Source organism: Vibrio rubrogenes, from assembly GCF_059641415.1.
This window is the reverse complement of record NZ_JCARSY010000002.1, coordinates 1-57,671: the sequence shown is the minus strand read 5'-3', so window position 1 is coordinate 57,671 and position 57,671 is coordinate 1. Positions and strand designations below refer to the sequence as shown.

Genomic DNA, 57,671 nt, shown 5'->3' with positions numbered 1-57,671 from the left:
ATCTCGGCTTAACCGCGGATGCACTGGATAATAGCGGCACACTGGCGGCACTCAGCGATATGACGCTGAATGTGGCGCACCAGCTGAGCAACAGCGGTGCTGTTTCAGCCAAGCATGATGTCAGCCTGTTGACCGACAACCTGACCAACACCGGGGAGGTGTTTGCCGGCAATAATCTGCTGGTCGCCAAAGATACCGGTCTGACTCGCACTGCTACGTTCAACAATACCGACGGCAGCCTCACGGCGAAAGCCGGGCAGCTCACCATTGCGACGTATGGTGATGTGGTTGTCAGTCGCGGGCAGCATCTGACTGCCGGACAGGATCTGATCCTGCAAGCCAACAGCCTGACCAATAACGGAGAAGTGGCTGCGCAAGGCAAGACCGCGCTGGCACTGGACAATGCCCTGACCAACCACGGTTTAGTCTCCGGTCAGCAGACGACACTCGTAGCGCAGTCAGTCACCAACACCGGCCAACTTCAGTCCCTGACTGATCTCGGCTTAAACGCTGATACATTGGCGAACAGTGGCACACTGGCGGCACTCAGCGATATGACGCTGAATGTAGCACACCAGCTGAGCAACAGCGGTACTGTGTCAGCCAACCATGATGTCAGCCTGTTGACCGACAACCTGACCAATTCTGGGAAGGTATTTGCTGGGAATAATCTGCTGGTCGCCAAAGATACCGGTCTGACTCGCACCGCTACGTTCAACAATACCGACGGCAGCCTCACGGCGAAAGCCGGGCAGCTCACCATTGCGACCCATGGTGATGTGGTTGTCAGTCGCGGGCAGCATCTGACTGCCGGACAGGATCTGATCCTGCAAGCCAACAGCCTGACCAATGACGGGGAAGTGGCTGCGCAAGGCAATACCTCGCTGGCACTGGACAACACCCTGACCAACCACGGGTTAGTCTCCGGTCAGGGGACGACGATGACAGCGCAGTCTGTGAACAATACCGGTCAGATGCAGGCGCTCACTGATTTGGGATTGAACGCTGATGTGTTGGCAAACTCAGGGACTCTGGTTGCCGGGAACAATGCAGTGTTCAATATCATTCACACGCTGACCAGTAACGGCAATATTTCGGCTGGTAATAATGCCAGTCTGTTGGCCGATCAGGTGAATAACCAGAATAAAATTTATGCCAGAAACAGTGTGCTGATCGCCAAAGACAGCGCGCAAACCCGAAGCAGCTCACTGACCAACAGCGGTCAGATTGATGCCAAACACGGCAGTATTTCGATTGCGACTCACGGTGATTTCACGGTTAGTGCCGGGCAGCATATCTCTGCCGGGAAAGACCTGACTCTTGTGGCAGACGCACTGACCAATGACGGCGAACTGTCTTCACAAGGCATAACCACTATCGGCGTTGACGGGACACTCACCAATCATTCCTCCGGGATTATTTCCGGTCAGAATACCGTGCTGCGTGCCGGAGCGACCACCAATCAGGGGCAGTTGCAGGCACTCAATGATTTGAACCTGACCACCGGCTCTCTGACCAACAGCGGCTCTGTGGTTGCGCTGCATGATATGACGCTCAATGCGACGGGGCATGTTGATAACCAGAGCCTGCTCTATGCTGGGCATGACAGCAATCTGTTCTCTGATAGCTTGACCAACTACAGCGATATTGTGGTGGGTAACGATCTGCTGATTGCCAGAGATAGCAATAAAACCCGCAGCCGTAACCTGACGAATAGTTCAGGAAGTATCGAGTCACTGGGCGGGAATATTGGTATTTACGCAGATACCGTACTGAATAAGCGGACGGTGCTGGATGTTACTAGTCAGACTCAGGATTTGAGAGGGAGCATTCCTGGAGGAGGAAGCTCATCTTTTACAAGAAGAATAAATTACTTGTGGGGCAATTTGAGGTCTACAGTAACTCTTGAATCTGAACCATACTCACCTGTAATTGGTGTATGGACTGTTTCACCTGCGTACGGTGTTGAATTAGTTGTCAGAGCATTTGATAGTGGAAAAACTATATCTTTTAAAGCGTATCAGGAAGGATTGGTTTTAAAAGATTCAAGCCAAGCATCAATTATTAAAGCTACTAATGGTCTAATTATTAATGCGAATGATGTTCAAAATTTATCCAGCTCTTTGTTGGGAAGAAATATATCTATATTTTCCCAATCCTTAAGTAATGTAGGTTACAAATTCAATACAACAGAAGTATATTTTGATTATGCTCTCCCTGATGAAGAGACTCAAAAGATAACATCTTGTCATATGAGTGAAGGGAGTAGATGTAAGAGTGGTTTCACTTTTCACTATAATCTGGTTAACACCCGTAAAGTTGAAGCAGGTACCACAAGTATTTTGCTGTCCGCGATTACTGCCACGAACACCCTGAATTTAAAAGTTCAAAACCGCACCAATAATTCAGTCATTGGGATTAATGCTGTGGGCACTCAGCCGACGAAATCAGCGCATACAACCCGTGCTACGCAGGGGGCGTCAGGGACACAAGCCGAGGTACAGACCACGCAATATACCCCGGGCACAGGTCAGGGGGTAGTGTCAACGCAAGATGTATCAGATTCCGCGCAGTCACTCCAAACCGCACAAGGAGCAGGCACTGCTCAGGGTGCTCAGGTGACCCAAGGGTCAGCAGATACATCTGGCACCATCCAATCACCGTCACTGCAAACCACACAAGGGGGCGGAACCGCTGAGGGCGTACAGGTGACTCAAGGGCCATCAGATACATCTGGCACCATCCAATCACCGTCACTCCAAACAGCACAAGGGGGCGGAACCGCTCAGGGGGTACTGGCGACTCAGGAACCGTCTGAGACATCGGGCACAGTACAAGCGCAGTCAGCGACAACACACGGCATCCAACTGACCTCTCAGGGCAGTGGTTCGGGCGCGGCAGTTCAGGCCGGACAAACGTCGGCCGGTTCAGGTTTGGCCGCGCAGTCGGCACCGAATCTACCCTCGGTCGCCCGGGCTACTCCTCAAGGGAAATCGGCTACGACGGTAACGCTCAGTAACAGCAGTACCGTTACTGCACCAACGGTCAACTTACCCAATCAGAATCGCATCCCGTTCCCCGATTATCGGTTGCCGACCAGTCCGCATGGCTTGTTTGTTTTCTCTGACGGGCCGCAAAGTGATTATCTGATAGCCACCAATCCTGCGGTGACCAATCTGAATGATTTCCTCGGTTCGGATTATTTCAAAGACCAGTTAAATTACGATCCGGAGCGGAAGGAGAAGTTCCTCGGCGATGCGTATTACGATACCAGAACGATCACACAGGAAATTTTTGAGCAGACCGGTAAACGCTATCTGAATGAGGATATCGGCAGCGATCTCGCGCAGATGAAGCAGCTGATTGATTCGGCAGCACAGGAAAAAACCGCCTTAAACCTGAAAAATGGCGTGGCGTTAACCGATGAGCAAATTGCCCGTTTGAGTCACGACATTATCTGGTATGAGCCGATTGAAGTGAATGGTCAGACGGTGATGGCACCGAAACTGTACCTGTCTTCTGCCTCGCAAGACAATATTTCAAACGGTGCATTACTTGCCGGCCGCAACGTCAATGTCACAACGGGTGACTTCGCCAATAGCGGTGCGGTGGCCGCCCGGGAAGATTTGAGTATTGCCAGCCGCAATGGGATCAGCAACACCCACGGCACGCTCAGTGCCAATGATGATCTGGCGCTGATCGCCACCGGTGATATTGTCAACCGGAGTGGGGTGATTTCAGGGGGGAATGTCCAGCTCAAAACGACTTCCGGTAGTGTGGTCAACGAGACCCTCGTCAATAAAACGGATTATGGTAATGGCTTTGTCCATACAGAGGTGGACCCGGAGAGTTTAATTCAATCCCGGACAACATTAGGAATTTCCGCAGGTAAAGATATTGTCAGCCAAGGGGCAACGATTCGGGCGGGTGAAGGTACCGTTCTGCTTGTCGGTGGTGATGTGACTTTTGGCGCGGTTGAGCGTGAAACCCAACAGTCATTTCTTGATGGAGGGACTCGTCAGGTCATCAAAGACATTGTTCATTTAGGCTCAACGGTGAGTTCCGGCGGAGATTTAACCATTCAGGCTGGTAACAACTTCCATGCCACCGCTTCCGATCTCTCGGCGCAGGGCACTCTGATATTGGCCGCAGGTCATGATATTACGTTGGATACCGCAGTTGATACGGCTTACCGTTACAGTGACGGCGGCGGGCATACGCGTCAACTGAGCACCACGACCAACCAAGGCAGCAACCTGTCGGGTCGTGATGTCTTGCTGCAATCCGGCAACGATACCACACTGGTTAATGCTGGGATTCAGGCATCCGGCAATGTTGCCCTGAATGCCAAAGGCGATGTCAATATTCTGGCCGCTAACGACAGCCGCTATGAATACAGTAAATCAACCCACAAAAAATCGTTCGGCCGTTCGAAAACTACCATTCATGAAAGCCTGAAAGAAACCGTCCGTGGTAGCTCGATTGCAGCCGGTGGTGACATCACCATCAAGGCGCAAAAGTATAGCAACGCCAAGTTAGCCAATGGGCATAGCGATATTCAGGTGGTCGGCTCAAACCTCAATGCCGGTGATGCAATCAACCTCAGTGCCGACGGGGATGTGATTCTGTCAGCGCAGCAGTACCGCGAGTATCAATACAACCAGACCATCAAAAAAGGCTTTGGCGGCCTGAGTGGCAGTAACCGCGGCAATCTGGACGACGCGACATTGCTCGAAGGTGCCAATACCATCGCTGCCAGCCATATCAATATCAACTCCGGCAAAAATATTGGGGTGATTGCCAGTACTGTCAGTGCCGGTGGTGATGTCAATATGCAGGCGCTGGATGAAGTGCTGGTAACCGCAGATAACATCCTGCGCCAAACTCAGCAGTGGGATGAAAAGAGCAGCTTCCTCAGTGGCGGACATCTGATGGAGATGTCATCAGACCGCGAAGGAATGCAAAGCAGTACCGCGCAGGGCAGCCAAATTGCCTCACACGGCAATGTCAACATTCAGGGCGGCAGTGTGGCACTGGTCGGCTCCGATGTGGTGGCCGGTGAAAACACAGTGCTCAAAGCCGATACCGGTCATCTGGATATCCGCTCGGCACAAAACAGCCTCCGCAAAACATCACAGCACAAGCAAGTGAGCGTGGATTTTCCGACGTTTGAGCTGTTAAGCCACCCTGAATCAGCACTGCAAATTACCGATGGTCAAGTACGCTTCCGCATTGGTAAAGCGACGTATGATCAGGTGGAGAATCAGACGACTGCCACGACGCAGACCGGTTCGACGGTTCTCGCCAACAATGATGTTTCACTCAGTGCCGCCGGCGATCTGACGGTGACGGGCAGCCGGATCGCGGCAGACCAAGATGGCAGCGGTACGGGCGATTTGAGTCTGGCGGCAGAGAATATCCTGATTCAGGAAGCCAAAGAGACCGAGCAGACGCAGAGTCAGGAAGTTCACGGTAAAGCTGAAGCGAGTCTGGTGGTTCAGCACCAAGCCGTGGAAGTGGAAAAAGCCGTGAAAGGGTTGCAACAGGCAACCCAGGCCCTGAAACAGGCCAAGCAGGATTATCAACAGTACAAAAAACAACTGGCGTCACTGAAGGGTACGCTGGAAACGCTGCAAGCAGATTATGCAGCGAAAAAGCCGGGTGTCACGTTTGAGGATATCGAGGAACTACAAGACCTCGTCTCAGACCTCAAGGGGGATGAAGCGTGGTATGCCGCTGGCATTGCGCTGGCTGCGGAGAATGTCACTTCAAAAACCACGCTCTTGTACAAACAAAATCGTGCTGCGGTAAACAGTATCACTTCCGGTGCGTTTGGTTTTGATGCCGGGTTGCATCTGGATATTGATGCCGACAAACAAAACAGTCAGTCACAGCGGGTGACGTCGGTCGGCTCTCAATTGTCGGGGCAGAACGTCACCATTGAGGCGGGCCATCAAACCGGCCAGTCAGCGACGGTTCAGGGCTCAGTCATTCATGCGGATGACACCCTTGCTGTGAGTGGCAATCAGGTGAACCTGCTGGCGTCGGATGAGCAAAGCAGCAACACCAATGGCAGCGAGTCCGCGCATGTCGGTGCTTCGGTGACGCTATTCGGGGCGAACAGCGGGGTCAATCTCGATGCCAGCTATAGCCGTAATGAAAGCGTCTCCCAAAGCCAGACTCATACCAACAGTGTGCTGAGTGCCGATCATATCCGAATCACCTCAGACGGGGATACCGATGTGAACGGTGCCGACGTTGCGGCGAATGAGCAACTGGATATATCCGTTGGCGGTGACCTGAATGTGGCTTCGGTACAGAACCGTTACAGCAGCACCAATCACGGCGGCTCTGTCAGTGGCGGGGTGGGTCTCTCCGGTGGGGATGTCGGCAAAGGTGGTGCTGTGAGCGGTTTTGATCATGCCGGGAACTTACAGGGCGTGAATAGCGGTGTGAACCTCTCAAACGGGCGTTCACATAGCCGGGAAACCATGCTGACCCGTATCACTTCCGGTGGTGATGCCAATATCACCGTGGGTGGCAATACCGATATCAAAGGCGCGACGATTGCGACGGTTAACGAAGACGGCAGCGACGCCGGTCGGCTTCACCTCGAAACTGGCACGCTGAGTTATACCGACCTGAGTAACACGCGTGATACCAGCAGCCGCAATGCAGGTGTCAGCTCGAGTGTCAGTATCGGCCCGGATAAGGATGGTGCGACTCAAATAGACGCGTCCCGTAATTCATCGAGATATCAGTACACCAACCAAAGTGGTTATCACAAGAGTAAAACGCTGGCGACGGTCGGACAGGGCGTGCTGCGTATCGAGGACACACACAACAGTGATGATACCGAGCGTCTGAACCGGGATATCACCAGCACGACCAAAGACCTGTACTCAGTGGATCGTCAGCAGGGCAACTTTGATGTCACGGTGGACCACCGGTTGCTGAGTGAGACCGGGTGGAAGGAGATTGCTGAGGACGCTCTCATTACTGACATGATGCGTGAAAGTCTGGAAAGAGCCATCACGACTGATCGAGTCGAGCTGACAGATATCTTGAGTGAGACGGGAAAACAGCTTGATATATATAAAAGTGTGAAACAGGCAATTATCGATGATCCGCAATTAGCTGCGAGGCTGAGAGATCCGAAGTTAAGTGCTGATACGAAGCAAGTCATACTTGATCAACTGACTCATGCCGCAATGCAGTCATTGGGCTATAACCCAGAAGGATATGAGAACAAGATTATTGCGAAAGACAATGATGCTCGCAAAGGTTTCTACTCAGAAGAGACCCAAAAATCTTATATCAATGATCAGAATGCCAATAATACCGAAGAGTTAGTCCTCATTGCCGGACATGAGATGAGTCATGCGGTTGATGATAAAACAGGAGATGTGAATCGATATTCTGAGCAGGATCGGGAAATCTATGCAAACAATATCGGAGAAGACTTCACGGACTATACAGATACAGCACTGGGTGTGACTGGGAACGGCAGCATGGCGAGTCGTAATAGTCATGTGGGTAATACAGGAAGTACAGTGGCTGGTAACAATCAGGTGTATAGCGGATTAGATAAGCGTCAAGGTGATAACTTAATACCTTTAGTCATACCCGCAGCGGTAGCAATCACTTCTATTACTGCAGCTGCAATAGCAGATCCTAAGGTGCAGCAGGTTACCAAACAAGCGTTAACGGATGCAATGGCGGGAGCTAAAGAAGTCGGCAACGGTATTTTAAATTTCTTTGAGCCGGATGCTCAGTACACAGATGAAGAGCTTGATATTGCGGCAAATGCTTATCTTCAGATGCAGGAATACAGAGATTCGAGTACTGATACGGGCGACTGGGTAGAAATGGATAACCTGATGCAACAGGTTAGTCCGGAAGTTGTTGCGCGAGCACACACGATGAGCGCCCAGAATAAAGAGATTGCGGAAACGATTCCGATGCCGGGCGGTAGTGAAATTGTGGAAGGGACAGCAACAGTTTTGACCAATCCTGTCGGAGAAAGCATTGACGCATCATCGGTGACAGTAGCAGGCAAAGATCAGGGAATGTGGACGACGGAAACCCCGGCAGATCATGGTGTGGATGTACCGTTGGTTATGACTTCGGAGAATGCTAATGGTGATAGCCAGTCAAGTGTGCAGGGGGAAAATGGGAAGACAGTTGGAGATAAACCTGATAATGTCGCTAATACACCTTTGCGCAGTGTTAATGATGTTAGTATCCCAAACCCTGCCGCAAACGAGTTATTAACTAATCCTACTCCAAGATTTTTGGATCGAATCGCAGATGTTAGGTGTATTGACTGTGATGATCTTGCAAGAGATTTTTACAAAGCATCTGGAGAGAATGGACAGATATTAGATTTGACAGTACCTAATGGTGAAATAAAGGTTAGGGAGCTAGATAACATTGAGAATTTTGTTGATCATCGAGTTTACACAGATGGTAACTTCGTGTTTGATCCACGGTTTTCCAAACAGCCAGTTCCAGTAAAACAATATATGGATGAATTGAAGTTATTGAATCCTGATTTAATTATTAAAGATATTACACCCGAGTAATCTTGAGTTGAAAATGTTATGGATAAGAAGATATTAGAGATCCAAAAAAAATTGAATCACCCTGATTATGTTCCCTATATGGCATATCGGAGGGATGCTAAAATTCATTCATTAATCTGTTATGTAAATAATATAACTGGTTGTTATGTTTCAGAAAACTACAAACCTATATCGATATTTATTGAAAGAAGTCGGTTGTATATGGATGAGAATAAAAGTGAGCAGAATGAATTAAAAATTTACTATCGGTTAGTGGAATGTTATTTTTTAGCTTTGGAAGAACTCCTCAATTAAGATTGTAAATTATTACCCAATTTGATGATAATGTTTCAATGATTTGATAAGAGACTGTTCGTCAAGAAAAATAAGCAGGACACGCACTTCAAGGAATGGATTCGCTAATGGTGTGTGTCCTCATAAGAAGTCAATTCTAGAATCATTGAGAGCGAGTAATCTTTCTTTGTATACTAAGGGTAAACTCGAATGTTGAATATCAAAACGTAAATGAATGGCTGAGGATACCTTCTGCACATTTTGCCCACCGTTCCCCATGGCCCGGATAGCAGTCATTTCAATTTCCCATTCCGCAAGAATGACCGTATTAGAGATAGTTAACATGGTTTAGGCTTCGCTTATGACTATTTTATTGGCAATAATATCGTTATTTGAAACGCAACAGTAGCTTTAAATGAGCTTGTTTATACCAGTGAGAGAAAATAAGCAGAAAACAGTCAATTTAGAGAAAAATATCCAAATATTCAGTTAAATATTTTACGGTGGTTGAATGAATAACAGAAATAAAAGATTAACCTATAGAGACGCTTTGACTATTGCAGAAGGTTTGTTCTCTTCTGCTTTAAATGAGTTTCAATTTAGCACAGGGCAAGCTTGGGCATTTACTTTAGATGAACTGGATTCAGTTAAGAATAAAACTGATCCTAAAGGAAACATTATTGTACTAACTGCAATTTATAAGTTGGCGTTGGTTAACAATGTTGAGTTATCTAAATCCGACGACTATACGAATGATATGTTGCTTGAGTTAAAAGAGTCGTACCAGCAATTCGATGAGTGCATCTTTGACGACCTTAATATAAGTACAGAGGAAAGATTGTTTTTGAAGTCAGATATGCAGTTGGTTTCTAATAAGTATCTATAGATAGAGACGGTTCGATTTCGTATTGATCATCAGATATGAGATGTTATTTTGATACTGTTCGAGACTGTTCATTATTCTGTGTCACGCCCATGTTTATAAATCCAAATATGGAGTGAGCCAGCCTTCATAGTGGAAGTTGAGCTGAGACCACGTCAGGTTTCAGCTCTGCGTCCGCCCCAAACAAACCCGTTCCACCAATCCTTTCAACCGCCGCACTTCTGTTTCCAGATATGCCAATTCTTCTTCGGTGATCTCATAATGCTCCGAATAACGGGCTTCGATATATGCCCGTTGCAGGCGACGGAAGCAGCGGCGGTGGAATTTGCTGTCGAGCGGGAAAATGGTTGCAAATTCAGCATCGATTTGGGCGCATAGTTTCCCCAGTTTTTCGATATTGTGGGATTTGGGTAAGTAGTTGGTGCAGGTGAGTAGGGTACAGGCAAAGAGTCTTTCTGTGACTTGATGAAGCATGAATGCAGAAATTTTCTCATCCCCTTTTTCTAAACTGAACTGGAAATGGTCAAAGAAACCATTGGCACTTTTGAACCACTGCTCATAATGCTTACGAGCGATCTCCCGTTGCTCTGCTTCGGTTAAATCCCCCGGCTCTGCCAGCGGTTTTGGTGTGGCGGCAAACAGTTCAATCCCTTCTTCGCGGATATCTTTGAAGAAATAATGCCCCTGTTGTAGTCGATCGTTGACTTCCTGCAAATCATGGACAATCAATCCCAGCGGTGCCGAAGTAACTTTACGGTCGATCTGCTCTTTGGCCCGTTGCCAGACGACATCTTCTTCAACCAGCGCAGCTTTATTTACAATCACCAGAATATCGTAATCGCTGATATAGCCATTGACCGGATCGTTGACCCAAGTGCCTTTGGCATGGCTGCCGAACAGGATGATTTTCAGGATGCGAAACTCGCTTTTACTCGCTGTTTTGCCCTGAAGATAGTCTTCCAGCGTATCGCGCAGAATGGTCGATATGGTGGCAAGCTCTTGCTGTTTGGATTCGGGCAAATGGTCGAGAGATGTTTTCATAAAGCGATATTCGGTCGGTGTGGATTGAATAGCTCATAGGATAAAAGAAGCGAGCGGCAAAAAACACTGTTTGTCATGGTTTTAGTTGGGTTGCCTAGGGAAATGCGACGGGGTTCGGTTTTATTGGTTTGTCTTGTTCTAGCCTCTGGCTCCCAGATTTGACGCACAATTACGTTTTTCGGTTTCAGAGGCATCAGTGCTCCGTGCGCCAGTTCATCTTTCAAAGATGAAAGACGAACCAGAAAATCTTTTTTGTTGGCTTGGGCGTGTGCTTTCCAGAACCGGCTTTTACGGGCGTCCTGCCCGGAAAAGCCTAACCATTCTCCCGGAATGGTTTTCTTTGTTGAGTGGTTAATTTGAGTTGAGAGAAACATTAAATCAACGAAGCTCAATTGATCGATGATCTCAGTAATCAGGACACGCACCTCAAGGAATGGATTTACTTATGGTGTGTCCTCGTAATTTTCTACAATTATATAAAGATGGAGAAGCTCAAGTCAGAGTTCCTGGGCGCTTGGGAGATACTTCCGATATACCTGAACCTATTACTGAAGCTTATGATGAATTTGGTAAAGGTGGGACTCAACAGCTGCATGCAGATGGTAAAGTGCTGAAGTATAATAGTTCTGAAATCTTACCAGAGGAGTAATAAATTGACTGGTAAATGTGATATTCCTGTTAGTGATGCACTAGATCAACTAGAGGAGCTCATAAGTAGGGTTGTATTACACGACGATGAAAAAACTGAGCTATTAAAGATACTAGGAGATTCTAGGGCTAGAAAGACTATACCAATGCGAGAGATTCATCGTCGTATTATGGCTTACAGAAAAGCATATGATATTTACACTCCGTTTTCAGAAAGTGAACGCAATCTTCTTAAAAATTTACTAATTTTCTGGGGATAATGGAGACTGTTCACTATCCTATGTCACGCCCATTTCCACAACCCCAGATAGAGGCAAGCGCCCCCAAGTTGGAACCACTCGGTTCCAGCCCCTTCACCCAACCCTCTCTAAACAAACCTGTTCCACTAATCCTTTCAACCGCTGCACCTCACTTTCCAAATATGCCAACTCCTCAACCGTAATTTCATAATGCTCCGAATAACGGGCTTCGATATATGCCCGTTGCAGGCGACGGAAGCAGCGGCGGTGGAATTTGTTATCGAGCGGGAAAATCGTTGCAAATTCAGCATCGATTTGGGCGCATAGTTTCCCCAGTTTTTCGATATTATGGGATTTAGGTAAATAATTGGTGCAGGTGAGTAGGGTGCAGGCGAAAAAACGTTCCGTCGATTGATGTAGGAGAAAAGCTGATTGCTTCAACCATTGCCGCTTCATTCCATCTTGAAAGAATACAAAGAGCTGTTCTGCACTTTCAAACCACTGTTCATAATGCTTACGGGCAATTTCCTGCTTTTCTGCTTCGGTTAGATCCCCCGGCTCTGCCAGCGGTTTTGGTGTGGCGGCAAACAGTTCAATCCCTTCTTCGCGGATATCTTTGAAGAAATAATGCCCCTGTTGTAGTCGATCGTTGACTTCCTGCAAATCATGGACAATCAATCCCAGCGGTGCCGAAGTAACTTTACGGTCGATCTGCTCTTTGGCCCGTTGCCAGACGACATCTTCTTCAACCAGCGCAGCTTTATTTACAATCACCAGAATATCGTAATCGCTGATATAGCCATTGACCGGATCGTTGACCCAAGTGCCTTTGGCATGGCTGCCGAACAGGATGATTTTCAGGATGCGAAACTCGCTTTTACTCGCTGTTTTGCCCTGAAGATAGTCTTCCAGCGTATCGCGCAGAATGGCCGATATGGTGGCAAGCTCCTGCTGTTTGGATTCAGGCAAATGGTCGAGAGATGTTTTCATAAAGCGATATTCGGTCGGTGTGGATTGAATGGTTCATAGGATAAAAGAAGCGAGCGGCAAAAAACACTGTTTGTCATGGTTTTAGTTGGGTTGCCTAGGGAAATGCGACGGGGTTCGGTTTTATTGGTTTGTCTTGTTCTAGCCTCTGGCTCCCAGATTTGACGCACAATTACGTTTTTCGGTTTCAGAGGCATCAGTGCTCCGTGCGCCAGTTCATCTTTCAAAGATGAAAGACGAACCAGAAAATCTTTTTTGTTTGGCTTGGGTGCATGTTGTCCAGAACCGGCTTTTACGGGCGTCCTGCCCGGAAAAGCCTAACCATTCTCCCGGAATGGTTTTCCTCGTTTGACGGTTGATTTGAATGGGGTGAAACATTTTAAAAGCGAAGCCAAATTGATCGATGCTCTCAGGGGGAAAATTCAGGACGAATTTTCAGGATTGCTTGAGCAGGATGCGAATCAATCCGACCCTGATTCAGTGCGCTGAACTTAAACTTTAGGCCTTTTGGGGTACTTTTTCGGCCTTGAAAAAGTATCTGGGGCGCATTCGGAGATGGCAATGAGATCGGAGAAGTAATTGCGCACCAAACACCTGCATTACAAGTTTTATCTCCTTAACCTCCGGCTCCCAGATTTGACGCACAATTGCGTTTTTCAATTTCAGTGACATCGGTGCCCAGTGCGCCAGTTCATCTTTCAAAGATGAAAGACGAACCAGAAAATCTTTTTTGTTGGCTTGGGCGTGTGCTTTCCAGAACCGGCTTTTACGGGCGTCCTGCCCGGGAAAGCCTAATCATTCATCCGTGAATGATTTTCTTGGTTGAGTGGTTAATTTGAGTTGAGAGAAACATTAAATCAACGAAGCTCAATTGATCGATGATCTCAGGGTAAAATTCATGGATGAATTTTAAGCTTTTCGTGAGCAGGAGCGAATAAAAGCGTCCCTGATTATGTGCGCTGAACTTAAACTTTAGGCCTTTTGGGGTACTTTTTCGGCCTTGAAAAAGTACCTGGGGCGCAGTCGGAGGTGGCAATGAGATCGGAGAAGTAATTGCGCACCAAACCACAGAGCCACCATTTCTTCCCCCAAACACCGGCATCACAAGTTTTACCTTTCCAGCCACCGGCTCCCAAATATGCCGCACAATCAGCTATTCCCTAACAAAAAAGCTTGAACAGGACGCGAATCAATTTCTTATTGTTTCATGTCGTCGTTGCTTCAATATTGGCGACTACTTTTAGCATGCGGATAAAAGCGTCCACGGATGCCACTGATGCAGACTCATGCATGGTGTGATAGCCAATGGTCGGTATCTGGATGGTGGTGCCGTCCACCAAGCCATTCGATGCGGCAATGATACGGCCAAGCTCGGTACTGCCTAATGATGTCGGTGGCAAGCCTTGTTCGGCGCGCTTGGCATTTTCTTCTTCCACATAACGGTTTTTATACTGGTAACTAATCTTGTTTTTCACACATAGGTTTTCAAGTAGCTGGGTACTTTCTTGATTGAATGTCGCGTTGGCGTCTTTTTCTCTTAAAACGATAAGTTGTTCATTGGCGGCTTCTACATTCGGGAATGGGCTGGTATCGACCACAAATAAGCGGTTCGTGGAGCCGCCAAAGCGACGGAACCACTCCAGTAAGTAGCGCCAGCTTTTACCGGATTCCTCTTGGGCGGTGAAGAAGGCGGTACCTTTAAAGCCATGATCGAAAAGGTGGACCAGCGCAGCGGCTGAAATAACATTATCAAGCTGGCCTTCTAAGCGATTATCGACTTGATGTAATTGGTCATTGAATGCAATCGGGGTACCGGCCACGACGCTCTCTAACCCTTTGGTCTCAAAAATTAAGTTGTTACGGAATTCACACACATAAGCGCTGTTGATGATGCCTTTGCCACAGTACATTCCTGACCAAGGCTCATAGGCGTAGACTTCTTCATGGTTGAAGCGCTCGGTCACCTTTGTCATGAGTTCTTCCGACACTGAGTTGTTCAGCAAATCTGTGCGGTTCGCTGATACAAACGCTGCGTACTGGAACTCATTGGGGCCGGTACAGACCAAACCATGCCGGTCAATATGGGCGGAAAACATAGTGCTGAACGGGTCACTGCCCTGAGCGACCAATAAGCCCTCATACCAAGTCACTTTTGCGCCGCGCTCTTCCAGCTCACGTTGCAGGACACGAAAAAAAGAATGCTCTGCACCCACAACGCTCGGGGCACGAATCAGCAGTTTAAGCAGGTCGATAAAATGATCACTGGGCATATAGCGCTCCAATCAAGAGAGAGTCTTTTGTCTTATAAACTGAATTCATCAAATAACATACTCTTTTTATGATTTTGTAACCATTTTTTAACTATTCCTTAAAATAGCGACCGACTATTCGTTGGGTTTATTCGGATCGAGGTTTTTGATATTGAGCGGAGCTGATGTATTGCGCAGGATGGACAGCGTGGTCGCTGCCGCCGAAGTATCGTAAGGGTCACTCGCTGCCTAACCATTCTCCCGGAATGGTTTTCTTGGTTGGGTGGTTGATTTGAATGGGGTGAAACACTGAATTAATGAAGCCAAATTGATCGATGATCTCAGGGGGAAAATTCAGGACGAATTTTCAGGATTGCCTGAGCAGGATGCGAATCAAGCCGGAGCGTCCCAAACCTTAATTCAACATTTTACCTTCCCAGCCACCGGCGCCGAAAGGGATGGCAGGGCGTGTGTCCTCGTAAGGATATGCTGGCAGGAACCAAAAAAAATGCAGCACTCAGGCTGCATTTTTCGTGGTAAGCAAATAATTAATAATCAGACTCAAAGGCGCCTAAATCAGGTGCGGCGCCTTTATAACCGTCACCGGCATAGATACCGGCATCAATTAAATCGCTGCCTTTTTTCAGCAGCGCATATTTGATCCTCGGCAGAGAGCCGTCGGCTTGACGGGGATACATCAACTCACGTTCATCCAGACGGACAAAGTCTTTTGAGGTGATGGTGACGGGCAGGTTGAAGTAGTTATAAATGAGGTCATTCTCAGTGCTGTTCCCCAGATTGATCACTTCGTTGTGACCGTCGAAGCCTAAGTTATTGCGCATGTAATGGCCGTAGCCTTGGACATCGGTTTGGTTGTCATCAAGCGTTGATAACATGTTGTAGTTCGCACTTTGGTTACGGATTGAGGTGTTATTGATCCAGTTCTGGCCACCAATATGATGATTGGCGTAAAAACCCGCAGAGCGGTTGCGTACCGCTAAGTTGTAGCGGATAGTGTGACGCGGAATCACACTGGGCGTTGCACTGCCGTTGCGCCCATAACCACCGGCTTTAAAACCATTGCCATCGCCCAGTTTCGTGAAATCCTGACCGTAACCGTTGTAAAAAGCCCAGCTATATTCAATGGTGACGGCAGCATCCGCATTGATTAAGTCAAAACCGTCGTCACTGTTAAACCAAGCGCGTGAATGGCTGATGACATTACCGGTATAGGACGCTGAGGTTGGATGAGCCCCAAAGCCATCGACGTTACCGTCCGAGTAATGGTTTAATCCTCGGTTGTTGTAAGCATCAACATTGAGGACATAGTTGTTACCGCCGGCAACCAAGTACCAGCCAATTGCCATGCCATCATGAATCGCTAAGTTTTCGAAACGGTTACCATTGCCTTTGTTGATCATAAACGCTTCAGACTGCGTACGGTGATCAGCGATAGTGACTTGTACGCCAACCACATCGAAGCCTTTAAACACGCAGTTATCCGCCCGTACCATGAATGCCGTGTTGCGATAGTTGGCCGGTTTAACATTCGAAAAATCAAACACCGGACGCTCGGAGCCATAGTTAATATAGCTGATGTTGTCTTTGGTGATATTGTTGACGATGGCACGAATATCCTGATGCTGAGTAATATTCGAATCATTTAGATAGTAAGTCCCCCCGCGGATATAGACAGTATCACCTGCTGAAGCCGCCGATTGTGCCGCCATAATGGTTTTTAATGGTGATGAGAGTGTGCCTGAATTGCTGTCTGAACCATAAGGCGCAATATAGAGGTTTTTGGCAAACCCTAAATTGCTGACAGCGATTAGCATCGATAAAGAAATGATTTTGAATTTCATAATTGACCCATATGTTATAGATTTCATATCTAAAATATATGGATTGATCAATAAAATCGATCAATTAAGAAACAGCGTTTCATTTTTCGAATCATGATCACTGTTGTGTATGGTTGACTCCCAACAGTGACATGAAGATAAACAGATGTGAATTTTCACACCTCGGGTCGGGTTGATACGATCTAAATGTTGTCTATCAGTCTGGTGATCGATTGTCTGGCTTGGACTATTGATTGCTGATGGCGATGATCTGCAAATTCTTGATACTCGGTCCGGATTTCATAGAAATGTTCTGCGCCCAGATATTGGCTGAGTAATTTGATATGGGGGGATAAATGATTCATTGCTTCTCGCTCCTCACCGGGACCAAAGCCAAATTCACCACAGGCACTTATCAATACGACAGTTTTACCTGATAGTATCGGTCTGATCGGGTTGTCTCCGCGGCTGAGGTCAAAGGTAAAGGTTTTATTCAGACGTAAAATCTGATCAAACCAAGCTTTTAGTACCGCAGGCATGCCGTAGTTATACATTGGGCTGGTGATAACGATGAGATCGGCCTGTTGCACTTCATCAAATAATTGGTCTGATAATGTTAATACTCGCTGCTGTGCCGGTGTTCTTTGTTCCTCGGGGGTGAAAACTGCACCAATCCAGTCTTGAGAAATAAAAGGGGGTGGAGTGAGTGCCAGATCTCGATGAATGATTTTTCTGTGATGATTTTTTTTCATCCATTGTTCCGAAAGTTCATGGCCAAGCTGTTTTGAGAGTGAATGGTGAGTGCTCATATTGTCACTCTGGCTACGGGCACTGGCATCAATTCTTAATAGTGTATGCATGTATTTACCTCTGTCTGTTGTTATCAAGGGTGTAATTCTCATGGGATGAGTATATTTTGACAAAAGGTCTTTTTTTGCTTATGAATGAATTAATTTCATCCATTAGGCTGTTCCTATGTTCAATAAGCTTCCTTCACTTACCAGCATTCGCACTTTTGAAGCGGCTGCCCGTTTACTGAGTTTTAAAGCTGCGGCCGATGAGTTGAATGTCTCTCCAACAGCGGTTTCTCATCAAATCCGGGGATTGGAGCATAATTTGAAAGTAAAGTTATTTGAGCGGAAAACCCGTGCTGTTGTGTTAACTCAGGAAGGGGAAAAATTATCGGTTACTTCCCATCAACTGATGAAAGCTCTGCTACATACTGTGAATGAACTCACGTCATCACCAGATCGAATCACGATTGGTACGACAAACGCTTTCGCTGCAATGTGGTTGGTTCCGAACTTAGCTGATTTTCAACGCAGGTATCCGGATATTGAAGTGGCTATTCGTGCTGAAGATACGTTGATAGATATTGAATACGATCGTCGGGTTGATTTGGTGATCCGTTCCGGAAAATTTGATACAAAACTGGAACATGCGGTTTTATTGTGTCAGGAATCATTAGGCTTTTATGCGACACCAGCTTATTGGCAACAACAGCAAAATACTCATCAACGCGTCTTTTATTATACGCATTGGAAGAATTCGAGATTTGATAATCCGGAGCTGTTTCCGATTCTGAAAGCAATCTACCCTGAAGCAAGTGAATTTGATATCCGAACGTTTGATGATGAAAATCAGACCATCCAAGCGGCTTTATCCGGGCAGGGTATTGCAGTTGTCAGCCAGATGCTGGCAAAGAATGCTGTAGAACAGGGCTGGTTGCGTGGTCATGCTAAATTTCCTCTGATTTCAGGGTTGGATCATTACTGTATTGTGCCACAGTGGAATCGTCACCATTTTGCTGCTCAGAAGATGCAATCTTGGCTCAAAGATATGTTCGAATCATCCGATTAAATAGCCTCGTTTGGGGTATATATTGAGATTGGTTTCAGTGAGGAATCTTATGATGAGTTATGGAATAACGTAAAATTATATTTTGGTTTCAGGAATATCGAGTCCCAGAAATAACACCTACTGCAACAAACGAAAATCACGCGGGTCCTCACTGAACCAAGTTCACATCACTTCAAAAAAACTAACGCTTCGCATCAATAGTTAAATGAGAAACTATTGCAATAACATATAGGCATTGATATGTTATAACATACCAATTAATGATAATTTACTCATTTTAATATGAAAAAAATATTGCTCATCATCGTGGTTGGCATCATTGCTATTGCGATATATCAACATCGTCAGTCTCAAAATAATACCCAACTTACGATTTCCGGCCCGTTTGAATTTAACGGCACGGACTTGTCACGGGACGGATTTCTCTACAGCCGTCTCGGTGTCACCGAGTCTTTAACCCGTCTTTTGCCTGATGGGACGATAGAGCCGCTGTTAGCGACCGACTGGACCCTGTCAGCAGATGGGATGACGTGGCATTTTCGTGTTCGCTCCGGTGTCTGGTTTCATGATGGTGCACTGCTGAATGCCGAAGTGGTGCGGCAGAATTTAGAATATGCGCGTACGCAACCGGGGGTGATCCGGCAGGTGCCGATTGAGGCGATTACTGTTAAAAATGAAGCATTGGTGATTGAGCTATCCCGGCCTTACAGTCCGCTTTTGAGTGTACTGGCGCATTATAGTCTGGGGATGGTTTCCCCGGTCACGCTGGTTCATGCAGGGCAGAGGAATGCAACAGACAAAGATAAAGGACAGGCACCGTCAGCCGTGATTGGTACCGGGGCGTTTCAAGTCTCAATGGCTCATCCGCCACATAAGATCGAAGTCACGCAAAACCCGGACTATTGGGGCGAGCCGGCGCATATTCAGTCGGTCAGTTATCTGGCGGGGCACCGGAGTGAAAGCAGGGCGCTGTTGGTGCGTAGTGGTCAGGCAGATATTGCTTATTCAGTTGATCCGATCAGTCGTGAAGGACTGAAGCAATCGGAGCAGGTGAGTGTTCAGTCACTTGCGTTGCCCCGTACCGTATTGCTGAAACTGAATCTCGGCCATCCACAGTTACGTTATCAGGCCGTTCGACAGGCGATTAGTCTGGCGTTGGATCGCGAAGGTATGGCATCTACGGTGCTACGTTTACCGGGGTCCGCTGCTTACCAGCTTTTTTCTCCGTCGCAATCTGACTGGTATCTCGACAATCTCAAACTCGAACGGAATCTTCAGCAAGCCAAGACTTTGATGATGCAGCAGGGGTGGTCTTATGACGACGAGGGCTGGTTGGTGCGAGACGGTCAACGGTTCACGCTGATGTTAACGACCTATGCCAATCGCCCTGAATTACCCGTTTTGGCAACCAGTATTCAGAACCAGCTGGCACTGCTGGGGATTCAGGTCAATGTCAGTATCGATAATGCCAGTGCGATTCCGGCCAAGCATCATGACAATACCCTCGATATGGCGCTGATTGCGCGCAACTTCGGTATGATGGGCACTCCGCTGCCGATTCTTTATGATGATTTCTCTTCACCGCAGGGCAGTGACTGGGGCCATATGAACTGGGATTCTCCGCAAATTCGCGCCATTCTGACTCAACTTCTGAGTGAGTCTGATCCACATGTCGCCCGGCAGTTGTCTCAGCAGGTCGCCCGAATTATGGCTGATGAGCTGCCGGTGATCCCGATTGCGTACAGCCAGCAACTCATCGCGGTGAATCACCGGGTGTCCGGATTCTCGTTTGACCCGTATGAAATTGATTATCGTCTCAAGGAAATGCAACTTCATGATTAATTTATTATTGCGCCGTTTTTGCCAGCTGATCTTTGTCGGTTGGTCGGTCGGCACGGTGACGTTTGTGATGATGAAATGCCTGCCGGGGGATATGGCATTTCGCATTGCCGCTGCCCGGTATGGTTATGACTATGTCAATTTACAAGCCGCGCAGCGCGTGGCGGCTGATCTCGGCCTGAATCGTCCGGTGTGGGAACAGTATCTGAGCTGGATGTGGGACTTAGCCCACTTTAATCTGGGGCAGTCGATGATCAGCGGTGAGTCGGTGACTGAGAAAATTATGCACCACTTGGGCTATTCATTATGGCTGGCAGCCGTTGCGCTGGGATTATCGCTATTGATCGCGTTTCCTGTTGGTCTCTACTGTGCGCGCCATGCCGGGCAGTGGCATGACAGGGTCATGTTACTGATCTCTAGTTTTATGCGGGCACAGCCGGTGTTTTTGATCGGGCTGGTGCTGATCTTATGCTTTGCGTTGAAACTTGATTTATTACCTGTGGCAGGTTTCGGCCGGTTTGAACATGTACTGCTCCCGGCTTTGGCGCTGGCTTTGTCTCTGGCAGCCTTATCGAACCGCATGATTCGCAATACTGCCAAGCGTATTTTTGAGGCACCGTTTTATCAATTTGCGCGACTGAAAGGCCTGAGTGAAACACAGGCTTATGCGCATCACGGTCAGCGCAATATTACGTTACCGCTACTGGCATTTATTGGCGTACAAGCCGTGGGGCTGGTGGAAGGGATTGTGATGATTGAATCACTGTTTTCCTGGCCGGGCATCGGCCATGCATTGTCTCATGCGATATTCGGCCGCGATATTCCGGTAATTCAAGGGGCTGCATTGGTCATGGGGTTACTGTTTGTGGTGATTAATACCGGGGTTGATCTGGTTCAGTACCACTTTGATCCGCGTTATCGTCGCTCGGTTGCCGGAGGGCTCGTATGAAACTTTATCGGACGCAGTGGATCGGCCTGTCGATCCTGACGATGTTGTTGGTTTTTGTTTTGATTGAAAAGCTCTGGCTCAACGGGGATATTGCCCGTCAGCAGCTTGAGCTTGCTTTTGCCGGACCAAACTGGCAAGAGATTCTTGGCACCGATCATTACGGGCGCAGTAACGCGGCACGGCTTGCCGATGCAATTATGAACTCGTTGCTGATGGCTGGCTTATGTGTCACGACTGCATCATTGCTCGGCACGCTTTCCGGTGTCTGGGCCGGATGGCACAAAGGCTGGGTTGACCGCATTTTTTCGCTGTGGGTCAATATTGTAATGGCACTGCCGGGGTTGATTCTGGTTTTGCTATTCGGCGCGATTTTCCCGGGCTCGTTTTTCTTTCTCTTCATTGCTATCTCAATCACGATGTGGGCTGATTACTTCCGGGTCATCCGCAGCCAGACACAGGCCGTTGTGCTCTCCGATGCGTTTGAGTCTTCTCGTCTGTTCGGATTCAGCCGCTGGTATCTGTTTTATCGTCACATCTGGCCGGAGATACGCAGTGATGTGTACACCTTGTCCTGTTTCGGAGCCGGTCATGCGATTTTATCGCTGGCAGCACTCGGCTTTTTGTATGTCGGGCTGCGTCCGCCCCATGCCGAGTTAGGCATGATGATGGTGGAACTGTTTCGTTATTATGATCAGGGTTTTTGGGTATTGCTTCAGCCGATTGTGGTGGTTTCGTTGCTGATTTTCTCTTTTCACCTGCTGGCACAGGGAGGTTCACGGACATGACACCATTACTTGAAGTGCGGCAACTGTCGGTCTGGCTGGGGGAGCACTGTGTCGTCGGGCCGGTCTCATTGACACTGGCTCATGCAGAATCCCTGACCATTCTCGGGGAAACCGGTGCGGGCAAGAGTTTGTTGTTGAAGGCGATTATCGGTGCGTTGCCGGCATCTTTTTCCAGTCAGGGGGAAGTGTGGTGGTCAGGGCAGGCTTTGCACACGATGTCTGCCGATGAACGGGAAAACTTATGGGGACGGGTATTTTCTATTTTGCCTCAGGAGCCCTCGTTAGCCCTTGACCCGTTAATGCGACTGTCCCGGCAAGCAGAAGAAGTGCCCGCGTTGTTACGCAATCAGGATGCGGCTACATGTCGCACTCAGGCGGTGCAACACTTTGATGCCGTCGGGCTTTCCGGCCATGAGCAGAAGTTTCCGGTTCAGCTTTCGGGCGGGATGGCACAGCGTGGGGCTTATGTGTGTGCCGTCAGCGGTGGTGGCGAAATTCTGATCGCCGATGAGCCGACTAAAGGGCTGGATGATCACAACCGTGAACGTCTGATTGAAATGTTACAACAGTACCGTCAGCAAGGGGCGTTACTGACGGTCACGCATGATATCGAAGTCGCGCAACAGCTCGGTGGCACCATCATTGTCATTCAGCAGGGTGATGTGGTTGAGCAGGGGCAGGCAAGCACGGTACTTTGTGACCCGCAACATGCTTACACCCGTCAGTTGATCACCGCACATCCGCGTCACTGGCCGGTAATGAACCGCCATCAGACGGGGGCGGTGTTATTGCGCGTTGATCAGTTAACAATGGCGGTTGAGAACCGGGTGCTGTTTGAGGATCTGTCTTTTGAACTCCGGGCCGGGGAAGTGCTGGGCATCCGCGGGCCGAGCGGGTGCGGCAAATCGACCTTGTGTCAGGCGGTGCTTGGCTTACGGGCACCGCTTTCAGGGGAGATTGAATATCTGCAACCGCTGGGTGTCGGACAGAAACTCAAACTCTATCAGGATCCGCCCGGTGCATTTGCCTCGCATGTCAGTTTAGGCACGCTGATTAATGATATTTGCCGTCATTATCAGATTGCCGATGCGGTACCGCGGACGCTGATGAAGCGGCTCCATTTGGATGCGAAGTTATTACAACAGTCAGCCAGTCAGGTCTCTGGTGGTGAATTACAGCGGTTTGCTATTTTGCGGGTCTTGTTGCTGAAACCGAAGTTACTTATCGCGGATGAGCCGACCACACGGTTAGATCCGTCCACCGCTCAGGAAACGCTGGCGTTGATCTTAGAGGCAGTCCGGGAGATAAATTGTGCGCTGTTACTGGTCAGTCATGAACACAACTTGCTCGAGAAAGTGTGTCATCGGGTGATCGAATTAGCACCGGAGCCGACGGTCAGTGATGAAGATGACCCGCTAGCCGCTCAGCCGGTGATGGTTGCTGGTTAATCTCGGGTGAAGCGTTCACTGAGAGCATCAAGATCAAAAAGGCCCGAGTCTGACCCGGGCCTTGCTGTTTGTTTCATCTCTCACATGCGTGTTTATCGAGATAGACTTGCCACCTTGTTTTGCTACTGCCGGTAGGTCGAGAGGAAGCGCTCGAAACGGCTGATCGCAATTTCCAGATCTTCAACATGCGGCAGGGTAACAATGCGGAAATGGTCGGGTTTCGGCCAGTTGAAGCCGCTGCCCTGAACCAGCAGCACTTTTTCCTGAATCAGAAAATCGAGCACCATTCTCTGGTCGTCATGAATGTTGTACATCTTGGTATCAATTTTCGGGAACAAATACATTGCACCTTTGGGTTTTACGCAAGAGACGCCCGGAATCTGATTAATCATTTCCCACGCGCGGTCACGCTGTTCCAGTAATCGGCCACCGGGCAAAATCAGTTCATTGATACTCTGATAACCGCCCAGAGCGGTCTGAATCGCATGTTGCATCGGCACATTGGCACACAAACGCATCGATGCCAGTATATCCAGCCCGGAGACGTAACCCGTCGCGAGATGTTTCGGGCCGGTCAGGAACATCCAGCCACCTCGGAACCCACAGACACGATACGCTTTTGACAGACCATTGAATGTGGCCATCAGGACATCATCGGCCAAGGTTGAGATCGGGGTATGGGTTGCACCGTCGTATAAGATCTTATCGTAGATCTCATCGGCAAAAATGATCAGGTTGTGCTGCCGGGCGATTTCAATAAATTCCAGCAGAAAGTCACGACTGTAAACGGCCCCGGTCGGATTATTCGGATTGATCAACACAATACCGCGGGTGTTCGGGGTGATTTTCTTTCTAATGTCTTCCAGATCGGGATACCAGTCTGATGATTCATCACACAGATAATGCACGGCTTTCCCGCCGGAGAGAGAAATTGAGGCGGTCCACAATGGGTAATCTGGTGCCGGCACCAACATTTCATCGCCATTGTTCAACAGCGCCTGCATCGACATCACGATCAGCTCGGAAGCGCCGTTACCGATATACACATCTTCGACATCAAGGGCGCGTAATCCTTTTTTCTGATAATGCTGAACCACTGCCTTACGGGCAGAGTAGATCCCTTTGGAATCACAATAGCCTTGCGATGTCGGCAGATTACGAATTACATCGACCAGGATTTCATCAGGGGCATCAAAGCCAAAAGGTGCCGGATTGCCGATATTCAGCTTTAGGATTTTATGGCCCTCTTCCTCCATGCGTTTAGCATGTTTGAGTACCGGACCCCGAATGTCGTAGCAGACATTATCAAGTTTTGATGACATCCCAATATTTTGCATGGCAGCTCCCCCGAAAATAATTAAATTTTTTTATTAAGTTACACTAAATCATGTTTTAAAAGAATAAAAATCTAAAATTATCTTATTTCTGGGCTAGAGCTTCGGGAGCATCTGACATAAAATGCTCTACATCCTTTGACAGGAACAGATAAATCAATCAATAGAGTCGGCATGACTCTCCCAGTTGAGGTCGCTTTGTCTTATTTTTACCAAGCAGTAAACCAACTCATTCACCAGATTCATCAGGCTTCACCACAGGTAAGCCGATGCCGACAGGCGCTTGATTTTCCTCCCCATTTTTCTCTGCCTGACTGGCTTGCCGCACAAACCTTGTTCCCCAAGTTTTATTGGCAAGACCGGGAAGGCCGGGAAGAAGTGGTCGCGTTGGGAGCGTGTCTCACGTTTACGGATCCGGCACCGGCCTATCAAGCGATCTCTGCATCTCAGCGTATTTGGGGCGGGCGCTCTTTTGATGGCGGGACGGCTAAAAATCCGTACTGTAAGGAAGCGTTTTTCTTTCTGCCACAAATCGAGCTGATTCGTGAAGAGGATTCATGGTTCTTATGTGCCAATTTTACAGCGCGTGACGCAACGATTCAGGCATTACAGCAACTTCAGCATGAGATTCCGGTCTTACCCCCGATTGCAACTGAAGTGCTTTGCGTTGATCATGCGCCTCAGCAAGCCCAGTGGTGTCAACTGGTTGAGCAGGCGTTGTCTGCGATGACGCAGCAGCAGTTTGATAAAGTCGTGTTAGCACGGCAGTCCACATTTGAACTGACGCAGTCGATTCAGGCGGCACAGTTATTGAAAGAAAGTCGTCGTCAGAATGATCAGAGTTTTCATTTTTTGCTGGCTATCGACCAGCGGCATAGTTTTGTCGGTTCGACCCCGGAGCGCTTGTATCAACGTCACGGCGTGACCTTACTCACCGAAGCGCTCGCTGGCACTATCGGCAGAAGCGATGATCCCCGGCAGGATCAGGCGTTATCCGATTGGTTGATCCATGATGATAAGAATATGACCGAGAACCAGTATGTCGTCGATGACATTGTGGGCCGTTTAATCCCTTTGGCGCGTTCCGTTGACGTCGGAGCCGAAACACAATTGGTGAAACTCCGGCGTGTACAACATCTGAAGCGTCACATTGCGGCTGAACTTAATCCGACGGTTAACGGTGTCCAGTTATTGGGCGCATTACAACCGACTGCAGCGGTCGCGGGGTTACCGAGACAAGCCGCTAAAACGTTCATTGAACGTTATGAACCGTTTTCCAGAGGATGGTATGCCGGTTCGATCGGATATATCAGCCATCAACGCGCTGAATTCTGTGTGGCGATTCGCAGCGCGCTGGTGATGGATAAACAGATTAAACTCTTTGCCGGAGCTGGGATTGTGAGCGGTTCGGTTGCTGAACATGAATGGTTAGAGTTGGATCGTAAGATGTCAACTTTACTCAGCCTGATCACGGAGATATCTCCGGAGGAAGTAGTATCGTGAAATCTCAACAAGCGGTGTTGAATCGTATCTGGAGTCGCTTGATTCTGGAGGAATTGTCGCGTCTGGGCGTTCGTGATGTGTGTGTTGCTCCGGGCTCGCGTTCTACACCATTGACACTCGAAGCCGATGCGCATCCGGCGTTGCAGCTCCATCGCCATTTTGATGAAAGAGGGCTGGGTTATCTGGCGCTGGGGCTGGCAAAAGCCAGCCATCAGCCGGTCGCCGTGATTGTGACATCGGGGACTGCGGTGGCGAATTTACTCCCGTGTGTAGTTGAAGCTAATTTGACGGGCGAAAAACTGGTTTTGTTAACCGCCGACCGCCCGGTAGAGCTGATTGGTTGCGGTGCGAATCAGGCGATTGAACAGCCGGGAATTTTTGCCGCGCATGTGGTTCAGGCGATCAACTTACCCAGCCCGACCACCGCGATTGCGCCCAACTGGCTGCTCACGACACTTGATCAGGCACTTGCGGTGCAAAGGCGTCGCGGTGGTGCGGTACATATCAACTGCCCGTTTCCTGAGCCGCTGTATATTAACGATGAAGTCGTTGATGATGCGGTTTATCTGGCAGGCATTCAGCCATGGCTGGCAGAACGTTCACCTTACGGTATTCAGTGGTGTGACCAACCACCACCATCGCCCATCCGGCTTGAGCCGGCATTGTTCCGTCAGCGTGGGATCGTGATTATCGGCTCTCTGCCGTTGGCCGAGGCAGAAAAAGCTAAAGTGTTTGCACAGCGGTTGGGCTGGCCTGTGCTCTGCGACCCCCAATCGGGCGTATCAAGTGACTGGGCATATTTCGATCTCTGGCTTCATCATCCATCCTTTCGGCAGATCCTGTCCGAATGCGACGTGATCGTTCAGTTCGGGGGGCTGCTGGTATCCAAACGGCTCAATCAATGGCTGCAACAGCAAGTCACCCAGCATGGGAGCCATTATGTGCTGGTTGCTGCGGATGAGAAACGCAACAATCCGTCTCATCTGCCCCAACAGCAGATCGTGGCCCCGATTGCAAGTTGGGTTGATGCGCAACTCGAATCGGCTCAGGCAGACAATTTATCAGCCGGTTGCCCATTAACGGATCGCTCATCAACGGATCGCTCATCAGCGAATTGGGCGGATCCATTGTTGGCGATGATTGGCCGTATCCCGGCAGTGATACAGCAAGTAGCAGCAACAACGACGGCCCTTTCTGAGTTGGATGTCGCCCGGTCAGTGGCGACGCTGGCCCCCACTGCGGATTTATTTCTCGGCAACAGTCTGATTGTTCGTTTAGTCGATATGTTTGGTACCGTTAATCATCAGAACGTGTATTCCAACCGCGGTGCGTCGGGCATTGATGGTCTGGTGGCGACGGCTGTCGGTGTTCAGCGCGAACGGCAGCATCCGATGTTATTACTGCTGGGCGATACGTCCCTGTTGTATGACCTCAACTCGCTCGCGTTGTTGACCAACACTTCGCAGCCGTTTGTGGTTGTGGTGACCAATAACGACGGCGGTGCAATTTTTGACTTACTGCCCGTCCCAAAACAACAGAAAACTGACTTGTATCAGATGCCACATGGCTATGATTTCCGACATGCCGCAGCCCAGTTTGGTTTGCAGTATGCCAAGCCTGAAAGTGTCAGCGCATTGACGGATTGTGTCACACAGCATATCGAGCGCGGGCAGCATGGTTTGGTGGTTGAAGTCAGCGTCCCGGCCGGACAGGCGGCACAGCACATTCAGCAGGTTATTCAGCATGTCTGTACTTTATAGCAATTACATCCCGGCGGAGTCGGGTGCAAAGCAGGTCCGACCGGTGCTGGTGTTGTTACATGGTTTACTGGGCAGCAGTGAAGACTGGTCGGAAACGCTGGTGCAACTGCGTGATTTCCCCTGTTTGACCATCGATCTGTGCGGGCATGGGAATAGTCGCACGCAAAGCTGTACCGATTTTGATGACTGTTGTGCTCAGATTGCTCAGACGATTGCGAGTCGTTTGCCACCGGCGCAGCCGCTGGTACTGATTGGCTATTCGCTGGGTGGCCGGTTAGCCATGTATGGTGCCGTTCACGGGGTTTGGTCGGCCTTGAATGTGACCATGTTGGTGATTGAAGGGGGCAACTTCGGACTGCAGGATGAGTCAGCCCGTCAGGCTCGCTGGCAACAGGATCAGGCATGGGCCGATCGCTTTGCATCTGAGCAGATTGCTGATGTTTTAGTCAGTTGGTATCAGCAGCCGGTATTTTCCTCGCTCAACCATGAGCAAAGACAAGATTTGATCGCCCGACGTAGTGATAATCTTGGCGTCAACATTGCGGCGATGATGCGTGCGACATCGTTGGCCTTGCAGCCGGATTTGCTGTCGGCATTGAAAACACAGCCGATCCCCGTTCAGTATATCTGTGGGGAGCGCGATCAAAAATTCCGCCAACTCGCTGAACCAAGCGGGTTGCCAATACAGATTGTTTTGCAGGCAGGACATAATGTCCATCAGGAGCGACCCGCGGCCTTTGCCCAGTGTCTTCGAACACAACTCGCTCATCAGAGATGACAGCTCAAACAAGATAGGTAGATTATGACAATTACTGTAGGTATCAGTGAAGAAGAACTTTATGCACCGGTCAATTGGAACGATTGTAGCGGTGAGTATCAAGATATTCACTATCATAAATCGGATGATGGTATTGCCAGAATTACCATTGCACGGCCGCAGGTGCGCAATGCTTTTCGCCCGCAGACGGTGAAAGAGATGATTCAGGCGCTGGCCGATGCCCGTTATGATTCTGGTGTGGGCGTCATTGTTCTGACCGGACTGGGAGAAGATGCCTTCTGTTCCGGTGGTGACCAGAAGATTCGCGGCGACTATGGCGGTTATCGTGATGACGAAGGCACTCACCATCTCAATGTACTAGACTTTCAGCGTCAAATCCGAACTTGTCCGAAGCCGGTGATTGCGGCCGTGGCGGGTTGGGCCGTTGGCGGTGGTCATGTATTACATATGATGTGTGATTTAACCATTGCGGCTGACAATGCCAAGTTCGGTCAGACCGGTCCGAAAGTCGGATCGTTTGACGGTGGTTGGGGTGCGTCTTATATGTCACGGATTGTCGGCCAGAAAAAAGCGCGCGAAATCTGGTTCTTATGCCGCTTTTATGATGCGCAGGAAGCCGTTGATATGGGGTTGGTCAATACCGTTGTACCTTTGGCGGATCTGGAGAAAGAAACCGTACGCTGGTGTCGGGAAGTGTTACAACACAGTCCGATGGCGCTGCGTTGTTTGAAAGCGGCCCTGAATGCCGACTGTGATGGTCAGGCCGGGTTACAAGAGCTGGCTGGAAATGCGACGATGATGTTTTATATGACGGAAGAAGGCCAGGAAGGCCGCAATGCGTTTAACGAAAAACGTCGTCCTGATTTTCACAAGTTTCCTCGTAACCCGTAGGTTTCGGCAGCGATTGAAACAGAATGATTGAAATAAGGTGTCTGGTGGTTTAACCCTCGGGCATCGGGTCAAGAGGAACAGTTACCATGCGTAGTGCAAAACTGTACCGCTATCGATTACCGATGGATAGCGGTGTGATTCTTCGCAACGAGAAGCTATTGGAACGTGAAGGCTTCATCGTAGAAATACATGAGCAGAATCAGATGGGGCGAGGTGAAATTGCGCCATTAGTTGGTTTCAGCTCGGAATCTGTGACGGAAGCCGGTATCCAGCTTCAGGAACAACTGGCACGCTGGTGTCGCGGTGAGGTGATTGACTATTCGTCATTATATCCATCCGTGGCGTTTGGTTTGTCTGCCGCAGAGGCCGAGTTATCCGGTGAACTGCCACAAGCCGGTCATTATTTTGCGGCTCCCTTATGTATCGGTGACCCGGATGAATTGATCGAGCGTCTTCAAGTGTTACCGAAAAAAGTCGCCAAAGTGAAAGTCGGCTGGTATGAACCGGTCCGGGACGGGCTGATCGTCAATCTGTTGCTGGAAAGCATTCCTGATTTATCACTGCGGTTGGATGTTAATCGCGGCTGGACACCGGAACAGGCGGCGAAGTTTGCCAGTAAAATTTCACATTCCTACCGGCAGCGCATCGCCTATATCGAAGAACCCTGTGCGGCACCGAGCGACAGTATTGCGTTTGCGATCAATACCGGTATTGCGATTGCGTGGGATGAAACCCTACAAGAGTCATTACATGACCCGGCGTTCGGTCTGGAGAATCTGACCGGCGTGAAAGCGCTGATCATTAAGCCGACCCTGATTGGTTCAATTGAACGGTGTCGTTACCTGATCGAAAAAGCCAGAACACTGGGAATGCAACCGGTGATTAGTTCCAGCATTGAGTCGAGCTTCGGTTTGTGTCAATTGGCACGACTTTCCCGCTGGCTGATACCGGATGAAGTGCCGGGACTGGATACCGTCGGCCTGTTTCAGCAACAGTTGGCCGTTGCGTGGCCGGGGTGTGATTTACCCGTTGTTGCGCTGGAAAGTCAGGATCTGATCTGGACGTCCTGATGACGCATCCTGACTCTGACCGGAACGCCCCGTGGTTGCACTGGGCGGAGCAACGGCCGACGGCCATTGCACTGAAAGTGGCGCAGCAAAGCTATACCTGGCAAGCGGTGGCCGGGAAGGTTGCTGCTATTGCTGCGGCGCTACAGCAGCAGGGGGTCGGTGACCGTGATGTGGTGACATTGATTGGTAAGAACCATCCCGATGCGGTCTGGTTGTTTCTGGCGAGATTATCTGCCGGTGCGTTGACGGCCTTTCTGCCGCCACAGCCGATTGCTATGTTGCAGCGTAAACTGGAGACTATCTACCGTCCGCATCAAACCATGTGGTTGTTTTGTGCTGACCCAAGTGATGTCACCGCATTGCAGGCGCAGTTGCCGGACTGTCGCATGGTTGACTGTCAGCACGCCACCGATGCTATTCAGCCCACGCATTATCATCCCGAACAGTTGAGCACATTAATTTTTACGTCCGGCTCAACCGGTAACGCGAAAGCGGTTGCCCATACCTCTCACCAGCATTTCGCCTCGGCGCAGGGGTTGTTATCTCAGTTTCATTTCACGGCCAGTGACACGTGGTTACTGAGCCTGCCTGTCTATCATGTATCCGGATTGTCGATTATTTACCGCTGGTTACAAGCAGGTGCCTGCCTGCGGATTGGGCATACTGAAGCCAGTGACATGGCGGATGTGACCCATGCTTCGTTGGTGCCGACCCAGCTACAGCGTTTGCTGGATCAGCAAATCCCCCACACGCTGACACATGTGTTGCTCGGAGGCAGTTATATTCCGGCGGAACTTGCCCGGCGAGCGGCTGCGCTCGGTATCGAAACATGGCTCGGGTATGGCATGACAGAAGCTGCGTCAACGGTCACTGCCAAGCGGGTCGGTGGTCTTGAGAGTTGTGGCCGGCTGCTGCCTTTTCGCCAGGTGAAAATTGCTGACGAACGAATTTATATCAGCGGTGATACGTTGGCTTGTGGTTATTATCGTCAGGGAGAACTGACCCCCTTGTGTGACGATTCCGGATGGTTTGACAGCAAGGACATGGGCTATTGGCACGAGCAGGAACTTCATGTCACCGGCCGGGCGGATAATCTGTTTATCTCCGGTGGGGAAAATATTCATTGTGAAGAAATTGAAGCGGTTTTAGTGCGACATCCACAGATCGATATTGCGGTGGTAGTACCGGTTGCCGATGCTACTTATGGGGCCCGTCCGATAGCCGTGATTGGCTGTGAACCGGACTGGCAATCGATGAGCGCGGACATCAGCATGTGGCTTGAAGGGCGCTTGGAGAAATTCAAATGGCCGGATGGTTATTACCGATTGCCCGCTCACTGTCGTCCCCAAGGGATTAAAATCTCCCGTGCTGCGGTCAAAACGTGGTTAAACGCTGCAATCAAGCAATGTCGCGATCCTGACAAGTAGTTATGAGCAACAAGTTATGAGTTAGTCCAAAACTGAATTTTGGTTTGATATGTCTTTTCGTCATAATTAACTCAGTTTAATTAACTAAAAGGCATACCCAATGAAAAAAGGGCTCATGATTGCGACTATTATCATTCAGCTTTTCGTGGCAGTGCTGAATAGTGGTGCCACTCGGTCATTGGCGGAGTTGACCGCATTTCTGTTGATTGTGGTGCTGTTTCTGGAACGCTCTCCCCGCCAATCATCTCGTCAAACATCTTCGTTGTGAATCTTCGCTGTGAATCCGGCACCGTGTGCATGTGTCATCGTTACCTATCCGTACCGATTCACTGAGTGAGCATAATCCAGCTCAGTGAGGACACCGAGATAAGAACCCACAAACCGACGCCGAACAGTAACGGCCGTGGCCCTGCCTGACGCAACTTACCGAATGACAGACTACAGCCAATCAAAAACAGGCAAATCACCAGTGTCTGTTTCGCCAGTGTAAAGATCCCCTGATAAAGCTCAGAAAACTGGGGTAGTTGGTCATGACCAATAATCGCAGCGCAGTAGAATAAGATGAAATAGGGAATGGTGATTTTTCTTGATTGGCTGCGAAATAAAAATGTACTGATAAATGCCACCGGAATAATCCAGAGCGCGCGAGCCAGTTTTAATGTCGTTGCGGTTTTGAGGGCGGTTTCTCCATAGGCAGATGCGGCTCCGACCACCGAAGACGTATCATGAATGGCAATGGCTGCCCAAGTGCCGAATGTTGTCTGACTCATATTGAGCAGGTGACCGACCGCCGGAAATATAAATAAAGCCAGTGAATTGAGGACAAAAATCGTTCCCAGTGCCAGACCGATCTGTTCATCATCTGCATCGATAGCCGGCGCAACGGCTGCAATGGCACTACCGCCGCAGATCGCCGTCCCTGATGCGATCAGGTAACCTGTTTTACGCATCAGTCCGACCCGGACACTGACAAACCAACCGATCAGCAAGGTACTGAACAAGGTTGCAACAATCAACCCCAAGCCATGAGCCGTAACGGTGAGTGCAGTTTGCAGCGGAATGCCGAATCCGAGGCCGATAATCGAGTAAGCGAGTAATTTTTTGGTGATTTTCGCTAAAGGAAGTCCCTGCGGAACCAGCCCTAAAGTGGTCAGAAAAAAGCCGATGACCAGTGCTGAAGGGGAAGTGATATAAGATGTCGTACAAATCAGTAATCCAAGTACGAACGGGACGTTTTTGAGCTGGAAAGCATTTTTGAGCGAGTCAAACTTTTTGAATGCAAAAGCATTACTGAACAAACGACTGAATAAAGGAGTCATGTCGATACCGCGATCAGAGAAGATGACGCTATTCTAACCGAAACAAGCGATCAGTCAGTCTGAATGTTTTTAACTTTCATTCATTAAAATTGAACAATTAGCGCCATGTGCCTCTTAACTCAGCCACATGTCGCTGCAACTGAGTGCTGTCGGTATCGGCTACCATGATTGGCGGAGCCGCTTCCACTTCAATTTTTGCTCTGAAACGTTGCGGCAGTCCACGACAAGCCCGGCCGCGATGGCGACTGAAATAACTGCCCCACATCCCTTTCAGTGCCATCGGAATCACCGGGGCGGAAGTGTGCTGAATAATGCGGTCCAAACCGCGGAGAAACGGTCCGATTTCACCGTCTGATGTGAGTCGTCCTTCGGGGAAAATGCAGACCAGTTCCCCCTGCTGAAGTGCCTGTTCAATCTGCACAAACGCTTGGCGAATGGTCTTACCGTGTGAAGCACAGATCGGGATGACTCCCGCACGATTCAAAACCGGTCGAATCAGAGGAAGGGTGGTGTAATCGGCTTCCATCACGAAACGGATCAATCGCGGTGATGCGGCACTGAGAATCAGCGCATCCAGATAGGTGACGTGGTTACAAATAATCAGGGCACCGCCCTGAGACGGCAGATGATGTAGATTGCGATAATGAACTCGATAGCATATTTTCGTCAGACATGACAGCACGAAACGCAGCGTTTCAATCGGTCGCTGATACAATAAATAAACCGCGATGCCCAGATTGATCAGCGAGAGCAGCAAAAACAGGTCGGGGATCGACCATTGCAACAACGACAGAACGATGATTGCGACGATTGCGCTGATCACCATAAACAGTGCGTTGTAAATATTAAGGGCTGCAATCACTTGTGCACGTTGTTCCGGGTGGGCGCGTTGTTGTAATAACGTATACAAAGGGACGATAAACATTCCCCCGAAGCCCCCCAGGCATAATAAGCTAAAAAATAGCGGCCATAGTTCGGTGTTGGTGACAAAGGCTGTAAAGCTCATTGCTTGAGGTAATGCGTCCGGTATGCTGTTGACCAGCCCGTAACCACAAAACGAGATCCCCAGACAAGCCAGTGGCACAAGCCCGAGTTCAACCCGGTGGCGTGACAGGCGGTCGCACAGTAAAGAACCGAGTGCAATACCCACCGAAAACAGTGTTAGTAGCCAAGAGACTGCCCCTTCATTGCCATGAAGGAGATAACGCGTGAAATTTGGAAATTGTGTCAGATAAGTTGCTCCCATAAACCAGAACCAACTGATGATCAGAATGGTCCGGTGGATCACAGGATCCTGCTTGGCAATCCGCAGCGTTTGGCGTGTTTGTGAGATAGGACGCCAGTGAAAACGCTGGCTCGGAGCGGTTGCCGGAGCATGGGGGATATAGCGGCTTGCCAGATAGCCACACACGGCGAACACCAAGACTGCACCCGCCGCGATGTATTCTGCACTTGGGGTTGAGGCGATCACTCCTGCCAGTAATGTCCCCAGCAGAATCGCCAGAAATGTTCCGGTTTCGACCAGTGCATTGCCGCTCATCAGTTCATCAGGCTTCAGTTGTTGTGGCAGTAAGGCGTATTTGACGGGGCCGAATAAGGCAGACTGGGTGCCCATCAGAAAAAGCAGCAACAGTAAAATCAGATAACTGTGGGTGATGAATCCAATGGCAGCCAGACTCATGATGACAATTTCTAATAACTTTATTTTTCGGATCAGTTTGCTTTTTTCCAGTTGGTCCGCGAGAACGCCGGAAGAGGCGGAAAACAGAAAGAAAGGCAGAATAAATAAGCCGGCAGCGAGATTAATAAACAGGGTGCTTGAAATCGCCAGTTGATCGGCACTGCTAAACGCAACAAACAATAGCAAGGTGTTTTTAAACACATTATCGTTAAACGCCCCGAAAAACTGAGTAATGAAATAAGGTAGAAAACGTCGGGAAGAGAGCAGTGATGAAGTCGTATGAGACATGGGAGCATCCTTTTTACCCAGTGCGATTAAGTCAAAGCTATTGTGACGAGTTTGATTACCAAGCCTTTAGATAGTGGGTCAGTAAGTTATGAATCAGTTCATTGCCGTCAATCGGTGATGAAGCAAAGAATTTATCATCGACACTCAGTAAAGTGATGCCGTGTACGCCGGCCCACAAAACGCGACTGGTAATCGTAATTTCTTCCGCTGAACGCTGTGGTGCCAGCTGCTGTAACAGGGTTTCCAGTATGTCCGTCATGTGATCGATTCTTTGTGTCTGCCATGCGGGCAGATCTTCGCCATTCATATTGTGTTCAAAAATCAGTTGCCAGCGGAAGGTATGGCGTTGGGCAAAATCGTGATAGCAGTAGGCGAGTTGAAATAAGGCGTCCCGGTGATCGGTACTCTGACTGACTGCCTGTCTGGCCTCTTCAATCAGTTCATCGAGTGTCTGGGCGACGGCATGTAATAACAAGAGATTATAGCTACCGAACACATTGACTAATGTACTGGGGACATAACCAATCATGGCTGCGACCTTGCGTAAGCTCAGTTCATGATAAGAGTGATCGGTAAGAAATTTTTTGACATGTTCCAATGTCAGCTGAATGAGCTCTTCTCGCGTGTGGTCGTTTCTTCTGGCCATGATCTGTAATCGTTAATGAACAACGTTCAATATATTATGGTTCCCTTGTCTGAGCGTCAATCAAAGCCTGCAATATTCTGATACATGTAAAGAGTTTCTTTGGTCAGTAGGAGTGTCTATGATACTCCTGATCCCTTTTAACAAAACGAAGGATAGACATGAAACGCTTTTTATCGTTAATGACCCTAATTATTGTTTCAGTAGCGGTGATGCCGGTCGCTGATGCAAAGAAATTCGGTGGTGGCCGTTCTTTGGGCAGTAGCCTCAAAACTGCTCCGGCACCGAAGCAACAGTACAGCAATACCAAAACGCAGGATAATAAAGCCGGTCAGACGCAAAATGCCGGACGTAAAGGCCTGATGGGAGGACTTCTGGGCGGTCTGCTCGCCGGTGGTCTGTTGGCTGCTTTTTTCGGTGGCGCTTTTGAAGGTATCCAGTTTATGGATATTCTGATTATCGGGTTAGTGGCGTTTTTCATCTTCAAATTATTGCGCGGGGTTCTGGCTGCCAAGCAGGGCAGTATGAATCAGCAGCAACCGGCATTTGGCGGGGCCGCTCATCGACAGTCTCATGTGCATAGCTTCGAACAACCTGAAGATACTGCCGTAGGAGGAAGCGGCTTTGGTACTAATGCTGCCAGTGACGTACCGCACCGTTACCCTCCGGAATTTGACCGGGCAGCATTCCTGAACGGAGCCAGAGAACACTATCGCATCTTGCAGGGAGCATGGAATCACAATGAGTTAGACACCATTCGTGAATATGTTTCTGCAAGCCTGTTTGACGATTTGAAAGCAGAACGGGAAAAACTGACCGGTGAACAGCATACCGATGTGATGTATGTCGATGCCGAGTTTGTCCGTGCTGATTATGATGCGAACCGCGCCCAGTTGAGCTTACAATTTTCAGGGCGTTACCGTGATGCTGTTGAAGGCATTGAAGAAGAGATCCAAGATATCTGGCATCTTGAACGGGATTTAACCGTGCCGAATTCGCCTTGGCTGATTGTTGGTATTCAAGGCTAATTATCATCATTGATGGATAAAAAGTTGATTGATGAAAAAATGCCTCCGTTTGCGGAGGCATTTTCCTTTGTGTCGACTGAGATCTTCACGCTTACGCTATCGGGCCGATGGCGCTAAACAAAATGCAGGACATCACCATTCGGTAAAACACGAGCCAGTCGCGGAAAAATATGCTCAAAGGCCATGTGGTGAAGTTCTGATGAGAATGAACTACAAGCATTTTCGATGGTGAGCATATTATATCCGAGCTCCCAACCGTGGCGCAGGGTGGATTCTACCCCCATATTGGTTGCAATCCCGACAACAACGAGATGACGAATCCCACGTCTGCGTAGCTGCATATCCAGTTCTGTCCCTGTAAATGCACCCCATTGCCGTTTGGTGATTAATACATCCCCGTCTTCAACCACACCATCAGCCAATGTCATCCACGGTTCCATTGCTTCCGGTGCCGGAGTCGGTTCATCAACCACACCGGGCGGGTAATCCTGCCGGTCGGCAGACCAACCGACATTGACGCCGACTACGGTCGCACCATGCTGGCGAAAACGCGCTGCCAGCGACTGGCACCTTGCCAGTATTTCATCTGAGGGGTACGGATAGCGCTGCGGGGCGAGTATACCCTGTTGTAAATCGATCAGAATCAATGCGGTTTCATGCGGGTTTAATGTCAGCATCGTGATTTCCTTGAATTGATGAGAATCGGAGATTAAATCTCTACCTGACATTCAGGCACAGATGTGATCTTGGATTGCTGATCGTCAAAAAAATTCCCATTCAATTCAAATGAATCCAGTTGTGCCAGATAAGGCGCGATCGAACCGATATGTTGCTCTACCCAAGCCGGATTGTAATAGCAGTCCAGATAGCGTTCACCATCATCACACCATAATGTCACCAGCGAGCCAGTTTCACCGTTGCGTTGCATCTGCCGGGCGAGCTGGAGTGTTGCATAGAGGTTGGTTCCGGTTGAGGGGCCGGCTTTGCGGCCGGTTTGCTGCTCCAGCCAGTGGATGGTCGCGATACTGGCAGCATCAGGGACGGCGATCATGGTGTCAATCACACCCGGTATAAAGCTGGGCTCAACTCTGGGGCGGCCAATTCCCTCAATCCGGCTGCTTTGTTGGCAAGTCAGTTGAGAATCATTGTGAAGAAACGCATCGTAAAAGACCGAGTTTTCACAATCTGCAACACATAATTGGGTTGGATACTGGCGATAATGAATATGGCGTCCCAGTGTGGCGGAGGTGCCGCCGGTGCCGGCTGACATCACCAGCCAGCGCGGTAGCGGAAAGCGTTCTTGCGCCATTTGTGCAAAAATCGCATGAGCGACGTTATCTGTTCCTCGCCAATCCGAGGCACGTTCTGCATAAGTGAACTGGTCGATATAGTGTCCGCCGAGTGTTTCAGCCAGTTGCCGGGCCACCGGGTAAATATCACAAGAACGGTCGACAAAGTGTGCTGTGCCGCCATATTGTTCGATCAACTCAATTTTCTTACGCGCGGTAGTTCGTGGCATCACCGCATAAAAAGGCAAGCCAAGCATGCGGGCAAAATAGGCCTCGGAGATTGCAGTGCTGCCGGAAGAGGATTCGATAATCGGGGTGTCCGGTCCGATCAAACCATTGGTCAAAGCATACAAAAACAGTGATCGGGCCAAGCGATGTTTCAGCGAACCTGTCGGATGCCGACTTTCATCTTTGAGGTAAATGTCGATGTTCTGCAAACCGGGTACGGTTAGTTTGATCAGCGGCGTCTCCGGATGACGAGCTTCTTCGGCCATGATTTGATGAATTGCCTGCTTAATCCAACCATGATTACTGGACATATGAATACTTCCTATAAAGCGAATAATATGAACGAACGAGTAGAATAAAAATAACCGTATTCACAGAGAAAAAGGTTTCTTTTTTTGCTGTTTTTTGGCTAAATTGTAGAAAATTTTTCTCTTATATTGAAGGTGTGGAGTATGCAGCTGGATAAAACCGATAAACAATTACTGCGATTATTACAGCAGAATGCGGAATGGTCTTTGAGTGAGTTGGCCGATGCGGTCAATCTGACCACGACACCATGCTGGAAGCGGTTAAAAAAGCTCGAAGAAATAGGAGTTATCCAAAAGCGAGTTGCGTTGCTGGATCCGGAAAAGTTAGGATTAAATTTCACCGCTTATGTGATGCTCAAAACCAGTAATCACTCGCATGAGTGGTATGTCCGTTTTGTTGAAATCGCTTCAGAATTTCCAGAAGTGATGGAGTTCTACCGGATGGCGGGGGAGTATGACTACATGATGAAAGTCGTCGTCAAAGATATGCGCTGCTTTGACGAGTTTTACAAGCAACTGGTCAATCGTATCGAAGGCTTGAGTGATGTGACCTCGACCTTTGCGATGGAATCACTGAAATATACCACGGAGCTGCCATTGTCATAACGGTTGTTAATACTGAGTATGCACCTCGGCCTGCCGACACAGAAAAATGTCCCGACAGGCCACTTGAACTTGAACTTGAGTATAAGAGCTAAGAGCTGTCAGCTTACTTAAGGTTAATCAGTGAACCCGGTTAACCAAATATCAATGTAATAAAAACAATGACAGCAAATAAAACTCCAATATATTTCAAGAAGAGACCTATATTTTTACTCCCGCCCGGTGGGGGGGTATTACAACATCCCATACTGACCTCCGGTGTTGGTGATGACCACATCTGTACCATAAAGCTTCCCCTTGGGGGAAAGTAAAGCCTGCAGTCATCAAAAGTTATGGTCTCAACTAAGCATCATCTGATGGCTTTGGCGTGGTGCGATCAGGAAAACGCATCACACCTTCCTGTACCGCACTGGCAACCAAATCACCTTGCTGGTTGTAGATCTCTCCCCGTACCAGCCCGCGGCCGTATGTCGCACTTGGGCTCTCAATCGCAAACAACAGCCACTCATCCATACTAAACGGGCGGTGATACCACATCGAGTGATCAATCGTTGCGACCTGAAATCCCGGTGTCATCAGCGTGACTGCATGTGGGTGCAAGGCTGTGACCAGAAAGCCCCAGTCAGAGGCGTAGCCGAGCAGATACTGATGGATCAACTGATCATTCGGTAATTCACCGTTGGCCCGAATCCACAGATACTGTCTGGGTTCGATTTTTTCCGGTTGGAACGGATTTACCACATGCACCGGACGAATTTCGATGGGTTTCTCCCGACAGAACATTTTTTTGACCGGTTCAGAGAGGCGGTGGGAAATTTGGTTCATCAGCTCGGTTTCAGAAGCATAATTTTCCGGCCCGGGGATGTCTGGCATCGTGTTTTGGTGCTCAAAGCCAGTACCTTCACCGTGGTATGACGCAGTCAGATAAAAAATCGGCCGGCCATTTTGGATCGCTTTCACGCGTCGTGTACTGAAATTGCGCCCGTCTCTGAGATTTTCTATATCATAAATAATCGGTTTTTCCGGATCGCCCGGGTGAAGAAAGTAGCTATGAAATGAATGAACCGTCCGCTCAGAATCGACGGTATAGCGGGCAGCTGATAGTGCCTGACCGATCACTTGCCCCCCATAAACCTGAGGTAACCCAAGGTGTTCACTGTCACCCCGATAGAGTCCTTCCTCTAGTTTTTCTAATTGCAAAAGTTCGAGTAAATTATTGAGAGCCTCGCTCATACTACCTCACTATTTTATCTACACACCGACATCAAACGCTGTCAGAAATCAAAAATCAAGTTTTGTTTAATTGATATTTATCTCTATAATTATCGGCTCAAAATGGAAGATATATAAAATTTATAATGATGAATCATAACAATCAATGGCGCCTTTTTTGGCCCTTTATCTGTATTTTTCTCAGCAGTGGGGGACTGGCACAGACACAAGCTCAACCTCAAGAAGCACTCATTCATGAAATGACCGGCACATTGCTCGGTGATTATCCATTACCGAAAGAGGTGCTCGTGGTGGTGACTCTCAATGATAAAACGCAGCATAATCAGGTGGTTGCAAAATATCAATTTCATGGTGACGGTTTAACGTTGCCGATTGACTTTCAACTCTCTTATACCCAGTCGAGCATTCGGCAAAATCATCGTTATCGTATTCAGGCGGAGATTTTCGAACAGGGACATGTCCGGTATCGGGGCGCGGGTACGGCAACAGATCTTGCCCTTGAACCCACGGTATATGATGGTCGGATCCAAATGGTGCCAGCGAAGAAAAGTGCATCATCACATTAGTCCGGTTGCCAGCGGTAGCTGCGGAGTGAAATTCTGCCGCTGCTGCTGACTGGTATCCCTTCTGCGACTAATTCCGCTCGCTGGCGGTCAAAATCCGGACCGGACAGCGAGATTTCTCCCTTGCTGTTAATCACCCGAAACCAAGGGAGCGTCGAACCTTTGGGCAGTTGCCCCAGCGCTTTACCGACATGACGTGCATAGCCCGGATAACCTGCCATTTTGGCGATATCCCCATAAGTGCTCACTTTGCCTGCCGGGATTTGGTGAATCACGGTAAACACCTGAGCAAGAAACTGCTTTTTATCATCAGAATGCGTCATCTCAATCGATCCGCTACCAAAGTTGAATGACATTGAGTCCCATAATTAATGCGCACCAGTGTATGATCAAAACGGCTGTCTGTCAGGTCTTTGATTTGTGCACAATCGGTTGAACGGGATAGGTTTCATGGTGTAAAACGAGCGAATCTGATTAATCCCTACCCACTCAGTTGGTATCAGACCACTTTTATCAGAAAGAGGCTTGCAATGCGGATCTCAATACCTGATAATCACCCCGCTTTCGATGTTCACCATCAAAGCCCTTATCTATGGAGGCCCTGGTCCTCCCGCAACACTAATTCGTGAACTTGGTCAGGACCGGAAGGTAGCAGCCACAGCGAATGACGTGTGTGCCGGGATGTGGCTGGGGCTTCCACCCATCTGATGTGTGCAAATTGAAATTGCAAAAATTGCACTTAACTCTGCAAATTTTCACAATGTATCTGCATAGACTATTTTTTGTTGTAGGTTTACAACAAAAAGTGGCAGCGCTATGTATGATCAAACCAAAAAATCCTCCCATGTTCATAATATCCGCAAGTTTATGAGCTTAAAGAATGACGATATTGTTCGGACTATGTCGGTACTTGAGTTTGATCTATACGGCTAACTCATCATTCTATTTAACTTAGTTACATATAGAAATTTCCTCACTGAAAGTTTTTCTAACCTATGACTCTATGTCTTCATTAACTTTTCGTTATTTAAGTAAGGCTTTTTAGTTCTAGTCTTGTATTTCTTAAGGGTAGTTATGCTTATTTTTGGTGATTTACCTTAATTTGGTTTCGTTTGTATCTGGATTTCTTACTTATCGATTTGTATGTTTATTCGTCTTCGCTACCCGATTATTTGTAAAAACTACCCATTTATATCCTTGTTTCTGGCTCGTGAGACAGTAAGTTTTATGGGAAAGGAAATTAAAACAAGGAATGTCATGGATAACTTCTACTATCTATCAGCCCGAGCTGGTCGTTTGCTGTTAGTGTTTGTCGGGCTGTCAATGATCATATTCTCTATTGCGAGATTGGTTCCAGGTGATCCGGCACGAATCGCATTAGGGCCTATGGCCACACCGGAACAGGTCGCTGAATTACGCGCAAGCATGGGACTTAACGAGCCGTTGGTTAGTCAATATATCCAATATGTTGGTAATTTACTGGATGGCGACATGGGCGAGTCGACAATGACTGGTCGCGACGTTCTAACAGATATTCAACAAGCGTTACCAGCGACACTAGAGTTAGTTCTGGTTGCCGTGTTCTTCACCGCGTGTCTCGGGATTCCGCTCGGACTATTTGCTGCGTATAAACCTAATGGTGTGTTTGACCAGTTTTCACGCATCATCTCACTGGTGGGTGTGGTCACCCCTTCGTTCTTATTAGCGATCATTCTTCAGTTAATGGCGAGTGTTGGCTGGTTTGATTTACCCGTAACAGAGCGTATGTCCAGCTCGTTGACGTTTGATGAGTCATATACAGGATTACTCCTTTTAGATTCTTTATTAGCAGGACGTTTCGATATCTTTGCTGATAGTTTGCAGCATATTTTATTACCTGCCATTGCACTATCAGCGGCTGGTATATCTCAGGTAATGCGTATTACCCGTTCTTCAATGATTGAATTCAGTCACCGTGACCATGTTGAAACACTTCGTGCGTGTGGTGTGAGTCGTCCACTGGTGAACTTTAAGTACCTGCTACGTTTAAGTGCTTCAGCACCATTGACGATTCTTGGTCTTGAGTTTGCGTCTTTGATTGGTAACGCCTTTGTTGTGGAAATGGTGTTTTCATGGCCCGGTGTAGCAAGTTATGGCGTACGCTCCATCTTGCATAAAGATTTCAACGCAGTGGTAGGGGTTGTATTAGTTTCAGGTGTCTTTTTCATCGTAGCAAACCTTGTGATCGACTTTGTTATTGGTCTTGTTGACCCTCGTGTGAAGCTGAAAGGGAAGTAATAGCTTATGAATAACTTAGATACACATTTGCCAAATGGAGTAGAGGAGTTTACTCCTGAAACGGCAAGTAAACAGTACACAAACTTTGGTAGAGCCTGGTATCGTTTTACCCGTAACCATACGGCGGTCATCGGCCTATTGATTGTGGTCAGTGTATTGCTGCTCGCGATTTTCGCTCCATTACTTGCACCGTACCCTGAACATGCAGGCAGCTTCGTGAATTTCAGAGCGCGTCACTTTGCACCAAGTTTAGAGTACTTCATGGGAACTGATAACGTAGGGCGTGATATCTTTAGCCGCGTGATCTTCGGTTACCGTATCTCTCTGACACTTGTGATTGGCGTACTGGCTATCTCTGTGCCTATCGGTGTGTTACTCGGTATCGTTGCTGCTTATGCAGGTGGCTGGGTTGAACAGGTGATCATGCGTTTTAATGACATGTTACTGGCTGTTCCACCGTTGGCACTTGCTCTGGCGATTACTTCTATCCTTGAGCCAAGCCTGACCAATGCGATGATTGCGATATCGTTCCTGTGGTGGAACTGGCATTGCCGACTGATTTATCGCTTAGCGAAGAGCTTAGTAACAGAAGACTTTGTCGAAGCCGCTCGCTTAAGTGGCGCCTCTCACTGGCACATCATCACTAAAGAGATTCTGCCTAACTGTATTGCTGCTATCAGTGTAAAAACAACGCTGGATGCTGGTTTCGTTATCCTGTTTGGTGCGACGTTAAGCTTCCTGGGACTAGGAGTTCAACCGCCAACACCGGATCTTGGCACTATGGTTTCTACCGGCGCAAGCTACTTACCAGAATACTGGTGGGAAGCGATCATGCCTGGTCTTGCCATCTTATATGCCATCCTGGGATTCAACCTTCTTGGTGATGGACTACGTGACTTCTTCGACGTTGAGGTATAAAGCATGAATTTGATTGAAATTAATAACCTCAACCTTGCGTTTAAGGTCTACGGCGGAACCAGAAAGGTCCTGCACAATGTTTCGATTAACATTAAGCCAGGCGAGCGTGTTGCGCTGATTGGTGAATCCGGTTCAGGTAAAAGTGTGACCAGTAAGTTTTTGATTGGCACTCTAAACGATAGCCAGACCATTGTTGAGAGCGGTGAACTGAAAGTAAACGGTAAAGATGCGTTGAACATGAGTGATGGTGAGCGTGAATCGCTTAAAGGTTCAATCATGTCGATGATTCAGCAGGATCCGCAAACGTCGTTTAACCCGGTGTTCCGTATTGGTACGCACTTAGATGACATTATGAAAGCTGGTGATAAGTTGATGAAAATCTCCAGCAGCGCGGCAGCGAGAAAATCACACATTTTTGATGTGCTTAAGAAAGTAAAACTGTTGGACGCGGAGCGTGTTTACTCATCTTATCCATGGCAACTATCCGGAGGCATGCGTCAAAGAGTGCTTATCGCAATGGCGTTGCTGCATCCGACTCGCTTGCTTATCGCGGATGAACCCGGTACAGCACTGGATGTGACCACACAGGATGAAATCATCAAGCTAATCAACCAACTGGTTATTGATGAAGAACTTGCGCTACTTATGGTAACCCACAACCTTGGTGTGGTACGTAAAACAGCAGACCGGGTCTATGTCATGCAGCATGGTCGCATTGTCGAACATGGTGCGGTGAAGGATATCTTCGCGAATCCAAGCCACCCATACACAGTCAGACTGTTTAACGCGGTACCTAAACTGTATGTGGACAGTGAGTCCGCTCCTGCAAATGACGAAGAATCGGTTCTTGTCAGCCTGATAGACGTGGAAAAACGTTTTATCACTAAGAAAAACTGGCAGGGTAAAGTGGTCGATGAAGTCGCTGCGGTTAAACCACTCTCGTTGGATATAAAAAAAGGCGATACGTTTGGAATTGCTGGTGAATCAGGCTCTGGTAAAACAACTCTGGCCCGAATGATCATGGGCATCATAGAGTCGACTAGTGGCAGCATTATGATTGAGAACCGTCAGTTGGAAACCTGGCGTGGAAAGAAAGAGAATCGCCATAGTATTCAGATGGTTCACCAAAACCCGGCTGCTTCATTGAACCCACGACGTACGATTGCTCAGACATTAGAGGTTCCACTTAAGTTTATCGCGCAAAGCGAAAAGCGTAAGCAGGAAATAGAACGTCTGCTGACGTTGGTTGAACTCCCTCTGGAGTACGCGGATATGTATCCGTCTAGCCTGTCTGGCGGTCAAAAGCAACGTGTGGCTATTGCAAGAGCATTGGCAGCTAACCCAAAAATTCTGGTGCTGGATGAACCAACTTCAGCACTGGATGTATCTGTACAGAAAAGCATTATTTCGCTGTTGGAAAAACTTCAGCAGCAGCTGGGACTGACGTACATCTTTATTTCGCATGATTTAAGTTTAATGCGCAATTTCTGTAACCGAGTCGCAGTTATGTTCCGCGGACAGCTTATTGAAAGCGGCGACACCAAAGAAATATTTGAACAATCAACACAGCTTTATACCCGAGCGCTTATTCGAGCAATTCCTGTTGTCAGCGATGATGAAGAGCAACATAAGCCAGAGATTAGTGACGAAGATGCTATCCGCGTCTTGCAACAGGGATGATTTAAGGAGAGACAATGACAACGTGTTATAGGATAGGCATTGATGTCGGTGGTACCAATACCGATGCCGTATTAATGAATCATAATGAAGTGGTTGCGACAACCAAGCAACCAACGACAGAGGATGTCACCACTGGTATTGAAAAAGCGCTTGGTACGATTCTGGAAACTTCCGGAGTGTCAAGCAGTGACATTCTGGGTGTGATGATTGGTACAACCCACTTTACGAATGCTGTCGTTGAACGTAAGCATTTGTCTAAAACAGCCGTTATTCGTTTGTGTTTACCTGCGACTTTGAGTGTGCCTCCTTTTGCTGGCTGGCCAGAAGACATCAAAGAATTGATTGATGCGGGCAGCTATCTGGTAAAAGGCGGTTATGAGTTTGACGGACGTAAAATCAATCCGTTAGATGAAGTACATATTAGAGAAATTGCGCTTGATCTAAAGAGTAAAGATATTACTTCTGCAATGGTGAACAGCGTATTCAGCCCGGTTAATGATGAGTCAGAAAAACGAGTTGCTGAAATTTTCGCGGAAATTCACCCTGAGTGTACTGTTGTTCTGTCGAATCAGGTTGGCCGAATAGGTCTGCTGGAGCGTGAGAATGCCGCAATACTTAATGCAAGCCTGCTGGCGCTGAGTGAGAAAACCGTTGATGCATTTGCTAACGCGCTAAAAGTGTGTGGTTTACATTGCCCGTTCTTTATCACTCAGAACGACGGTACCTTGATGAATGCTGAGTTCGTTAAGCAATTCCCGGTACTGACTTTTGCAAGCGGTCCGACTAACTCTATGCGTGGTGCTGTATTCCTGTCAGGTGAGCAGGACGCCATTGTGGTCGATATCGGTGGTACAACCACAGACGTTGGTTTGGTCCAACAGGGCTTCCCACGTCAGGCTTCATCCAGTGTTGATGTTGGCGGTGTACGTACTAACTTTAGAATGCCGGATATGGTGTCAGTCGGTTTAGGCGGCGGTAGCTGTGTAAACTTCAACCTCGGCACCTTAGACAAAAAAGTCGAAGTTGGTCCTCAGAGTGTTGGTTACCGAATCATCGAAGAAGCATTGGTATTTGGTGGTACTCAGATCACTGCAACAGACATCGCCGTCGCATCAGGGCGTGCTCAAGTTGGTGACGTTAGCAAAGCAACCGGTATTGACGAGTCACTTGTGGCACTTTCTCTTGGCGAAATGGACAAGATAATGCTGGAAGTAGTCGAGAAAAACCGCCTTTCTTCTGCTGAAATCCCAGTTATTGTTGTCGGTGGTGGCTCTATCATCGCACCGGATGAAATTGGCGGGCTGAAAGCGATTAAGCCAAATCATTTTTCGGTTGCAAACGCGGTAGGTGCTGCGATTGCACAGGTGAGCGGTGAAGCAGACAAAATTTACAGTCTGACTGAAATCACCCGTAAACAAGCGATTGAAGATGCGGTTAATGTTGCGATTAAAAAAGCCATTGCAGCAGGTGCCAGCGCACACAGTATTCAGGTTATTGACCAGGAAGATGTGCCGTTAGCGTATTTACCAGGGAACGCCACTCGCGTTCGAGTCAAAGTGGTAGGAGACTTGGAGTTTAACAATGATTGAGTTAACCAAAAATGATATCGAAGCATTGGAAATTGGTGCCGCTATATTAGGTACTGGTGGTGGTGGTAACCCTTATTACGGGAAGTTGCACGCTATTGCAGAAATGGACAAAGGATCAAAAGTTAATCTGATCAGCTTAAGTGAATTGGATGACGATGCTCTGGTTATTTCGGTCGGTAATATTGGTGCGCCAGCCGTATCAATGGAAAAAATCTGTGAAGGTAACGAAATTGTTCGTGCTATCCGTGCTATCGAAGAAGACATCGGCAAGAAGGTTGATGCGATTATTCCGGTAGAGATTGGTGGTGCAAACGGTCTTCGTCCGGCGGCAATCGCTGCGATTACCGGATTACCACTTGTGGATGGTGACGGTATGGGCCGAGCTTTCCCGGAAATGCAGATGACGACATTCAGTATTTATGGTCACTGCAGTGTGCCAGCGGCGATGTCGGATGCACATGGTAATACCGTTATCTTCAAAAACCTGATTGATGAGTTCTGGCTGGAACGACTGGCCCGTGCTTGTGTGGTTCAAATGGGCGGTGGTGCCGGCATGGTAGAAGCACCAATGAAAGGCAGCTTCGTTAAAAAGTACGCAGTACCTGGAACCGTTACACAAGCGAAGAATCTTGGACTGGCAGTAATGCGTTCGAACGCAGAAAAAACCAATCCTATTGAAGAAATCTGTGCTCATGAGAATGGCAAAGTGTTGTTTGAAGGCAAAATCGTTGACCTTGAAAGAAACATGGTTGCCGGTTTTACCCGCGGTACAGTCCAGATGGAAGGTTCGGGCGGATTTTCTGAAAACAAGGCAAGCATTGATATTCAAAACGAAAACCTGATTTTGAAAGTGAATGATGAAGTGGCTTGTAGCGTACCAGATCTGATCATCATTCTGGACATCGAAACTGGTCATGCGATCACGACAGAAATTCTACGATACGGTCAAAAAGTCGCGGTACTTGCGATTCCGTGTCACCCGTTACTGCGTTCTGAAAAAGCTCTGGAAATTATTGGTCCGGCCGCGTTCGGATACCCAGAAATTCAATATGTACCATTTAGCTAATCGATAAAGGATCTATCTATTATGAAAATGACAACGGTTGCTGCACTAACTGCAGCTGCATTGACTGCCGGCACTGCAATGGCAGAAAGCTACGATGATTTAACTGCAACGATGAACGTTATTCAGGTTGTAGGTAGCATTGACCCTGCAAAGGTGTCTGACTACACAGAATACCTGATGGCAGTTAACCTGTACGACGGTTTAACGACTGCAGATACGACAGGTAACATCGTTCCGCATCTGGCGAAAAGCTGGGATATTTCACCAGATGGTAAAACATTTACTTTCCACCTGGTAGAAGATGCAACATTCCAGGACGGTTCTCCGGTTGAAGCAAAAGACGTGGTTTACTCAGCGAAACGCTTGCTAACTTTAAACCAGGGACCTGCTGGTTTCTTTCAGCCATATCTTGATGCTGATGGTGTAGAAGCGACAGATACACATACTGTTACATTCCACCTTAAACAATCATCTTCGGCATTTTTGGCGATGACTCCGATTTTGTTTGTGATTAACTCGGACGTAGCGTTAGAAAATAAGGGTGAAAACGAATGGTCAGAACAATACTTAGCGTCTAAAGGTGCTGGTACAGGACCATATAAGCTGGGCGAGTGGCAGCGTGGTAGTCGTATCATGCTTGAACGTAACCACGACTATTTCAAAGGCTTTAAAGAGAACCCTGTTGAGAAAGTCCGCGTATTGATTACTAATGATGAATCAACCATTAAGGCGTTGGCAAACAAAGGTGAGCTGGATTTAAGCAGTATTTACCAAGCCAACGAAACGCTTGATGCGATCAATAAGCTGGACAATTACCACATTCAGCAATTAAGTACGGCTAGTGGCTACTACGTGAAGTTTAACAACCAGTTGCCACCAACGGATGACGTGAATATCCGAAAAGCGCTTGCGTTAGCGATCGACTATGACCTGGTTAACGAAGAGCTGCACCCGGGTGAACCAATGGCTGGTCCGTTAGTATCACTGTTTAAAGATGCTCACCTGGATACGCTTGAAGCTCCGAAACTGGATCTGGCTAAAGCGGCAGAGTACGTACAGAAATCTAAATATGCAGGCAGCCCAATTCCTATCACGTTAGGTTACGTTGCGGGTTCTGCTTATGAAGAAGAAATCGCGCTGATGATGCAGGCAAACTTGCAAGCGATTGGTTTCAAACCAACGTTACAGGCTGACCCATGGAGCCGAATCACAGAGATTGCAGCGAAACCGGAAACAACGCCGAACGTTAACCAAATTTTCTTTGGTCCAACGTATTCATCTCCACTTTCTGTGTTCTATAACCAGTACTCTTCAAAGTCAGCCGGCTCTTGGGCGTCAATGTCATGGTTAAACGATCCAAAAGTGGATGACATGATCGACGCTGCTGGTACTGAGCTGGATGATGACAAACGTAATGCTATCTACAAAGAACTGCAACAATACATTGTTGACAATCAGGTAGATACATTCCTGCAGACCACTTACTACCGTATGGGTGTAAACAACTGCTTTAGTGATATGGAGTTTGTGCCAATTCAAGGCTTCTACTTCGATTTCTCTCGCTTTAACTGGTTATGTCGTCCGGCTGGTCGTTAATGCTCCACATTGCAGTGGAGGGAAACCTTCACTGCATTCCCGAATGTTGTTTTAGGTAATTTTGTATGTCGTTAAAACAAACTATCACTGCGTTTGATTTGCTTGAAGATGCGCAAGTATCAGGGAACGATGTTGTTGCTCTGTTCGAAGGCTTTGAGGGAATCACCGCGACTACTTATCCTTTAAAAGGGGATAAAGGCAGTACCGATATCGTACGAATTGATATTCCGGGTACTAAAGGTAAACAAGCACAAGGTGATGCTCCAACGTTGGGTATTATCGGCCGCCTTGGTGGTATCGGTGCGCGACCTGCAAGAATTGGTATGGTATCAGACGCGGATGGCGCAGTCGCTGCCATTGCATGTGCGTTAAAACTTGCGACGATGCGTCAACGTGGAGACAGTCTGGAAGGTGATGTTGTGATTACCACTCACATCTGTCCGACGGCACCAGTTCGTCCGCATAAGCCTGTGGATTTTATGGACTCACCGGTCACAACTTCTGAGATTTTACCACATGAAGTGGTTGATGAGTGCGATGCGTATTTGTCGATTGATACCACCAAAGGTAACCGCTACATCAACCACAAAGGCTTTGCAATTTCGCCAACAGTGATTGATGGCTATATTCTGCACCCTGCGGATGATCTGATTGAATTAATGGAATTTGTAACTGGCAAGAAAGCGGTGTGTTTCCCGTTGTCGACAGCTGATATTACTCCGTACTCAAACGGACTTCATCACATAAACAGCATTATGCAACCAGCAACTGCAACAGATAAACCTATAGTCGGTGTTGCTATCACTACTGAAAGCTCCGTTCCGGGTTGTGGTACTGGTGTAAGTCATGAAACTGATATCGCGCTGGTTAGTTCGTTCTGTATTGAAGCCGCTAAGGCTTATGGCCGCAAAGAGTGTTCTTTGTATAGCGAAGAGCAGTTTGCTGGCCTGAAGAAACATTATGGTTCGATGAGCCACTTGGTTAGCGAAAGCTGAACCTGAAATTTATCCCTTAATGAATCCAACCCTTGTCATTTGCTAATTGCACTAAAGCCTGACGGCTTTTTAAGCCAAATTGCTTGAAGATGTTTTTCAAATGAAATTTTACGGTACTTTCGGACAATCCTGTGTATTGAGCAATTTGCTTATTCGAAAGACCTTCTGCTAAGCGCTGTATTATAAGTAGCTGCTTATTTGTCAATTCGGCGACATTTATTCGCCTGTTGCTGAGTTGACATTTTTCTTCCCAGTGTAAAATTGCTTGTTCGAATTGAGTGTATTGAATTCGTTTTTTCTCACCCGCTTTTATTTTCTTTAATATGGGATTGAGCCAGTGCATTTCTAAAAGCAGTGGTAACCATAAGTTCAGTTTATAAGTACGATAAAACAGTGACAGTAGCTTTGTTGTTACGGTCGAGGTGTTACCGTTATGCCATAGCAACTTAATCTCCTGCAATGAATAGCAGATATCGGACCAGGCGGTATCATTGCTTTGTCGGGCGTTGGTTTTTGGTGATTGCGGCAATTTGTGAATGGAAATTAAGCCAATATCGTTTCGATAATTCAGCCATTGATAAAGCTCAGTAAAGGTACCAATAATCGTCGTTTTCTCTTCTATGATTTGATTGAGCTTGGTCTGTGCCTCTATCCACCGTTCCTGTTGTTGCAGGATCAGAATCAACAGCAGATTAAAGTAGATGGTTGCATGGGCATCTGAAAATCGTATCTGATATTCATAATGAAGTTCATCGATAAGGGAGAGTGCCTGCTCGAAATCGTGATTGATCAACTGAGTTGCAATACCAAAGAAATCAAATTGGGTGATGAACTCAGGCCAGACTTCAGAATGCTTACGCAGTATTGATACGTTATTCCATGATTTCAGTGCTTGCGAGCTATCTCCGCGCAGCAGTTCGATCATGCCATCAACCAGATCAATGAAGTTGTGTTCAAAACTTAGCGTATGATAAAAGCTGATACGTTTGATGTGACGTTTGGCTTCCTGACTGTGTTCAGCGGCAACATCAACATAACCCATACGTAAATTAATCCGCGCCAGATTGAAGTGGCAATAGAAAATCAGGTATGGGATGTCATTCTTGATCGCCAGTTCCAGCTCTTTCCGCTGATAGACCGCCGCCTGAAACCAATCCCCCAGGTTACTATATTGAATAGAAACCATGCCGTAGTAGTTCATTATTGCGTTTTCATCCGCAGACAGATGAAATTCCAGTTTATGTAACTTGTCGAGTTTCAAATCACCCGAGGTCGCCGCAAAATAGGTTTCATATTTCGTCAGGATCAGGCTGGCAATCGCCCGGTCTTGTTCGTGACGATAGTAGGGCTGTTTGAGTAACTCTAAGTTTTCGATGAAGCCACGTGCTTCAACGAATTGCTGGTTTTTGAACAGGTAAATGGTTTTTGCCCAGCACAGTGACAGTTCACTCTCAATCACTTCGATAGGGAAGGTATCAAGGATCTGTTTTAGTTCCGAAAAACCATGGTAGTAACCATACATCCCACTACCGCTTTGCTTAAACCAGCGTATTGCTAAATCAATATTCTGAGTATTAATCGCGGTGCGGATTGCGGTATAGATTTGTCCGCTTTTATAGTGGTTTTTAGCCACAATCCTCATTGCTTCCTGATAGATGCGGGTATCGGTTTTGGCAATGCTTTCTAATGTCTTTCTAAGGTATGGAATACCGAGAACAAATTTGTCGTCTCTGTCGAGTTCTATCAGTGGTGATAGATTTTCGATGTGCGTGTTTTCCAGAGGAATAAGTTTACGCTTGATGTTCGAGCTAAATGCCAGAGCAATTAACAGGCGCTGCTCATGGTAAGACAGACTTGGAAGAATTCTTGCCTGTATAAACTCCTGCAGGGACTCTTTATATCGTTCAGTATCCAGCTCTTTCCAGTTGGCGACCAGAACCGGCCAGCCTTTTGTTTGCAGATAAATATCGCTGTAATCGTCTGGGTACAACTGTGAAATTTCATCCTGAGAAAACAGCAGTGCATGGTGATCAATAAGTGCAATTTTTTTATACAGCAACGCTTCAGAGATTATTTTGTTATTACCAATCCAACTTGCACTAATAAACAAAGTTTGTTCTTTAGCTTCCAGAAGAGGGCACATCTGAATGACCTGATTCAGATGCTGGTGAAATGCTCTTCCAAGTGGGTCCCAGATCATATGACCGCCATGCTCCGTATTTTCAGGATTAGGCAGCGAGTTATGAATATCACACTTAAGGTATTCTGAAAGTTGTTTTAATACGGTTGATTTTCCGCTGCCAGCCATCCCATTTAAAATAACGATAGGAGACTTTTGGGTGGCCATAAAATGGAGCAGAGGGAAGCGTTCGATCATAATTTTACTGTCAAGCTACGTTTTAATAACACGCTAACATAATGTTATGGGAAAGCAACGGTTAACCATTGGTAGTAAAGGTTAACAGTGACTATAACAGCGAAAAAAGTAGGTAATTTTGTAGCAAGAGCAATAATATGGGGTCAAGGACAAATACAGTAGCAAGGAAAGCCTGAATGGAATCGTCACTGTTAAAGGATATTAGCCCAATCGCATCTGAAATCGAGCAATCAAGTATTCGTACTATTGCGAATTTTGGTATGTCTCAGGAAGGGGTAATACCACTTTGGTTTGGTGAGTCAGATATCGTCACTCCACAATTTATATGTGATGCCGCAAGTGAAAGTTTGTGGCGTGGTGAAACATTATACACGCCTAACAACGGTATGCCTGCATTACGAGAGGCGTTGGTGGACTACCAGTCACGTCTTTTTTCCCGTGATTTTGAACAAGATAATATAGTTGTGACCGTATCCGGTACCAATGCGGTTATGCTCGCTGCGCAGACTATTCTAAAGCCTGCCGATAAGGTTGTGGTGATTACGCCGGCATTCCCGACATTAATGGCGATTCCCCGTTTATTGGGCGCAGAAGTGGTTCAGTTCCCACTCACACAAACAGAAGGTCGGTTTGAACTTGATTTAGAAGGCTTGTTTGAAACACTGAAAGACGCTCGCGCACTTGTGATTAACTCACCAGCAAACCCAACAGGCTGGATGGCAAGTAATCAGCAAATAGAAGCTTTGGTTGAGTTTTCAAGACAAACCGGGTTGTGGATCATTTCCGATGAAGTGTATAACCGTCATGTTTATGAAGGGAATTATGCACCGTCGTTTTGTGAATATCTGACTGAAGACGACCACATTATTATCTGTAACAGCTTTTCTAAAGCATGGTGTATGACAGGTTGGCGTTTAGGCTGGTTAACGCTTCCGACAGCATTGCGCCCGACGATAACTAAGTTGATTGAGTTTAATGTTTCTTGTGCGCCAGCATTTGTTCAGGCTGCTGGTTTAGCTGCAGTACAAGAGGGTGAGTCGTTCTTAAAAGAGACGATGCAACGCTTTAAAATTTCTCGTGATATGGTTCAGCATGCCTTGGGCGATATCAGTCATGTGACACTCTACGATATGCCTGCGACGTTTTATGCATATATAAAAGTTGATGGTCTTAGTGATAATAGTCAATCCTTTATTCTGGATATGATTAAAGACGCTAAAGTGGGTGTGGCTCCCGGAGAAGCGTTTGGTGAGGCTGGTAAAGGGCATTTACGTATTTGTTACGGCAGTAATCATGAAAAACTGGAAATAGCATTAGCGAGACTAAGAGAGTTTTTATTGTCGGCGGTATAATTGTTAAGCATTAAATTATTTTTGTCCATCATCGAGTCAGCCAGATCTGAGCTGACTCATTTGTGTCCAAAAGTGAGTTGCAAATGATATTTGTGATGTTTAATGCTAACAGCGTCAGAGTATGCCGCCGAGGGGGCATGATTTACTTCGAGCTTAACATGTAGGAAAGTTTCTTACGCTGTATTTGAGTTAAAGTAAAAATTTGCTAACTTATTCTGCAATTTTATGCTGTTATATATTGCAATCTTGACTGTAACTCATTGATCTTACGTACGAGGTTATGCAGACTTATGTTGCACGAATCACCATCTATCTCTTTTCTAAGATAAATTGCTCTCTTATTTTCCAATCATTTATATTTTTGTGCACAGGTACTGAATCATGGTACTAAATGGGTTATTCATCCCAAAAATGGCTCTTGGCAGTTTAGATTTCAGATTCCGGCGCAGTTTCGCGAACTACTGGATCATAAATGCGAATACAAACGAAATTTCGGGTTTATTAATAAAAGCTCTGCTTGCTTGCGTTAGAACATGAAATAGAGATTCGCAAACGCATGGGTGCCGTCGTCTACAACAGACAAACTTCAAACTTCGATCAGACATTTGTCGATTCAGAGATAATGAAACGTTTTTTATCGTTGGTATCTACAACGTCTTGAATTAAATTTCTGTCAATATCTTCGATTTCATTTGAAGTAGAGGCTTTATCAATCAGCTCATCAATATTAGCCCATCCATGTGGGTCGAGCGTTAGGTCAATCGCTTCTGGTTTGTGGCGTAGCACAAAGCTTAAAAATTTACTGATCTGCTTGAGTTGATTTTGGGAAGTCATATATTTTATTTTCTCTATTACATATTCAAGTTAGTTAATTATTCTTTTCAAACAAACCCGTTCCACCAATCCTTTCAATCGCTGCACTTCTGTTTCCAGATATGCCAATTCTTCTTCGGTGATCTCATAATGCTCCGAGTAGCGGGCTTCGATATAGGCGCGTTGCAGGCGGCGGAAGCTGCGGCGGTGGAATTTGTTGTCGAGCGGGAAAATGGTTGCAAATTCAGCATCGATTTGGGCGCATAGTTTCCCCAGTTTTTCGATGTTGTGGGATTTGGGTAAATAATTGGTGCAGGTCAGTAGGGTACAGGCAAACAATTTTTCAGTGACTTGGTGAAGCTGAAAGGATGCTGTTTTTAAATGACCATTTTTAACCATCGGATGAAAATAAAGGAAAAACTCGTTGGCACTCGTAAACCACTGTTCATAATGCTTACGGGCAATTTCCTGCTTTTCTGCTTCGGTTAAATCCCCCGGCTCTGCCAGCGGTTTTGGTGTGGCTGCAAATAGTTCAATCCCTTCTTCGCGGATATCCCGAAAAAAATAATGCCCTTGCTGTAGCCGTTCGTTCACTTCCTGCAAATCATGGACAATCAATCCCAGCGGTGCCGAAGTGACTTTACGGTCGATCTGCTCTTTGGCGCGTTGCCAGACGACATCTTCTTCAACCAGTGCGGCTTTATTCACAATCACCAGAATATCGTAGTCACTGATATAGCCATTGACCGGATCGTTGACCCAAGTGCCTTTGGCATGGCTGCCGAACAGGATGATTTTCACAATACGAAACTCGCTTTTACTCGCCGTTTTCCCCTGAAGATAGTCTTCCAGCGTATCGCGCAGAATGGTCGATATGGTGGCAAGCTCCTGTTGTTTGGATTCAGGCAAATGGTCGAGAGATGTTTTCATAAAGCGATATTCGGTCTGTGTGGATTGAATGGCTCATAGGATAAAAGAAGCGAGCGGCAAAAAACACTGTTTGTCATGGTTTTAGTGGTGTTGCCTAGGGAAATGCGACGGGGTTCGGTTTTATTGATTTGTCTTGTTGTAGCCTCCGGCTCCGAAATATGACGCACTTTAAGGTGTGTGTCCTGATAAGTGCAAATAATGAACCTATCTGGTGAACAATAAATTTCTATCGATGATTTCCATTCTTCGTTAGTGCAATTGTTACCGCTATATCTTCTTATAAAACTTTGCGATACCTGAGGTTATCTGAAGGTACAAGTGTAACGTTTTGAGTGTGCTAATCGGCAGTGTGGAATCTAACAATTAGATGTCTTTATTCATAAGTGTTAATTATATCCGCCCCATGGTCTAAAGGAGTGAATCCTTTTTTACTTATACCTTCAATTCCTCAAATTCTTCATGAAAGCTGAAGCATCCGGCCAGAACCCACGATAGTGATTGTGGG

At 47.6% G+C, this 57,671-nt stretch carries 44 protein-coding genes, 1 other RNA gene and 3 pseudogenes (1 of these 48 running past the window's edge); 30 read left to right on the top strand and 18 right to left on the bottom strand.

Going from position 1 to position 57,671, the window contains the following annotated elements; all coding sequences use genetic code 11:
- Positions 1-8,585, top strand: partial view of a two-partner secretion domain-containing protein gene (locus AC55NX_RS02415; RefSeq protein WP_496994295.1) — the 3' portion only. Its footprint begins 4,957 nt before the window's first position; only the last 8,585 of its 13,542 coding nucleotides appear in the window; its start codon lies beyond the left edge, outside the window; the stop codon is at positions 8,583-8,585.
- Positions 8,586-9,011: 426 nt separating this feature from the next.
- Here AC55NX_RS02415 and AC55NX_RS02410 read toward each other — a convergent pair.
- A pseudogene (locus AC55NX_RS02410) lies at positions 9,012-9,203 on the bottom strand (aminoacyl-tRNA hydrolase); the annotation flags it as partial.
- Between the two features lie 166 nt (positions 9,204-9,369).
- Between AC55NX_RS02410 and AC55NX_RS02405 the strand changes: the two are divergent.
- Positions 9,370-9,744 carry a hypothetical protein gene (locus tag AC55NX_RS02405; protein ID WP_496994294.1) on the top strand — a complete coding sequence of 125 codons (375 nt, stop codon included), beginning with the start codon at positions 9,370-9,372 and terminating at the stop codon, positions 9,742-9,744.
- A gap of 159 nt (positions 9,745-9,903) precedes the next feature.
- On the opposite strand, the gene AC55NX_RS02400 is transcribed toward AC55NX_RS02405, so the two are convergent.
- Together AC55NX_RS02400 and AC55NX_RS02395 are read right to left on the bottom strand one after the other, a co-directional pair.
- Complete coding sequence (locus AC55NX_RS02400) at positions 9,904-10,782, bottom strand: HEPN domain-containing protein (protein WP_496994293.1); 879 nt, start codon at positions 10,780-10,782, stop codon at positions 9,904-9,906.
- Complete coding sequence (locus AC55NX_RS02395) at positions 10,779-11,156, bottom strand: hypothetical protein (protein WP_496994292.1); 378 nt, start codon at positions 11,154-11,156, stop codon at positions 10,779-10,781. The genes AC55NX_RS02400 and AC55NX_RS02395 overlap by 4 nt, the downstream gene beginning before the upstream one ends.
- 71 nt (positions 11,157-11,227) lie before the next feature.
- Between AC55NX_RS02395 and AC55NX_RS02390 the strand changes: the two genes are divergently transcribed.
- Both AC55NX_RS02390 and AC55NX_RS02385 read left to right on the top strand, forming a co-directional pair.
- Positions 11,228-11,431: a hypothetical protein gene (locus AC55NX_RS02390; RefSeq protein ID WP_496994291.1), complete on the top strand. Its 204-nt coding sequence runs from the start codon at positions 11,228-11,230 to the stop codon at positions 11,429-11,431.
- Between the two features lie 4 nt (positions 11,432-11,435).
- The gene (locus AC55NX_RS02385) at positions 11,436-11,690 is read left to right on the top strand and encodes a hypothetical protein (protein ID WP_489835188.1); all 255 of its coding nucleotides are present in this window, start codon (positions 11,436-11,438) and stop codon (positions 11,688-11,690) included.
- Positions 11,691-11,783: 93 nt separating this feature from the next.
- Here the strand turns inward: AC55NX_RS02385 and AC55NX_RS02380 are convergent, their stop codons facing one another.
- The 4 genes from AC55NX_RS02380 to AC55NX_RS02365 form a co-directional block, all read right to left on the bottom strand.
- Positions 11,784-12,659, bottom strand: a complete 876-nt coding sequence (locus AC55NX_RS02380) for a HEPN domain-containing protein (protein ID WP_496994290.1) — start codon at positions 12,657-12,659, stop codon at positions 11,784-11,786.
- A gap of 1,202 nt (positions 12,660-13,861) precedes the next feature.
- Positions 13,862-14,926, bottom strand: a complete 1,065-nt coding sequence (locus AC55NX_RS02375; protein WP_496994289.1) for a hypothetical protein — start codon at positions 14,924-14,926, stop codon at positions 13,862-13,864.
- A gap of 527 nt (positions 14,927-15,453) precedes the next feature.
- The gene (locus AC55NX_RS02370) at positions 15,454-16,767 is read right to left on the bottom strand and encodes a right-handed parallel beta-helix repeat-containing protein (protein ID WP_496994288.1); all 1,314 of its coding nucleotides are present in this window, start codon (positions 16,765-16,767) and stop codon (positions 15,454-15,456) included.
- Positions 16,768-16,949: 182 nt separating this feature from the next.
- The gene (locus AC55NX_RS02365) at positions 16,950-17,606 is read right to left on the bottom strand and encodes an FMN-dependent NADH-azoreductase (protein WP_496994287.1); all 657 of its coding nucleotides are present in this window, start codon (positions 17,604-17,606) and stop codon (positions 16,950-16,952) included.
- Between the two features lie 115 nt (positions 17,607-17,721).
- On the opposite strand from AC55NX_RS02365, the gene AC55NX_RS02360 reads away from it, so the two are divergent.
- The 5 genes from AC55NX_RS02360 (at position 17,722) to AC55NX_RS02340 (ending at position 23,627) form a co-directional block, all read left to right on the top strand.
- Complete coding sequence (locus tag AC55NX_RS02360) at positions 17,722-18,606, top strand: LysR family transcriptional regulator (protein WP_496994286.1); 885 nt, start codon at positions 17,722-17,724, stop codon at positions 18,604-18,606.
- 282 nt (positions 18,607-18,888) lie between these two features.
- The gene (locus AC55NX_RS02355) at positions 18,889-20,448 is read left to right on the top strand and encodes an ABC transporter substrate-binding protein (protein WP_496994285.1); all 1,560 of its coding nucleotides are present in this window, start codon (positions 18,889-18,891) and stop codon (positions 20,446-20,448) included.
- Positions 20,441-21,394, top strand: a complete 954-nt coding sequence (locus tag AC55NX_RS02350; RefSeq protein ID WP_496994284.1) for an ABC transporter permease — start codon at positions 20,441-20,443, stop codon at positions 21,392-21,394. Before AC55NX_RS02355 ends, AC55NX_RS02350 begins: the two co-directional genes overlap by 8 nt.
- Complete coding sequence (locus AC55NX_RS02345; RefSeq protein ID WP_496994283.1) at positions 21,391-22,179, top strand: ABC transporter permease; 789 nt, start codon at positions 21,391-21,393, stop codon at positions 22,177-22,179. Before AC55NX_RS02350 ends, AC55NX_RS02345 begins: the two co-directional genes overlap by 4 nt.
- On the top strand, positions 22,176-23,627 hold the full coding sequence (locus tag AC55NX_RS02340; protein WP_496994282.1) for an ABC transporter ATP-binding protein: 1,452 nt from the start codon (positions 22,176-22,178) through the stop codon (positions 23,625-23,627). The genes AC55NX_RS02345 and AC55NX_RS02340 overlap by 4 nt, the downstream gene beginning before the upstream one ends.
- 122 nt (positions 23,628-23,749) lie before the next feature.
- Here the strand turns inward: AC55NX_RS02340 and AC55NX_RS02335 are convergent, their stop codons facing one another.
- The gene (locus AC55NX_RS02335; protein WP_496994281.1) at positions 23,750-24,964 is read right to left on the bottom strand and encodes a pyridoxal phosphate-dependent aminotransferase; all 1,215 of its coding nucleotides are present in this window, start codon (positions 24,962-24,964) and stop codon (positions 23,750-23,752) included.
- A 195-nt stretch (positions 24,965-25,159) separates the two neighbouring features.
- Here AC55NX_RS02335 and AC55NX_RS02330 point away from each other — a divergent pair, with 195 nt between their 5' ends.
- The 7 genes from AC55NX_RS02330 to AC55NX_RS02300 all read left to right on the top strand — a co-directional run bounded on the left by AC55NX_RS02330 (position 25,160) and on the right by AC55NX_RS02300 (position 32,658).
- Entirely contained in the window at positions 25,160-26,464 is a 1,305-nt protein-coding gene (locus AC55NX_RS02330; protein ID WP_496994451.1) for an isochorismate synthase, read from the top strand.
- The gene (gene menD / locus AC55NX_RS02325; protein ID WP_496994280.1) at positions 26,461-28,224 is read left to right on the top strand and encodes a 2-succinyl-5-enolpyruvyl-6-hydroxy-3-cyclohexene-1-carboxylic-acid synthase; all 1,764 of its coding nucleotides are present in this window, start codon (positions 26,461-26,463) and stop codon (positions 28,222-28,224) included. Before AC55NX_RS02330 ends, menD begins: the two co-directional genes overlap by 4 nt.
- Complete coding sequence (gene menH, locus AC55NX_RS02320; protein WP_496994279.1) at positions 28,208-29,002, top strand: 2-succinyl-6-hydroxy-2,4-cyclohexadiene-1-carboxylate synthase; 795 nt, start codon at positions 28,208-28,210, stop codon at positions 29,000-29,002. Before menD ends, menH begins: the two co-directional genes overlap by 17 nt.
- Before the next feature lie 24 nt (positions 29,003-29,026).
- Positions 29,027-29,893, top strand: coding sequence for a 1,4-dihydroxy-2-naphthoyl-CoA synthase (gene menB / locus AC55NX_RS02315; RefSeq protein WP_021018876.1), 867 nt, complete (start codon positions 29,027-29,029; stop codon positions 29,891-29,893).
- An 86-nt stretch (positions 29,894-29,979) separates the two neighbouring features.
- Complete coding sequence (gene menC, locus AC55NX_RS02310; protein ID WP_496994278.1) at positions 29,980-30,963, top strand: o-succinylbenzoate synthase; 984 nt, start codon at positions 29,980-29,982, stop codon at positions 30,961-30,963.
- On the top strand, positions 30,963-32,390 hold the full coding sequence (gene menE / locus AC55NX_RS02305; protein ID WP_496994277.1) for an o-succinylbenzoate--CoA ligase: 1,428 nt from the start codon (positions 30,963-30,965) through the stop codon (positions 32,388-32,390). Before menC ends, menE begins: the two co-directional genes overlap by 1 nt.
- Before the next feature lie 100 nt (positions 32,391-32,490).
- Positions 32,491-32,658, top strand: coding sequence for a hypothetical protein (locus tag AC55NX_RS02300; protein ID WP_162841945.1), 168 nt, complete (start codon positions 32,491-32,493; stop codon positions 32,656-32,658).
- A gap of 58 nt (positions 32,659-32,716) precedes the next feature.
- On the opposite strand, the gene AC55NX_RS02295 is transcribed toward AC55NX_RS02300, so the two are convergent.
- The 3 genes from AC55NX_RS02295 to AC55NX_RS02285 form a co-directional block, all read right to left on the bottom strand.
- Entirely contained in the window at positions 32,717-33,709 is a 993-nt protein-coding gene (locus tag AC55NX_RS02295; protein WP_496994276.1) for a YeiH family protein, read from the bottom strand.
- Between the two features lie 97 nt (positions 33,710-33,806).
- The gene (locus AC55NX_RS02290) at positions 33,807-35,678 is read right to left on the bottom strand and encodes an MFS transporter (RefSeq protein WP_496994275.1); all 1,872 of its coding nucleotides are present in this window, start codon (positions 35,676-35,678) and stop codon (positions 33,807-33,809) included.
- Positions 35,679-35,733: 55 nt separating this feature from the next.
- Positions 35,734-36,324, bottom strand: a complete 591-nt coding sequence (locus AC55NX_RS02285) for a TetR/AcrR family transcriptional regulator (RefSeq protein ID WP_496994274.1) — start codon at positions 36,322-36,324, stop codon at positions 35,734-35,736.
- A gap of 158 nt (positions 36,325-36,482) precedes the next feature.
- On the opposite strand from AC55NX_RS02285, the gene AC55NX_RS02280 reads away from it, so the two are divergent.
- Positions 36,483-37,349, top strand: a complete 867-nt coding sequence (locus tag AC55NX_RS02280) for a Tim44 domain-containing protein (RefSeq protein ID WP_496994273.1) — start codon at positions 36,483-36,485, stop codon at positions 37,347-37,349.
- Positions 37,350-37,462: 113 nt separating this feature from the next.
- Here AC55NX_RS02280 and AC55NX_RS02275 read toward each other — a convergent pair whose 3' ends face one another.
- Both AC55NX_RS02275 and AC55NX_RS02270 read right to left on the bottom strand, forming a co-directional pair.
- The gene (locus AC55NX_RS02275; protein WP_496994272.1) at positions 37,463-38,026 is read right to left on the bottom strand and encodes a hydrolase; all 564 of its coding nucleotides are present in this window, start codon (positions 38,024-38,026) and stop codon (positions 37,463-37,465) included.
- A gap of 32 nt (positions 38,027-38,058) precedes the next feature.
- Positions 38,059-39,177, bottom strand: a complete 1,119-nt coding sequence (locus AC55NX_RS02270) for a PLP-dependent cysteine synthase family protein (protein ID WP_496994271.1) — start codon at positions 39,175-39,177, stop codon at positions 38,059-38,061.
- Between the two features lie 141 nt (positions 39,178-39,318).
- On the opposite strand from AC55NX_RS02270, the gene AC55NX_RS02265 reads away from it, so the two are divergent.
- Positions 39,319-39,780, top strand: coding sequence for an Lrp/AsnC family transcriptional regulator (locus AC55NX_RS02265; protein ID WP_496994270.1), 462 nt, complete (start codon positions 39,319-39,321; stop codon positions 39,778-39,780).
- A 339-nt stretch (positions 39,781-40,119) separates the two neighbouring features.
- On the opposite strand, the gene tesB is transcribed toward AC55NX_RS02265, so the two are convergent.
- Positions 40,120-41,010, bottom strand: coding sequence for an acyl-CoA thioesterase II (gene tesB / locus AC55NX_RS02260; RefSeq protein ID WP_496994269.1), 891 nt, complete (start codon positions 41,008-41,010; stop codon positions 40,120-40,122).
- A gap of 125 nt (positions 41,011-41,135) precedes the next feature.
- Between tesB and AC55NX_RS02255 the strand changes: the two genes are divergently transcribed.
- Positions 41,136-41,576: a YbaY family lipoprotein gene (locus tag AC55NX_RS02255; protein ID WP_496994268.1), complete on the top strand. Its 441-nt coding sequence runs from the start codon at positions 41,136-41,138 to the stop codon at positions 41,574-41,576.
- Here AC55NX_RS02255 and AC55NX_RS02250 read toward each other — a convergent pair.
- The gene (locus AC55NX_RS02250; RefSeq protein ID WP_496994267.1) at positions 41,573-41,896 is read right to left on the bottom strand and encodes an MGMT family protein; all 324 of its coding nucleotides are present in this window, start codon (positions 41,894-41,896) and stop codon (positions 41,573-41,575) included. The two genes, AC55NX_RS02255 and AC55NX_RS02250, sit on opposite strands and share 4 nt — an antisense overlap.
- Before the next feature lie 276 nt (positions 41,897-42,172).
- Between AC55NX_RS02250 and ffs the strand changes: the two genes are divergently transcribed.
- From ffs to AC55NX_RS02200, 10 genes and pseudogenes are all read left to right on the top strand, one after another.
- An RNA gene (gene ffs, locus AC55NX_RS02245) (signal recognition particle sRNA small type) lies at positions 42,173-42,269 on the top strand.
- A gap of 120 nt (positions 42,270-42,389) precedes the next feature.
- Positions 42,390-42,494 (top strand): annotated as a pseudogene (locus AC55NX_RS02240) (TnsA endonuclease N-terminal domain-containing protein); the annotation flags it as partial.
- Between the two features lie 336 nt (positions 42,495-42,830).
- Positions 42,831-43,850, top strand: a complete 1,020-nt coding sequence (locus tag AC55NX_RS02235; RefSeq protein ID WP_496994266.1) for an ABC transporter permease — start codon at positions 42,831-42,833, stop codon at positions 43,848-43,850.
- Between the two features lie 6 nt (positions 43,851-43,856).
- A pseudogene (locus tag AC55NX_RS02230) lies at positions 43,857-44,042 on the top strand (D,D-dipeptide ABC transporter permease); the annotation flags it as partial.
- A 69-nt stretch (positions 44,043-44,111) separates the two neighbouring features.
- Positions 44,112-44,768, top strand: coding sequence for an ABC transporter permease (locus AC55NX_RS02225; protein ID WP_496994450.1), 657 nt, complete (start codon positions 44,112-44,114; stop codon positions 44,766-44,768).
- A 3-nt stretch (positions 44,769-44,771) separates the two neighbouring features.
- A complete protein-coding gene (locus tag AC55NX_RS02220; protein WP_496994265.1) occupies positions 44,772-46,448 on the top strand; it encodes a dipeptide ABC transporter ATP-binding protein in 1,677 nt (558 codons plus the stop codon).
- A 14-nt stretch (positions 46,449-46,462) separates the two neighbouring features.
- A complete protein-coding gene (locus AC55NX_RS02215; RefSeq protein WP_496994264.1) occupies positions 46,463-48,037 on the top strand; it encodes a hydantoinase/oxoprolinase N-terminal domain-containing protein in 1,575 nt (524 codons plus the stop codon).
- Positions 48,030-49,103 carry an S-methyl thiohydantoin desulfurase family protein gene (locus AC55NX_RS02210; RefSeq protein ID WP_496994263.1) on the top strand — a complete coding sequence of 358 codons (1,074 nt, stop codon included), beginning with the start codon at positions 48,030-48,032 and terminating at the stop codon, positions 49,101-49,103. Before AC55NX_RS02215 ends, AC55NX_RS02210 begins: the two co-directional genes overlap by 8 nt.
- Positions 49,104-49,124: 21 nt before the next feature.
- On the top strand, positions 49,125-50,699 hold the full coding sequence (locus AC55NX_RS02205) for an ABC transporter substrate-binding protein (RefSeq protein ID WP_496994262.1): 1,575 nt from the start codon (positions 49,125-49,127) through the stop codon (positions 50,697-50,699).
- 65 nt (positions 50,700-50,764) lie between these two features.
- Positions 50,765-51,694, top strand: a complete 930-nt coding sequence (locus AC55NX_RS02200) for a DUF1177 domain-containing protein (RefSeq protein WP_496994261.1) — start codon at positions 50,765-50,767, stop codon at positions 51,692-51,694.
- Positions 51,695-51,710: 16 nt separating this feature from the next.
- Here the strand turns inward: AC55NX_RS02200 and AC55NX_RS02195 are convergent, their stop codons facing one another.
- A complete protein-coding gene (locus tag AC55NX_RS02195) occupies positions 51,711-54,071 on the bottom strand; it encodes a response regulator transcription factor (protein ID WP_496994260.1) in 2,361 nt (786 codons plus the stop codon).
- 176 nt (positions 54,072-54,247) lie between these two features.
- Here AC55NX_RS02195 and AC55NX_RS02190 point away from each other — a divergent pair, with 176 nt between their 5' ends.
- The gene (locus AC55NX_RS02190; protein WP_496994259.1) at positions 54,248-55,423 is read left to right on the top strand and encodes a pyridoxal phosphate-dependent aminotransferase; all 1,176 of its coding nucleotides are present in this window, start codon (positions 54,248-54,250) and stop codon (positions 55,421-55,423) included.
- Positions 55,424-56,020: 597 nt separating this feature from the next.
- Here AC55NX_RS02190 and AC55NX_RS02185 read toward each other — a convergent pair.
- Positions 56,021-56,257 (bottom strand): RNA 2'-phosphotransferase, encoded by a 237-nt coding sequence (locus AC55NX_RS02185; protein ID WP_496994258.1) that lies wholly within the window; start codon positions 56,255-56,257, stop codon positions 56,021-56,023.
- Between the two features lie 30 nt (positions 56,258-56,287).
- Positions 56,288-57,166, bottom strand: coding sequence for a HEPN domain-containing protein (locus AC55NX_RS02180; RefSeq protein WP_496994257.1), 879 nt, complete (start codon positions 57,164-57,166; stop codon positions 56,288-56,290).
- Positions 57,167-57,671: the final 505 nt, after the last annotated feature.

Excerpts from the sequence above, each read along its gene's own strand:
- AC55NX_RS02220 (WP_496994265.1), top strand. The coding sequence starts at position 44,772 with ATGAATTTGATTGAAATTAATAACCTCAACCTTGCGTTTAAGGTCTAC.
- menE (WP_496994277.1), top strand. The coding sequence starts at position 30,963 with ATGACGCATCCTGACTCTGACCGGAACGCCCCGTGGTTGCACTGGGCG.
- AC55NX_RS02355 (WP_496994285.1), top strand. The coding sequence starts at position 18,889 with ATGAAAAAAATATTGCTCATCATCGTGGTTGGCATCATTGCTATTGCG.
- AC55NX_RS02215 (WP_496994264.1), top strand. The coding sequence starts at position 46,463 with ATGACAACGTGTTATAGGATAGGCATTGATGTCGGTGGTACCAATACC.
- AC55NX_RS02285 (WP_496994274.1), bottom strand. The coding sequence starts at position 36,324 with ATGGCCAGAAGAAACGACCACACGCGAGAAGAGCTCATTCAGCTGACA.
- AC55NX_RS02375 (WP_496994289.1), bottom strand. The coding sequence starts at position 14,926 with ATGCCCAGTGATCATTTTATCGACCTGCTTAAACTGCTGATTCGTGCC.
- menB (WP_021018876.1), top strand. The coding sequence starts at position 29,027 with ATGACAATTACTGTAGGTATCAGTGAAGAAGAACTTTATGCACCGGTC.
- AC55NX_RS02365 (WP_496994287.1), bottom strand. The coding sequence starts at position 17,606 with ATGCATACACTATTAAGAATTGATGCCAGTGCCCGTAGCCAGAGTGAC.
- AC55NX_RS02210 (WP_496994263.1), top strand. The coding sequence starts at position 48,030 with ATGATTGAGTTAACCAAAAATGATATCGAAGCATTGGAAATTGGTGCC.
- AC55NX_RS02295 (WP_496994276.1), bottom strand. The coding sequence starts at position 33,709 with ATGACTCCTTTATTCAGTCGTTTGTTCAGTAATGCTTTTGCATTCAAA.
- AC55NX_RS02280 (WP_496994273.1), top strand. The coding sequence starts at position 36,483 with ATGAAACGCTTTTTATCGTTAATGACCCTAATTATTGTTTCAGTAGCG.
- AC55NX_RS02395 (WP_496994292.1), bottom strand. The coding sequence starts at position 11,156 with ATGTTTCTCTCAACTCAAATTAACCACTCAACAAAGAAAACCATTCCG.
- AC55NX_RS02335 (WP_496994281.1), bottom strand. The coding sequence starts at position 24,964 with ATGCAAAATATTGGGATGTCATCAAAACTTGATAATGTCTGCTACGAC.
- AC55NX_RS02405 (WP_496994294.1), top strand. The coding sequence starts at position 9,370 with ATGAATAACAGAAATAAAAGATTAACCTATAGAGACGCTTTGACTATT.
- AC55NX_RS02380 (WP_496994290.1), bottom strand. The coding sequence starts at position 12,659 with ATGAAAACATCTCTCGACCATTTGCCTGAATCCAAACAGCAGGAGCTT.
- tesB (WP_496994269.1), bottom strand. The coding sequence starts at position 41,010 with ATGAGCGAGGCTCTCAATAATTTACTCGAACTTTTGCAATTAGAAAAA.
- AC55NX_RS02370 (WP_496994288.1), bottom strand. The coding sequence starts at position 16,767 with ATGAAATTCAAAATCATTTCTTTATCGATGCTAATCGCTGTCAGCAAT.
- AC55NX_RS02250 (WP_496994267.1), bottom strand. The coding sequence starts at position 41,896 with ATGACGCATTCTGATGATAAAAAGCAGTTTCTTGCTCAGGTGTTTACC.
- menH (WP_496994279.1), top strand. The coding sequence starts at position 28,208 with ATGTCTGTACTTTATAGCAATTACATCCCGGCGGAGTCGGGTGCAAAG.
- AC55NX_RS02185 (WP_496994258.1), bottom strand. The coding sequence starts at position 56,257 with ATGACTTCCCAAAATCAACTCAAGCAGATCAGTAAATTTTTAAGCTTT.
- AC55NX_RS02340 (WP_496994282.1), top strand. The coding sequence starts at position 22,176 with ATGACACCATTACTTGAAGTGCGGCAACTGTCGGTCTGGCTGGGGGAG.
- AC55NX_RS02270 (WP_496994271.1), bottom strand. The coding sequence starts at position 39,177 with ATGTCCAGTAATCATGGTTGGATTAAGCAGGCAATTCATCAAATCATG.
- AC55NX_RS02360 (WP_496994286.1), top strand. The coding sequence starts at position 17,722 with ATGTTCAATAAGCTTCCTTCACTTACCAGCATTCGCACTTTTGAAGCG.
- AC55NX_RS02205 (WP_496994262.1), top strand. The coding sequence starts at position 49,125 with ATGAAAATGACAACGGTTGCTGCACTAACTGCAGCTGCATTGACTGCC.
- AC55NX_RS02190 (WP_496994259.1), top strand. The coding sequence starts at position 54,248 with ATGGAATCGTCACTGTTAAAGGATATTAGCCCAATCGCATCTGAAATC.
- AC55NX_RS02265 (WP_496994270.1), top strand. The coding sequence starts at position 39,319 with ATGCAGCTGGATAAAACCGATAAACAATTACTGCGATTATTACAGCAG.
- AC55NX_RS02350 (WP_496994284.1), top strand. The coding sequence starts at position 20,441 with ATGATTAATTTATTATTGCGCCGTTTTTGCCAGCTGATCTTTGTCGGT.
- menC (WP_496994278.1), top strand. The coding sequence starts at position 29,980 with ATGCGTAGTGCAAAACTGTACCGCTATCGATTACCGATGGATAGCGGT.
- AC55NX_RS02200 (WP_496994261.1), top strand. The coding sequence starts at position 50,765 with ATGTCGTTAAAACAAACTATCACTGCGTTTGATTTGCTTGAAGATGCG.
- AC55NX_RS02290 (WP_496994275.1), bottom strand. The coding sequence starts at position 35,678 with ATGTCTCATACGACTTCATCACTGCTCTCTTCCCGACGTTTTCTACCT.
- AC55NX_RS02225 (WP_496994450.1), top strand. The coding sequence starts at position 44,112 with ATGGGAACTGATAACGTAGGGCGTGATATCTTTAGCCGCGTGATCTTC.
- AC55NX_RS02180 (WP_496994257.1), bottom strand. The coding sequence starts at position 57,166 with ATGAAAACATCTCTCGACCATTTGCCTGAATCCAAACAACAGGAGCTT.
- AC55NX_RS02345 (WP_496994283.1), top strand. The coding sequence starts at position 21,391 with ATGAAACTTTATCGGACGCAGTGGATCGGCCTGTCGATCCTGACGATG.
- AC55NX_RS02275 (WP_496994272.1), bottom strand. The coding sequence starts at position 38,026 with ATGCTGACATTAAACCCGCATGAAACCGCATTGATTCTGATCGATTTA.
- AC55NX_RS02390 (WP_496994291.1), top strand. The coding sequence starts at position 11,228 with ATGGTGTGTCCTCGTAATTTTCTACAATTATATAAAGATGGAGAAGCT.
- AC55NX_RS02255 (WP_496994268.1), top strand. The coding sequence starts at position 41,136 with ATGATGAATCATAACAATCAATGGCGCCTTTTTTGGCCCTTTATCTGT.
- AC55NX_RS02400 (WP_496994293.1), bottom strand. The coding sequence starts at position 10,782 with ATGAAAACATCTCTCGACCATTTGCCCGAATCCAAACAGCAAGAGCTT.
- AC55NX_RS02195 (WP_496994260.1), bottom strand. The coding sequence starts at position 54,071 with ATGATCGAACGCTTCCCTCTGCTCCATTTTATGGCCACCCAAAAGTCT.
- AC55NX_RS02300 (WP_162841945.1), top strand. The coding sequence starts at position 32,491 with ATGAAAAAAGGGCTCATGATTGCGACTATTATCATTCAGCTTTTCGTG.
- AC55NX_RS02235 (WP_496994266.1), top strand. The coding sequence starts at position 42,831 with ATGGATAACTTCTACTATCTATCAGCCCGAGCTGGTCGTTTGCTGTTA.